This is a genomic window from Vibrio sp. 1-Bac 57 (genome assembly GCF_037546855.1).
Lineage (GTDB): Bacteria > Pseudomonadota > Gammaproteobacteria > Enterobacterales > Psychromonadaceae > Psychromonas.
On sequence record NZ_JALAAC010000002.1, the window covers coordinates 57,672 to 115,342 of the forward strand.

Here is a 57,671-nt window from a genome sequence, read left to right on the forward strand (position 1 = left end):
TTATCTTTGGGCGTGGTGGTGAAGAGTTAGAAGAACTAGTAGAAGCAGGTGTAGCTTTTCAAGTTGTTCCTGGTATTACCTCTGCCTCTGGTTGTAGTGCCTATGCCGGGATCCCTTTAACTCACCGTGATTACGCGCAATCGGTGACGTTTGTAACAGGGCATAGAAAGAAAGATGGACAAGCATTAGACTGGAAAGCACTAGCTATTCCGCACCAAACATTAGTTGTGTATATGGGGCTATTACAAGCGCAAGAAATTCAAACTAATTTGTTAGTGAATGGTCGCGATGCTAATACACCGGTTGCATTAATTAACAAAGGAACCAGTAGTGAGCAGCAAGTGATCACAGGGACGTTATCTGAGCTCTCTAAGCTCGGTGGCGGACTTGAAGGGCCGACATTAATGATTATAGGTGAAGTGGTTGAGCTGTCTTCTAAGTTAGCTTGGTTTAATCCAGAAAAAAGTAAAAAGTTATCCCGAGACCCTTTTTTAGTTGATTTGTCATAAACAGCTATTTAATCTGCTAAAAATTGCTGAGCTAATCGTTTACTGATACCCATAAAAAAGCCTGATTCAATATCAGGCTTTTTATTATTTACAGTTTACTCTTTCAACAATAATGCTTTTTTATACTCTTTTCAGTAACAGTAACAGTAACAGTAACAGTAACTTACTTTACTCATCTGTTCTGTTGACTTATTTTACCAATGCTGGTGTAAGTGTAATGCTCGTTGATATAAGCGTTCATAATGTTTCGCTGAATCTGACCAGTAAAAATGCGATTGCATTGCCTGTGTTTTTAAACGCAACATCTCTTCAGGGTGCTCAATATAAAGCAGTATCACACGGCGTAACAGATTTAATAATTGATCTGGGTTGGCATCATAAAACATAAAACCATTTGCATGTTCTGAATCTTGGTCATAATCAACAACGGTATCTTTTAAACCTCCAACTGCACGTACTATAGGTAAAGTACCGTAGGCTAAACTGTATAATTGGTTTAAACCACAAGGTTCGAATATAGATGGCATTAAAAAGAAATCTGCTCCAGCTTCAACCAGGTGTGACAATTTATTACTGTAAGTATTAACAAACTTAAACTTATCTGAATAATGTTCAGATAAGGCGGTTAAATGGCCTGTAATAGCTGGGTCACCAGAACCAATAATGATCAGCTGCACATTATGTTTTAAAAAACGCTCTAAAATTGGCAGAATTAAACCAAAACCTTTTTGATCCGTTAAGCGACAAACCATACCAAAAATAGGCAAATCAGCTACTTCAAGACCGACTTCTTGTTGTAATGCTTGCTTACATTTTTCTTTCCCAGATAAATCTTCATGGTTAAAGTTAAATGGAATTAGGTTATCTGTTTCAGGACTCCAATCATTATAATCACAGCCGTTTAAAATTCCTTCAAAGTCATGGATACGTTCAATAAAGTGATGTGACATACCATGGGAGCCTAAAGGTGTTAATAGTTCACTCGCATAATTAGGGCTAACGGTATTTACTTTGTCTGCATAAATAACGCCGACTTTTAGGTAGTTAATATAACTGAAGTTTTCTAAAACGCGTTCATCCATACATGAGCTAACTTCTGGGATCAGGTTTAATTGTGACTTTTCAAATATACCTTGGTATGCAGAGTTATGGCTGGTCAGCACAGTCTTGGTGTGTGCAAAATGAGAATGGTCATGGAAACGTGTTTTTAATAGGTAAGGTACTAAACCTGTATGCCAATCATTACAGTGAATGATATCAGGAGAGAAGCCTTCAGCTAATGAAGTTAATAGCGATGCTAAGCTGAAAAATGCAAAACGTTCTCCATTATCTTGGTATGCATTATTTTCTTCACCGTAAAAGCCTGCACGGTCAAAATAATGTGCATTATCAATGGCTAAAACTTTAATCCCATCCAGTGATAACTCTTTTACTGTGAACTGTACGTCTGGTCGAGAAGAGTCTGTGTGCAAGGTTAATTGATGCACTTGTTGAGCATGTTCGCGGTGTTCAATGGTGCGATAAAATGGTGTAATAATAACCACTTCATGGCCTAAATTGCGAAGTTCAAGCGGTAATGCTTTTGCTACGTCTGCAAGGCCACCTGTTTTAGAAAAACCTTCAACTTCAGACGAAATAAATAAAATTTTTAATTTTTGAGAATCCACTGGGACCTCCTTTGGTATAGGCCATGGATAGCAATAAAAAAGCCACCAGAAATAGTGGCTTTTTAAATCATTGTACTGGTTTAAAAACCGATTCTAGATCCTTTCGGAATAACTACAATACCTTCGTCAGAAACGGTAAAGCGTTTTTTATCATCCTCTAGATTAACACCAATTTCTATTCCATCGGCAATTCTTACGTCTTTATCAATAATTGTTTTGGTAATAACGCAATTTTTACCGATTTTAGTATCACCTAATAATACTGATTGATAAATATCCGTACCTTGACCAACAAAACAGTTAAAACCAAGAACTGATTTTCTGACCGTTGCACCAACAATTAGTGCACCATCGGAAATCAATGAGCGGCGAATACTACAGGTGATATCGCCATCATTTTGGAAATTAGCTGCTGGAAGTGGTGGATAATGTGTATGCATTGGCCACGCTCTATTGTAAAAAGAGATAGGCGGTACGGATTTAATCAAATCCATATTCGCTTCCCAGTATGACTCAATCGTACCCACATCACGCCAGTAAGCTTCCCCTTCTTCATTGGGGATTTTATTAGTTGTAAAGTCATACACAAAAACTTTACCGCTTGGCATTAAATAAGGAATGATATCTTTTCCAAAGTCATGACTTGATTCATCATCTGCTGCATCGCGGATCAATTCATTTTGCAACTCTGCAGATTTAAAAACGTAGTTACCCATTGATGCCAGTACATGGTCTGGGTCGCCAGGGATCGTTTTGGCATCTTCTACAGTTGGTTTTTCTGCAAAACCTATCATACGACCTTCTTCATCGACTTCGATAATACCAAAGTGATAAGCCTGTTCTTTAGGTAGGCGGATCGCGGATACGGTTAATATTGCATCTTTTTGTTTATGAAATTCAAGTTTTTGGCGGATATCCATCTTGTAGATATGGTCACTACCGAATATACAAATGGTATCTGCATCATCTGATTGGATAAATTGTAAGTTTTGATAAATTGCATCAGCTGTACCGCTGTACCAATGCTTACCCTTACGCATTTGCGCAGGAATTGCATCGATAAAAGTGTCAGTAAAGCTGTTTACTTCCCAAGCTTCACGAAGATGATCGTTCAAAGATTGAGATTTAAATTGAGTCAGTACGTAAATACGTAATAAGTCAGAATTTACAAAATTATTAAGTACACAGTCAATTAGACGGTAACTTCCTCCAAAAGGCACAGATGGTTTGGTGCGCGATTGGGTTAAGGGGTACAGGCGTGAACCTTCACCACCTGCTAAAATCATCGAGAGAACTTTTGCCATGAGAAAACCTCATCTAAGTAATATAAAAAATAGTCATTTGTAATCCTATGCCAGTTTAATCAAAACCCACACGGCTACCTTTTGCAATCACAACAATGCCTTTTTCAGAGACAGTAAAGTGCTTGCGATCCTCTTCTAAATTTTCACCAATCACCATGCCAGGAGCTATTTCTACATTCTTATCTAGTATTACATTAGTGAGGCGTGCACCACTACCAACTTTAGCGTTACCTAGGAAAACACAGCCTTTGATTTCTGCATTGGTACATAAATGTGTTCTGAAACCTAAAATAGAATTTTCGATAGTTGCACCATTAATATACGAACCAGCTCCAAGGTGGGATTTAGAAACGTGACTTACTGAGTCACCTTGATCTCGGAATGTTGCTGGTGGTAACGGTGGATGGTAAGTGTGTAAAGGCCAATGCTTGTTATACAAAGAAATAGGTTGATTGTCGCTTAATAAGTCCATGTGCGCTTCCCAATAGGAATCGATGGTACCTACATCACGCCAATATGCATGCTCTGGTTCACCTGGTATTTTATTTTTACTAAAATCATACACAAAAACTTTACCCTGAGGGAATAGTTTAGGAATAATGTCTTTACCAAAATCATGACTAGAGTCTTCTATTGCAGCATCTTTTTCAAGTTCTTCCACTAGTGTGTCGGCTTTGAAAATGTAGTTACCCATTGAAGCTAATACATGGTCAGGGTCTCCAGGAATTGTTTTTGCATCTTCAACAGAAGGTTTTTCTGCAAATCCAATCATATGGCCTGCTTCATCAATCTCGATGATACCAAAATGGAAAGCTTGTTCTTTTTGCACTCGAATTGCTGCAACTGTTAAGTCTCCTCCCATTTCTTTATGGTAATCAACCATTTGTTGCACATCCATTTTATAGATATGGTCACTACCAAAGATACAAACATGTTCTGCTTCATTTTTGGTGATAAAACGAGAGTTTTGATAGATGGCATCTGCGGTACCTGAATACCAGTTTTTGCTTACACGTTGCTGAGCGGGTATTGCTTCAATAAAACGATCTGAAATACTGGAAAGTCGCCAAGCTCGGCGTAGATGAATATTCAGAGATTGAGATTTGAATTGGGTTAGAACGTAAATTTTCATTAAATCTGCATTTACGAAATTATTTAATGCAAAATCTACTAATCGATAATTGCCGCCAAAAGGCACGGCGGGTTTGGTTCTGTTCTGAGTTAATGGGAAAAGCCGAGAGCCTTCACCCCCAGCAAGAATCATAGCCAAAATACCAGCCATAAAAGCCTCCACATATTTTGTATAATAAAAAGCTATGCCAATACGGCGATAGCGCCTGTCCAATTATTTAATAATTTCAACTTTCCGACATTAGCAATAAAAACAAAGTTATGAAATGCCTGCTTGATGATTATTTGAGACAGCTCAATACTTTAAATTTATTGTTTTGGGCATTTTCAATGAATTTTTTATAAGTAAGGGTTAAAAGTGGCTCATAGCGTAGGAATTTATTAGCAACAATAGTCAATTTTCCTTTCTTTTTCAAAAATTTAATTGACTGATTTATAAATGTTTCTGCTGCGTCATAGTTCGTTTTTTGACCAGAATGAAAGGGAGGGTTCGAAAGCAATACATCATATTCTTTGCTTACGTTGGAAAAAACATCCGATGCAAACACTTTCGCGTGTAAATTATTTTTTTCTAGGGTCAATTTAGCACTAGCAAGTGCGTAAACGTTAACATCAATTAAATCTAAGCTTAGTTTGGGATGCTTTTTAAGCAGGTAGCAAGAGAGTACGCCTGCACCACAACCAAAGTCTAAGCCGTCTCCACTTAATTGATCGGGCAAATTATTGAGTAACAGTTCACTACCTTTATCTAATTCACCAAAACTAAATACGCCAGGTAATGAGCGAATGGTAAGAGAGACATCATTAATATTAAGCTGGTAATCTTTTATCCATTGTTGTTGGTCAAAAGTAGCGACGGGTTTAGTTAGCTGCGCATAAATAATGCTGCAATGACGAGCAGAGTCAATGGCGTTGCTATTTTCAGCATAGGGAGTCAACAGAGACGCGACACTTTTTATCCCACACTTTTTCTCTCCAACTAATACAATATCCGCATTTTGCTTTAGGTGAGGAGTCAGGTTTGCCAGTAAATATTCAATTTCTGTTTTTGCTTTAGGGATATAAATCAATAATAGATCGAACTTCTCTTGATCATCTCTGCCTTTATAGTCTGCGGTAAAGTGAACTTCAGAAGATCCTAGTTGGCCTTCTAATTGATGATAATAACGATAATCGTTAAAACAAAAACAACTTGATGATGCTATTGTTTGTAAATGAATGGGGTAATTATCATCAATGTTACCTGTCACTAAAATAGACTTTCCGGAAAATAAAGATTCATTACGCTGTAAAACTTGACTTGGATTTGAATAAATTTGATTAGAGGCCATATAAAAGTCCTATTACAGCTTGTGATTAAAAGTTTGAATGATCATATATCCACGCTACTTCGACCTTACAGCTGGTAATGTATTTGAGCTGTAAGGGTATATATACCTAAAATGCATAAACATGGGCGTTTAAGTCATTAGGTTATAGAGTCTGAGGGCAGTATTATAAGGGTATTTTAACGATTACTCACCTAATCATGGAAAATAGTTTGTCACAGGGATGTTATGAAGTTTACTAATAAATTTACGTTTATTACGAGTGCTATCGTGTTGACTTGTATTGCGTTGGTACTGGCAGGCGGTATGGTTAGTTTACGTGCTTTGTCCTTGAAGTATCATCAGCAACGTATTGATAGCATTATTCAAGTTATTGAGAAGCAAGTAGCGAAGCAAACTACTATCACTCAATTTGATCACTGGTTACCTGATGTGCTGGATGCCTCGGGAGTGGTTCGTTTACGTGTTGAGCGGGATCAGCAAATTGTTTATCAAAATTATTATGAAGGGCGACGCTATTTTCCTTCTCGATTATTATTACGCTATGACTATGATCTAAAGTATTACCCCGGTGTTCGAGTAATAATACACACTCGACAGCCTTTTTCTGATCTCAAATTTACCTTTTGGCCATTATTAGGGATCACCTCAGCAGTTATTTTATGCCTTAGCTTATTATGGTTTGCCATTCGTTGGATGCGACGTTCTTTTTATGGTGCCGAGCTATTAGAACGCCGCGCTCGTTATCTATTACAAAATAATCCCACCGCTCGTTTTGCACAAAAAGGTGAGTGGCCAAAAGCTGCGAGTAAAGCTTTGGATGTACTATCTGAGCGATTAGAGAACAGCCGTAAAGAGCGAAGTATCTTTGATACACATATTCGCGGAAAAGTATTCTTAGATGAAGATACCGGTTTAGGTAATCGCTTAGCCTTTGAAAATAGGTTAGATGCAGTAGCGATGGATGAAAATTTTTTAGCTAGCACCTTAATGTTAATTAGTTTGACTGAGTTAAGTGCAGTTAAACACCAGTTTGGTGCCGCTGAAGGTGAAAAAATCATTCAGCAGGTTGTTGATTTATTGCACCACTTTTGTGGCCGTTACGACGATAGTTTTTATGGCAGGGTTCAGAAGTCAGAGTTTGTGATCCTATTGCCACAGATGTCCTACCAGGAAACCAAAATAGCTGCTAAACAGTTAGCTAAACTGTTGTCTCAACTACTCCTGCCTGATGCCACTTGGACTGATAATTTCTATCACGTCGGTGTAGTTAATTTTCCTTTTGGTGCTAAAACTATGCATATTATCGATGATGTTAATCAATCATTATTAGTCGCAGAACATCAGAAAATCAGTGGTTGGCACTTGTCAGAGGAAGATAAAAATCAAGCGGTCATAGTCAAAGGAACAGTGCGTTGGCGTGCATTATTAACAGATATTTTAGATAGACAAGCGCTGTTAATGTATCGACAACATCTTATGCATCGCGATGCCATGAGTATTTTATATTGCGAGTTGTGGCCGCGTATTATTGGATACCAAAAAGAAATTATTGCCGCCGGTACTTTTATGCCAATGGCTGAAAAGTGTGGTTTAAGTGATCAAATAGACAAACAAATGCTAGAAAAAGTATTGGCGTTGTTAGTGATGCGTGGTGAGTTGTCTAAGCCTATTGCTGTTAATTTAGGTGCTCATCTGCTGATGAATAAAAAAAATCATCAATGGTTTATGTTCGAGTTAATGCAACAGACTCGACAAATTCGCCATAATTTAGTGATTGAAGTGTCAGAGCATTTGATCGATAAAGATTATTTTGCACTTCGTTCAGCCTTAATTGCTTTACAAAAAGTGGGTTGTAAGATTGCGGTGGACAATGTTGGTAAGTCAGTGGTCAATACCTCCTATATACTGGATTTTAATATTGATTACTTAAAATTACACGCCAGTTTAATCCGTGATATTCATAATCGTAAAACTAATCAAATAGCAGTACAAAGCTTAATGGCTAGTTGCTTGAATAGTCATGCGAAAGTGATTGCTGTTGGTGTGGAAAGTAAAGAAGAGTGGGAATGTCTGTTGCGACTGGGTATTTATGCCGCGCAAGGGTCGTTATTTTCGACTCCTCAGGCAATGAGTATTTAGCACTGCTGTTATGCATATAGCGTTGCTACTAAGCTGATAGCTCTTTTACTAATCCGCTTGCATTGTTACCAAGCAGGCAGCTTTTTTATAACGTTGATGACTCTTTTTCTGATCCGAGAATCAATAAGCACAGCAACGTTTAAAATTTTTGTTGTGCTTTTAACCCTGCTAGTCCTTGTAACCCTGCTAGTCCTTGTAACCCTGCTAGTCCTTGTAACCCTCCGGTATGAACGGCCACTATATGCGTTCCAACAGGAAAAAAACCTTGTTCAATTAATTGCCATAGTGCATAAAACATTTTCCCCGTATAGATAGGTTCTATCGGGATTGTTGTTTGTTGTGTAAATTGATGGCAAAAATTCGCTAAGGATGACGATATCTTGCCGTAGCCTCCTTCATGAAAGTCAGTATGTAAATGCCAATTTAACGCGTTTGCTTGAGGTACAAAGTGGGTGACAGTGTTACTTAAATAGTGTGCATTTTTAAGTACTGCAATGCCATGAACTTGTGTTTCGGGAGAGTATTTTAATGTGCCGCTGATTAAACCTGCCAAAGTGCCGGCGCTGCCTGTCGCGGTAAAAACATGATCTATAGGTTGCTCAGATTGCTGCGCTAATTCTATGCATATCTCTTCTACACCGGGAAGGGCTAAATCGTTACTACCACCTTCAGGGATAATATAAGCATCGCTATATTGTGATTGTATTGTTTGTAAATATTCAGCCTGCTCTTTTAAACGGTAGGTTTTTCTATCCACAAATTGTAGCTGCATGCCCCATTGCTGAGCTTGTGACAGTGTAGGGTTAGCTGCATAGTGCGCTTCGCCTCTAATGATGCCGGTGGTCTTTACATTGAAGTGTTTACCCGCTGCTGCCAGAGCATGAATATGGTTAGAAAATGCCCCTCCGAAGCTAAGTATATGTTGCTGATGGTTTTTTTCTGCGTGCAATAGGTTATATTTTAGTTTTCTCCATTTGTTGCCGGATATCTCTGAATGCAATAAATCATCTCGTTTTATTGAGAGCCTTACTCCGTGAGCCGTGAGGAAAGGGAGATTGATTGATTGCAAAGGGCTAGGAGGCAGTTGCTGATATATACTGCTTTCTGTGAATCTCATTTACTTTATTACCTATAACGGAAAATGACAGTTTTTTGTATCTTATACGAGTTAAATTTATCATGATATGCATGGTTGAGCGCTTAATTAACTGATCTGATTGTGAAGATGCTTAATTTTTTCTTTTCTGTATTTTCTTTACACCTTCCCTACACTTTGAGGAATACCATGTTTGAATTAAAAACAATTGCGCTTTTTGTGTTGACTGCGATTGCTGAAATTGTAGGTTGTTATTTGCCTTATCTTTGGTTAAAACAGGATAAAAGTATTCTATTATTGTTGCCTGCAGCTTGTAGCCTTGCACTTTTTGCTTGGTTGCTTACTTTGCACCCAGCAGCTTCAGGGCGTGTCTATGCCGCTTATGGTGGCGTTTATATTTTTGTCGCAATAGTCTGGTTATGGGCGGTCGATGGAGTGAAACCAACAGTCTGGGATATGGTGGGGGCTTCAGTCGCATTAACGGGAATGGCTATTATTATGTTTGCACCTAGAGGGACTTAATATTTAGTTGTACATTTATGTGATGATTAGCTACTTGCTGCTCTATTATTGGGTGCTTTAGTTGTTTATTAATAGTGCGGAGTAAGATCTTATTAAAAATACGAGGACAAGATCGCATTAAAATGATATCGAGTGCGTTTAAATTACAGAGCAATATTAACCAGCGACGATCAATATTAACCAGTAACGATAAGGCATTTTATTATTAATTATAAACAGTTTAATCAATTTTGTGCTTCGTTACCTGCTACCACTTATGTTCAACAGTGGGGCGGCTCACATGTCTGGAAAGTAGGTGGAAAAGTCTTTGCGATTGGCGGCTGGGGAAAAGATAAAATACCGGCTTTCACTTTTAAAACATCAATATTGAATTTTGGATTTCTAAGTGAAGTTGATGGCTATAAACCAGCTCCTTATTTCGCTAGTCGAGGTATGAAGTGGATCCAGCTATATGATGGTGATGCAGCAAAAGATCAAGATTTACATTATTACCTAGGTGAGTCGTATCGATTAGTGTCATTGGGTTTAACTAAAATAAAACAGAAGCAATTAGGCTTAAACCAAGAAACACAATAAGTCATAGTTGCTTACACTTTCATTTATACCCGTGATCAATGAAGATGCTTGATTTTTTGTCTAATGAGGATCATGCTACCTCAATGCAAAAAATCAACCTCACTTCCGACCAGAAACATAAATTAATGCAGTTGCATCACTCTACCCGTGACAAGCGAGTTTGTGACCGCATTAAAGCAATTATTCACTATTCAAATGGTTGGTCTACTCGTCAGATTGCAGAAGCGCTGCTTATCCACGACACAAGCGTTACTCGACATATTAATGAGTATCTTGCGACTGGCAAACTAAAGCCTGAAAATGGTGGTTCTGCAGGTTATTTATCCGTTGCTCAAACAGAAACCTTAATACTACATTTATCACAAAATACTTACCGATATTCTTATCAAATCATTGATTACATTTTTGAAAGCTGGGGTATCTCATTCAGTATTTCTGGATTGAATAAATGGTTACATCAACATAAATTTAGTTATAAATACCCTAAAGGTGTCCCTCATAAATTTGATGAAGCAAAACAAGCTGAATTTATTGAGTATTACAATCACCTTAAAGCAAACGTAGGTAAGGAGCCTATTTTATTCATGGATGCGATGCATCCAACTCAAGCTACTAAAGTAGCATGCGGCTGGATAAAAACAGGCCATGATAAAAGTATTGAAACCACAGGAAGCCGAACGCGACTAAACATTATTGGCGCAATAAATCTGAACCAAATTGGTTCCGCTATTGTTAAACGTTATGACAAAGTGAACGGTGAATATATTAATTTTTTCTTAGAGGAATTGAGAGCACAGCATTCGCCTGAACTCAGCATTCATCTAGTACTAGATGGTGCCGCTTATCATCGTTCAAATATAGTTAAAAACAAAGCAAAAGAGCTTAATATTCAGCTGCACTATTTACCTCCCTATAGTCCTAATTTAAATCCAATAGAACGGCTTTGGAAAGTCATGAACGAACATGTGAGAAATAATAAATATTTCTCTACAGCCAAAGAGTTTCGAGAACAAATCGATGATTTTTTCGAAAATAAGCTCCCTGAAATAGGAGGCTCCTTATCGAGTCGAATTAATGACAACTTTCAGAAGCTAGCATCTGCATCTTGAAGTGGGATGGGTATATACTATTGCTAAGTGTCTGATTCATTTAACCAGTTAAAATAATGCACTGCCTCAATATTGTCTCCTTACGTCTTTATTTTAATTTCAACCTCATTCCTTACTCTAATACATTATCTTTGTTCTTTTTCTAACGTAATAGCTTCTTTTTTATTGCGCGATCCCTCTTTAATGAGCAAAAAATAGATCCTCGTGTGATATGAGCAACAAATTGTTAATTAAAGAGATTCATATTTTTTAGTGCAATGGCACCCTGTTAACAAATAGGTAACATTTAGTTTAATGAAGCTTAATAAATTTACATATTTTTATTGGATTGCTGAATAAGCAATAATTTCAATTCTAACCTTACATGGAGTTAATAATGCTGAAGACTTTTTATAAAAGTACCTTAATCGCGGCTGTTGTCATGGTGACAAGTGCTAATGCTTTTGCAGCAGATAAAGTATATCGATTGAAACTTGCTGAATCCTGGGGACCTAATTTCCCTGTTTTTGGCGATTCAGTTAAAAATATGGTGAAAATGGCTGAAGAAATGTCCAATGGCCGTTTAAAAATTCGCGTTGACTCTGCTAATAAGCATAAATCAGCATTTGGTGTTTTTGATATGGTTAAAAGTGGTCAATATGACATGGGCCACTCAGCAAGTTATTACTATAAAGGTAAAGTGCCAAACACACTATATTTCACTACTATGCCCTTTGGTATGACTGCGATGGAGCAACATGCTTGGTTCCAATACGGTGGTGGCCAAGAGTTAATGGATCAAGTTTATGGCGATCATAATCTAATGGCTTTCCCTGGCGGTAATACAGGGGTGCAAATGGGAGGTTGGTTCCGTAAAGAAATTAATAGCCTCGACGATCTACAAAACTTAAAAATGCGTATTCCTGGTTTTGCGGGTGAAGTACTGGCTAAATTAGGCGCGACTCCAGTTAATATACCACCTGGTGAGTTATATACATCATTAGAGCGTAATACTATTGATGCGTTAGAGTGGGTAGGTCCATCACTTGATTTACGTATGGGTTTCCATAAAATTGCACCGTTTTATTACATGGGGTGGCATGAGCCAGCAACTGAGTTGATGTTTATTATCAATAAAAAGAAAATGGCTTCATTACCTGCAGACTTACAAGCAATCTTAGAAGTTGCAATGCGTAAAGCAGCTTATGATATGTATGTTCAATCATACGCTTTAAGCGCTGAAAACTGGGAAAAAATGACTTCTGAATTCCCTAACATTCAAGTTAAAACTTTCCCACCTGCGGTATTAAGTGCGATTAAAAATGCCAATGATGAGATCCTTGCTGAAAAAGCAAGTGGCGATGAAATGGCTGCTAAAATCATTAAATCACAGCAGGATTATCTAAAATTAGTGCGTGTGTGGACTGATATCTCTGAGTACGGTTACATTAAGAGTACCAAAGAATAACCGTTACACTCCTCATTAAGGCTACTTTATGTAGCCTTTTTTTCACCTATCTGTTTACTTAGAAGGAATTATCTTAAATGGAAGGTTTGCAAAAAGTCTTTGATCGCTTCTCAGATTATATTGGTAAAATTTCTGCAACATTAATGCTATTACTGTTGGCCAACGTTTTTTATGATGTTGTGGCTCGTTATTTTTTTAAATATAGCTCCATTGGTTTACAAGAATTAGAGTGGCATATCTTTGCTTCTATGTTCCTATTAGGTATTGCTTACACACTAAAAGAAGAAGGGCACGTTCGTGTTGATATTCTTTATGAAAAACTCAGCCTTAAAAACAGAGCTTGGATTAACAGCATAGGTTGTGTGCTGTTCTTACTGCCTTTTTGTGCTCTGGTTATTTGGTACAGCTACGATTTTGCTCTGGAGTCTTATCATTTGAATGAAACCAGTGGCGACCCAGGTGGTTTATCACATCGCTGGTTAATTAAAGCAATGATCCCTCTTTCTACTCTCGCGCTTGTATTTAGCGCATTAGGTATGTTGGTAAAAAATCTGCGCTGTATTGTTGAGAAAGATATTTAAAAGGGACTTTTTATGATTGGCATTATTATGTTTGGTGTGGCTTTATTGCTACTACTAACTGGTTTCCCCGTTGCATTTGTATTTGCAGGTGTGGCATTAATCTTTGGTGTTTTTGCTGAGGGTTTTGAGTTATTTGCTTTTATGCCTTATCGCATCATGAGCATTATGGAAAACTCGATTATGATGGCTGTTCCCATGTTTATTTTTATGGGTAACGTATTACAAAAAACGAAATTAGCTGAACAATTACTAGAGGCAATGGGGCAACTATTTGGCCGCATACGTGGTGGTGTTGCTGTTTCAACTATTTTAGTAGGTTGTTTGTTAGCTGCTTCAACAGGTGTTGTAGGTGCTTCTGTAGTGGCGATGGGAGTTATCTCCTTACCTGTTATGCTCAAGTATAACTATGACAAAAAACTTGCGACAGGTGTTATTTGTGCCTCTGGTACGTTAGGGCAAATTATTCCACCATCTATCATCTTAATCATTCTTGGTGATGTGATGGGAGTACCGGTTGGTGATCTGTTTAGATCTGCGGTGTTACCCGGCGCAGTATTGGTTGGGGCGTTTATTCTTTATGTACTGATTTACGCTTTCTTCAAACCAGAGTCTGCCCCTGCGCTTCCTGAGTCAGAGTTTGCAGGGCATGGAATGAAACCTTGTTGGACTGCTTTTAAAGCCATTGCTCCTCCTTTAGCGTTAATTTTTTCGGTATTAGGTTCAATATTTTATGGTATTGCAACACCAACTGAGTCTTCTGCTATTGGTGGCGGTGGTGCTATTCTGCTCGCTATTTTGTATCGTCAATGTTCTTGGAAGGTGTTGTGGGAGTCTTCAATTGAGACGGTAAAAGTCACGGCGATGGTATTTGCTATTTTCATTGGTGCAACAGCCTTTTCAATGGTCTTTTCTTACACAGGTGGGGAAGAAATTATTGAAGAGATCATGTTTAGTCTACCAGGTGATAAATGGGGTTTCCTGATCATTTCAATGTTGGTTATTTTGGTATTGGGCTTCTTCATCGATTTTGTTGAAATATCTTTTATTGTAGTACCAATGTTGTATCCAATTGCTGAAATGATGGGTATAGATTTAACATGGTTTGCTATTTTAATTGCAATGAACCTACAAACTTCATTCCTAACGCCCCCCTTTGGTTTTAGCTTATTTTACTTAAAAGGTGTGGCACCACCCGAAGTCAAAACCATGGACATCTATAAAGGAGTTATTCCCTTTATTCTCTTACAATTGTTAGTACTAGCTTCGATTGTGGTGTTCCCAGGGTTTTATGGGTTTGATTCATGATCAAAAGGGTCTGACTTTTAGTGGATTAGCGATAAAATGATTGTTAATAAAAACCTCTCTAGCAGAGGTTTTTTTATAGGTTGATTATATTGATTTCATGAAGAAAATTATTTTTTTAATCGTATAAATATTACTAAGGAGAGTGTCGATTTTGCCAGTTAAACAAAAAAGCCTGCTTTAAAAGCAGGCTTCTTAACAACAGATCATCGTTGCTCATTAATAGTAGTTAAGCGTCATTGATAACAATACTGCAACGCCAAAACAGACCATAGCAACATTGCCACATTACCACATTACTAAATCATAACAGTGCAATGCTTAGTCTCTGTTACTTAACTTCTTTACCCGATGCTTGTAGATCCGCATGGTATGAAGAACGAACTAAAGGTCCACAAGCTGCGTGTTCAAACCCTACTGATTTTGCCATTTCACCTAGTGCATCAAACTCTGCTGGTGGCACGTAACGCTCCACAGCAAGATGTTGTAAGCTAGGTTGTAAGTATTGGCCTAAGGTCAGCATAGTCACCCCATGAGCGGCTAAATCTTTAATTACCGTTTCAATTTGCTCATTGGTTTCGCCTAATCCCATCATTACACCTGATTTAGTCGGTACAGTTGGGTGCTGCTCTTTGAATTTTTGTAATAACTGAAGAGACCATTTGTAGTCTGCGCCTGGACGAACTTGCTTGTACAAATGCGGTGCCGTTTCTAGGTTGTGGTTAAATACATCAGGCACATCTTCTTCAAAACAAGCCAGTGCTTTATCCATACGACCTTTAAAGTCTGGTACTAAAATTTCAATTTTTATCGCTGGGTTAAGCAAGCGAATTTCACGAATACAATCAGCAAAATGTTGTGCACCACCATCTCTTAAGTCATCACGGTCAACGGAGGTGATTACCACATATTTTAGCTTCATATCTTTGATTGTTTCAGCTAATTTCTTTGGTTCATCTTTATCAACAGCCAGTGGTTTTCCATGGCCGACATCACAGAAAGGACAGCGACGAGTACAAATATCACCTAGAATCATGAAGGTCGCTGTACCGTGGTTAAAGCACTCATTTAAGTTCGGGCATGAGGCTTCTTCACAAACAGAGTGTAATTTGTTTTTACGCAGTGCTGCTTTAATTTCATTGACGCGAGTATTATCTGCAGCCAGCTTGATTTTCATCCAAGCAGGTTTTTTTAAGATAGTGCCTTTGTCCGATGGAATAACTTTGATAGGTATATGAGACATTTTATCTGCATCACGCAGTTTGTTGCCCGCGGTTAATTGGCTTGGCTTAGTGTTCATTAATAAAGCTCTCTATCTGTGTGTATTTTAAATTCTGATTTAATTTCTCAATCAATAACGGCGATAATTCAGCGACGGATGAGGTTAATCCTAAATCGCGACACTGGGTCATTTCTAATCCAGCATAACCACAGGGGTTAATTTGTAAAAAGGGAGTGAGATCCATGTCGACATTCAAGGCAAGGCCATGAAACGAACAGCCTTTACGAATCTTTAATCCTAATGATGCAATTTTTTTACCATCAACATAAACACCTGGTGCATCGGGTTTAGCTACTGCAGTGATATTATGATCAGCAAGTAGATCTATAATGGCTTGTTCAATAATCGTAACTAAGCTACGCACATTAAAATCTTTGCGGCGTATATTAATTAATAAATAAGCGATTAATTGTCCCGGAGCATGGTGTGTTATCTGCCCACCTCGGTCACTTTTAACAACAGGAATATCTGTCTGTGTTAATAAATGTTCTGCTTTTCCAGCTAACCCTTGTGTGAAAACAGGCGTATGTTCAACCAACCAGATTTCATCAATCGTTTCTTGATCTCGCTGCTCGGTGAAATCACTCATTGCTTGCCAGGTTTGCTGATAGGGTTGAACCCCTAGGTAGCGAATAATTAATTTATCTTGTATTAATGTCATGAGCTTGGCTTATAAATAGACTGGCTTATAAAATAAAGCGAACAAGTTCAAGCTTGTTCAATTCACTATAAATTTCTTCTATATGTTCTTTGCTAGTAACAATCACTGGTACTGCTAAAGAATGATAGTTGCCTTTAGAGCTGGGTTTTATGGTCGGAGAATAGTCACCTGGTGCTATTTGTTGGATAACACTGATCACTTCTGGAACCAATTGAGGATGAGCCATACCCATCACCTTAAATGACAAACTACATGGAAACTCTAATAATTCATCAAATTTAGTATTCAATGCCATGACTAACTCCTGATTGAGAGATTGATTGAAAGTTAAAAGTGAGGACAAGCCTCACTGATAAAGATCCTATTAATGTTATATAGGTAATATAGCTTATATGGGGATCTTTTTAACCAAACCAACCAATAAATAATAATTTAATATAATCGATGATACGGCTGAAAATACCACCTTCTTCAACAGTCTCTAAAGCAATTAGATCATAAGTTGCGATGGCCTCATCTTCCAAGGTGTAATTCACTTGGCCCACTTTGTCACCTTTTTGAATAGGAGCGCGTAGTTCACTATCAATTACAAAGTCTGCTTTTAAATTCTGTGATTGGTTACGTGGAAGTGTTAGTGGTGTATCAACTGCAACACCTAAACGAATGTTTGCTTGTTGACCCATCCAAATACGTTCACTAGCTAATTGATCGTTTGCTTTGTAAGGAGTAATTGTTTCAAAGAAGCGAAAGCCCCAGTTAAGTAGTTTTTTACTTTCTACTTTACGACCTTCATCTGAACGAGCACCCATTACAACACTGATTAAACGCATGCCATCTTTAGTTGCTGAAGAAACTAAGCTGTAACCTGCTGCACTAGTGTGACCTGTTTTTATGCCGTCTACGTTTAAGCTTTTATCCCACAATAGACCGTTACGGTTATATTGAACAATACCGTTAAACTTAAATGATTTTTCACTATAAATTCGGTATTCCGTTGGTACATCTGTAATCAATGCTTTAGCAAGGATCGCCATGTCGCGAGCGGTAGTATGGTGGCCGTCCGCATGTAAACCGTGGCTATTAACAAAGTGAGTATTGTTCATGCCTAGTTGTAATGCCCATGAATTCATTAAATCTGCAAATGCGCCTTCACTGCCAGCAATGTGCTCAGCCATTGCTACACAAGCATCATTACCTGATTGAATAATGATACCGCGATTCAAATCTTCTACAGTGACTTCTTTACCTACTTCGATAAACATTTTTGAAGAATCTGGAAAGTTTTTTGACCATGCATTTTCAGAAATAGTTACTTTGTCATCAAGATTTAAATTACCTGATTTAAGTTCCTGTCCAATGATGTAACTGGTCATCATTTTAGTTAAAGATGCTGGCTCTAGTAATTCTTCACTGTTGTTTTCAGAAAGTACCTTTCCTGAATTGAAATCTATTAATAAGTACCCTTTAGCAGCAATAGACGGTGCTTTAGGAATGATCATAGGAGCGGAGAATACATTAATGCTAAATAAGAAAGTGATAAGCAGCAGGCTTACTTTTTTCATGTTACATACCTTCAAGGTTGTTAAGTCGAAAAATTGTTACGCACTATAGCAGATGAAGCGTTATTTGCTAAGGGGCTAAGATGATTTGTTGAGTAATTATTCTGGCTCCGTGCCTGTTCACCATTAAACCTTATTAATGAGTTTAATAAGGTTTATCTATCCTTATTGTACATTTTTTCACTGCAATCCTCTTAAATTAGTAAGAGTGCAGTTAAGCAAAACATAAGGGTAAGAAGCTTAGTCAAAAAAATATTAATTAAGTTCGATACAAATATTTATAAATAAAATCCCAGTGTTTCATATTAGTGCAGAGAAAGAATATTAAATGCACCGAGTTGGTGCGAAATGAGCAGCTTAAAATTATTGATGTAATTAACGTGTTGTTATTTAAGGTAAATATATTTTGGCACGTTAGTTGTAAATAGAATCATATATGCAAACGTTAAATACACATTAAAGGAATATATGATGAAAATGTTAACCGCAATTATTAAACCATTTAAATTAGATGAAGTGCGTGAAGCCGTAATGGGTATCGGCATTGCTGGTGTTACTGTTTCTGAAGTTAAAGGTTTTGGTCGTCAAAAAGGACATACTGAATTGTATCGTGGCGCTGAATACCAAGTAGATTTTTTACCAAAAGTAAAATTAGAAATTGCAGTGAAAGATGATGATATTGAGCGTTTAGTTGAAGCTATCGTTGGCGCTGCAAATACAGGGAAAGTAGGTGACGGTAAAATATTCATTCAACCGTTAGAGCAAGTTGTTCGTATTCGTACTGGCGAATTAGACGAAGAAGCACTTTAAACCAAATTCATTAAGTTAAGGATTACCATTATGGAAACGACAGTTACAGAACTACGATTTGCGTTAGACACCTTTTATTTTTTAATTTCGGGTGTTCTTGTTATGTGGATGGCAGCAGGTTTTGCCATGTTAGAGGCGGGTTTAGTTCGTTCTAAAAATACCACTGAAATTTTAACTAAAAATATCGTGTTATATGCGATTGCTTGTACGATGTTTTTACTTGTTGGTTACAACATCATGTATGTAGACAATACTGCAGGCGGTTGGTTACCTTCATTTGGTTCATTAATTGGTACTCAGGCAGAAGGTGCTGATCACTCTTTAGAATCTGACTTCTTCTTCCAAGTAGTATTCGTTGCAACTGCAATGTCTATCGTATCGGGTGCTGTTGCTGAACGTATGAAATTATGGGCATTCCTTATTTTTACCGTGTTTTTAACTGGTTTTATCTACCCAATTGAAGGTTTTTGGACTTGGGGTGGCGGTTTCCTAAGCGAAGCTGGTTTCAGTGACTTCGCTGGTTCAGGTATCGTTCACATGGCCGGTGCAGCCGCAGCATTAGCAGCAGTAATATTGCTAGGTGCCCGTCGTGGTAAATACGGTAAGAATGGTAGTATTCACCCAATCCCAGGTTCTAACATGCCACTTGCTACATTAGGTACGTTTATTCTATGGATGGGTTGGTTTGGTTTTAACGGTGGTTCACAACTATTAATCTCTGATGCAGAAAACGCATCTGCAGTAGGCCTTATCTTTTTAAATACAAATGCCGCAGCTGCTACAGGTGCTATTGCAGCACTATTAGTGAGCAAGTTTAAATGGGGTAAAGCAGATTTAACAATGATTCTAAATGGTGCATTAGCTGGTTTAGTTGCGATTACTGCTGACCCACTATCTCCATCACCACTATTTGCAGTCGTGATTGGTGCTATTGCAGGTATTATCGTTGTTTACAGTATTATTACTTTTGATAAATTGAAAATTGATGATCCAGTAGGTGCATTATCGGTACATGGTGTATGTGGTTTATTCGGTCTATTAGTTGTACCAATGTCGAATGACGGTGCATCATTTATGTCTCAATTATACGGCGCAGCGGTTATCTTTGGATTTGTGTTTGTTTCTTCATGGATCGTTTGGTCTATCATCAAAGTTACAATGGGTATTCGCGTTACTGCTGAGCAAGAAGATGCAGGTATGGATTTACACGATTGTGGTGTTGAAGCTTACCCTGAGTTTAAAGATTAATTACAGCTGATTATTAACCTCTGAGTATTGTTAATATTTAAGATAATGCGTTAATTAAAATTGAAATCCCTACTTTATTATTTAAAGTGGGGATTTTTTTTATATTAACTTTTGATTATTCAATCTAAACTATGGCATCTAATAACGTATTTTACCGTTGATTAAGGAATGATTATGTTTAAAAAAATCCATTTATTAAGTTTACCTGCACTGCTTCTGTTAACTGCTTGTTCGAATAACAACCCAACACAAGAAACGGCAATCGGTGAAATACCTAGCTGGATATTAAATCCTCAAACAGAAGATGGCATTGCCGTTTCTGAATGTGTCCTATGGTCTGGTAACATGTCGATTGATAAGCAACAGGCGATGGCGAATGCTCGTGCTTCATTAGCACAACGTATTGACACTCGTGTTAGTGCAATGGACAAAGCCTATAGTGACAAAGTAGACGTAGCCACTGGAATTGAGTCAGGAGTTACTTTCTCAAGCGTTTCTAAACAAGTGACCGAACAAAACTTATCCGGTACCAGCGCATTAAAAACAGATATTGTGAAGATTGCTGAGAAAGATAATTTATGTGTATTAGTGGCAATTGGGCAAGCGTCAACCAAAACTATTTTTGAAGATTTGGTGAGTGCTTCTAAGCTACCGCTAAACGCAGAGCAAAAAGATACTCTTTACCAGGAATTTAAAGCTCAAGATGCGGAGCAGCAACTGGACCAAGAAATACAGAAGTTAAAAGATAATAAAACTGATTAACTGTTGATACCGAGACTGCCTTAAGCCTTTATTTTTCGTTATATTTTATAAAGGCATTAATACCTGTTAATGCCTTTTTTATAACGCCTAGATTCTCAACATTACACCACCTTAACAAGCGCCTTCATCAAACTGCTTAATTATAATTGCAACATGAAGTCTTTTTGTATGCCAAATTTAAGCTATCGAATTAAACAGTTCAATTAAGTAACCGGCATAGATACTCAATAGGTAAATTCCCCATCATATAATCAACTGGCATAGTTATTGCTTTTTACTATTATCTGTGTCAAAAAAAGGCTATTTACAATGAATATTAATGCAGCATCAATGTTTAAAGAGTTACAAACTCAAGGCTTAGAAGCAAAAGGGTTAAGTAACGAATTAAGTACAAAAGCAACTAATCCAGCGCCTGCTGATTTTTCTGCAATGCTTAAACAAGCAATTGAAAATGTAAATGGCTTGCAACAAAATACATCAGATTTACGTAATAGCTTTGAAATGGGTGATAAAGATGTCAGCTTAGCTGATGTTATGATCGCATCGAATAAATCTGGTTTAGCATTTGATGCGACCGTGCAAGTGCGTAACAAAATGGTTGAAGCTTATAAAGAAGTTATGAGCATGCCTGTTTAATCGCCTCACTGCATAAATATAATAGTTAAAAAGGAAGCACTGTGTCTAATTCAGCAAGTAATGCTAATTTGTTGCTAGAAGGTAATGGTAATAATGACATACCAGCAGTACCACAAAAAGGGGCGATTTCTTCGTTTTTCTCTAATGTGGATGTATTGCGTCAAATTAGTATGATCATCGGTTTGTTGATTGTCCTCGCAATTGTAGTGATCATTTGGTCATGGGGCAAAGAAGCCGATTATCGTCCTTTAGGCACCTATCAAACTGACGAGTTAATCAGCACGTTAGACTTTTTAGATCAGCAGAAACTTCCTTATAAATTAGAAGGTAATAATGTTTCCGTCATGTCTGATCAATATCAGAAAATAAAACTGCTAATGACACGTGCAGGTTTAGTTAATGATAATACAGAAAATGGCGACGATATTTTATTGCAAGACATGGGGTTTGGTGTAAGCCAACGTGTTGAAAAAGAAAGATTAAAGCTAAGTCGTGAACGCCAACTTGCTCTCGCGATTAAAGAAATGAAAAATATTACTAACGCACAAGTATTATTAGCAATTCCCAAAGAAAGTGTATTTGCTCGTAAAGAGCGTCAAGCTAGTGCAACTGTGGTTATTACCACTTCTCGATCTTATGCATTATCAGGCCAAGAAGTTGATTCTATTGTCGATTTAGTGGCTTCAGCCGTTCAAGGCCTATCACCAAACAATGTTACCGTTACTGACCAACGAGGTCGCTTATTGCATTCAGGTAGTACTTCTGGGGCTTCTGCACAAACCAGTAAAGAATTTGGTATGCAGCGTGAACGAGAAGAAGAATATAAATCTAAAATTGATGCGATTTTAATTCCGGTACTAGGGATTGCTAACTATGCATCAGAAGTTGATTTAGTGATGGACTTTACCGTTGTTGAAGAAACTAAAAAAACGTTTAACCCTTCTAATCAAGCTGTTCGTAGCGAAATGTTGATTGAAGATAAATCATCATCTTCTTCTTTGTTAGGGTCTGTCCCTGGCGCGCTATCAAACCAACCACCGGCGAATGGTGCGATACCTGAAGAATTAACCGAAGCTAATGAAGAGGCTAATACGAATGATGGCTCATCAAGAACTGAATCAACTCGAAATTATGAAGTTGATACAACCATCACTCATACTAAACACAAAGTAGGTAAAGTCGATCGCCTAGCGGTATCGGTCGCCTTGGATTACACTAAATCAGTAAATGATGCTGGTGAAGCTGTTTATACGCCAAGAACTCCCGAAGAAGTAGAAAATATTCGTCAGTTATTGTTAGGTGGCTTAGGGATCAATGATGCACGTGGCGATATTTTGGCGCTGGCTTCTGTTAGCTTTAATCGCCCTGATGTTGAGCCTATAATTGAAGAAGACTTTTGGGAAACTGAAACCTTCCAAGGTTACGTTCGCTTTGGCGGTAGTTTACTTGTCATTATTTTGACCCTGTTGTTGATTGTGCGTCCAATCATGAAAAAATTATTGTACCCAGAGCCTACTGAGACTGAAGAAGATTACGAATTAGGTGGTGCGATTGGTTCAATCGATAACGACAATCTACAATTATTATCTGATGATCATAATGACACTCCTGATTTTGGATTAAATAACAGCGGGCAAATAAAATTACCTGATTTACATAAACATGAAGATTTATTAAAAGCAGTGAGAGCCTTGGTGGCGAATGAGCCTGGGTTGTCAGCGCAAGTAATTAGAGAGTGGTTATTAGAAGATGAGTGATAACGATAAAAAAGAAAAATCAACGCAAGTGGCTGAGTATGACGTATCGACGTTAACGGGTGCTGAAAAATCAGCAATCTTAATGCTTAGTTTAACACCAGCTGATGCTGCGCAAATATTTCGAAACCTTGAACCTAAACAAGTGCAGAAACTGGGGATGCAAATGGCTTCCTTAGAAGATTCTTCACAGGCTAAAGTAAGTGGTGTTCATCGTGCTTTTATTGAAGATATTCAACAATACAGTAATATCGGTTTAGACAGTGAAGACTTTGTGCGTAACTCATTAATCGAAGCCCTTGGTGCCGATAAAGCCGGTAATCTAGTCGACCAAATTATTCTAGGCAGTGGTTCTAAAGGTCTAGACTCACTTAAATGGATGGATGCTCGACAAGTAGCGAGCATTATTCAAAATGAGCATCCGCAGATCCAAACCATTGTTTTGTCTTATTTAGATCCGGAGCAATCCGCTCAAATATTAACTCAATTCCCTGAGAAAATTCGTTTAGATTTAATGATGCGTATTGCTGATTTAGAAGAAGTGCAACCTGCTGCATTACAAGAGTTGAATGAGATCATGGAGAAACAGTTTGCCGGACAAGCGGGCGCTCAAGCTGCGAAAATGGGTGGGACTAAAGCTGCCGCTGATATCATGAACTACTTAGAAACTGCTATTGAAGGCCCATTAATGGATTCTTTACGTGAATCAGACGAAGACATGAGTCAACAAATTCAGGATCTTATGTTTGTATTTGATAATCTTATTGATGTTGATGACCGCGGTATTCAAACGCTACTGCGCGAAGTACCACCAGAACAATTACAATTGGCACTTAAAGGTGCAGAAGAACAACTTAAAGACAAAATATTGGCTAATATGTCTAAACGTGCCGCTGAAATGCTAGCAGATGATCTGGAAGCAATGGGACCAATCCGTATTAGTGAAGTTGAAGGTGCACAGAAAGAGATCCTATCAATCGCACGCCGTTTATCTGATGCTGGCGAGTTAATGCTAGGCGGTGGTGGCGGTGAAGAGTTCTTATAATTGAGCATTCACTAATACCCCCTAGTCGCCAATGTTTATTACTTACCTAATCGGTTACCCTTTTAGGTAAGTAAATACAATCATCTAACTTTAATTAAATAGCCCTATTATATTGTTAACTTATATATTTAAGTTATATAGACTGGTTATACAGACGAATTATGTAGCTTAGTTATATAGCCCGTTAATTTAGAGCTGTGATATGGTTTACAAATATAAGCTAGTTGCATTTTTTAGTCGTATCATCGGGTAACTCGTTAATTATTAAGTAAGGTAAATGCATGAGCATTGAAAGTGATAAAGATTTTCAAGAGTGGATCTTGCCAGATTTTGAAGCCGAGGAAACCCTGCAAGAAGATGAAATTGACCTATTTGGTCGACCTGCAAATTGGTACCGTAGCCAGCAAGAAGAAGAACCCACTCCAGTCAAAGACGAACCTAAACCACTTACTTTAGAAGATATAGAATCCATTCGAGCTTCGGCCTATGAGGATGGCTTCAATGAGGGTAAAGAAGCTGGAATGGCAAAAGGTCTAGAGGAAGGGAAATTACAAGGTTTAGCGGAAGGACACGAACAAGGTTTAGCGCAAGGTATTGAACAAGGCTTAAGCGAAGGAAAAGCAAAAGTTGATGCACAAGCACTACATTGGGAACAGTTAGTTTCTCGCTTACACCAACCACTTGAAAAATTAGATGATAATGTCGAATTTCAATTAATTAAATTGGCAACTAATTTAGCTGAACAAATGGCGCGCTGTGAAGTTAGTGTTAATCCTCAAGTTATTCTACAAGCCTTAAAGCAAGGTGTTGAAGCACTACCGGTTAATGAACAAACTATTGTGATTTCGCTGAATCCTGAAGATCTTGTATTCGTAGAAACTGCATTCTCTGAATCCGAGTGTCAAAAGCGTGGCTGGGATTTACGTTCAGAACCTACCTTGTTAAGAGGTGATTGCCAAATACACACGCAAACTTCCAGTATTGATTATGCTTTTTCGACACGTATCGAACAAGTACTAAAACACTTCTTAAAAGAGAATTATGAAAATACCCCTGAAGTAAGTAACGACGGTGATATTAGTCATGATCAGCCTTTAGATTATGAAATGAAAACAGAACAAGATTTATTAGCAGAAGCCGAATCCTCGACTGAACCGACGGATATTAATGATACTAACGCCATTAACGATCAACAGAACGATCTTGCAGCTGCCACTGGTACAGATAAAAGCTCAAGTGAAACTGAGACAAATATTGAAAATGCCAATACTAATAATAAGACGCTTAATTAACCATGAAAACATTATCGCAACGCATCACTCAATATCAAGTAGGCGAGTCAGTTACTCATCCCGTGGTGGCTGGAAAGCTGGTGCGTGTTGTTGGTCTTACCTTAGAAGCGGTTGGGTGTAGTGCTGCCGTGGGGAGTATGTGTAAAGTAGAAACGAATGACGGTTATATTGATGCCGAAGTTGTAGGTTTCTCAAACGATCGATTATTTTTAATGCCCAGCGAACGTTTAACTGGTGTATTACCTGGCGCTAAAGTCATTCCTCAAACAAAAGAAGTTGGTATTCCGGTAGGAATGGAATTACTCGGGCGTGTTTTAGATGGCATGGGAAACCCGATTGATGGTAAAGGAGAAGTAAAAACCAATACCATGAGTGGTTATAACAACACACGTATTAACCCCCTTTCTCGTAAAGCGATTAAACAACCTCTTGATACCGGCATCAAAGCAATTAATGCATTATTAACCGTCGGCCAAGGACAACGAATGGGTTTGTTCGCGGGGTCCGGTGTGGGTAAAAGTGTTTTATTGGGCATGATGACCCGAGGTACTAATGCCGATGTGGTGGTAGTAGGATTGATTGGTGAACGTGGTCGAGAAGTAAAAGAGTTTATTGAAGAAATTTTAGGGGAAGAGGGGCGTGCTCGTGCGGTTGTGATTGCAGCCCCAGCCGATGCATCACCATTGATGCGTTTAAAAGGCTGCGAGACTTCGCTTACCATTGCTGAATATTTTCGCGACCAAGGTTTGAATGTTTTATTATTAATGGACTCATTAACTCGTTTTGCACAGGCACAGCGTGAAATTGCACTGGCGATTGGTGAGCCGCCTGCTACTAAAGGTTACCCGCCTTCTGTTTTTGCAAAGCTACCGGCCTTAGTAGAGCGTGCTGGGAACGGTAATGAAAACCAAGGCTCTATTAGTGCGTTCTTTACCGTATTAACAGAGGGCGACGATCTTCAGGATCCTATTGCCGATGCTTCTCGCGCTATCTTGGATGGCCATATCGTATTATCGCGTTCATTAGCAGACTCTGGGCATTTTCCTGCTATTGATGTGGGTAAATCAATTAGTCGAGTTATGCCAATGGTAACCTCCGATGAGCATCAAACCTTAGCGAGGGTGCTAAAACAGGCTTATTCCTTATACGAAGAAAATAGAGAGTTAATTACGATTGGTGCTTATGCGCGTGGCAGTGATCCTCGAATCGATAAAGCGATCTTGATCAGGCCAAGGTTGGATCACTTCTTGCAACAGGGTATGAAAGACAGTATTAGTTATAACGATTGTTTGACACAGCTTGCAGTATTGACGCAGGAGTTTGTTAAAAGTTAATAGGGAAAAATCATGGCCGTTGATGCATTACAGCTTGTTTATGAACAAAGAGAAAAGCAAGTTGAGCAAGCTTTACAAGCTTACCAACAGGCTCAAAAAGCATTATTTGAACAACGTAACCAACTGCAAAATCTACATCAATATAGACGTCAATATACTGCTCAATTAAGTGAAAAAGGCTCGCAAGGCCTGACTATTTCAACCTTAGCTAAATACCAACAGTTCATTGTACAAATAGATCAAGGGTTAACTAATCAACAGTCTTCATTAGTTAAGTTTGAATATGCCGTACGCGAAAAAAAACGTCAGTGGACAGATAAACAGATTGCGCATAAAGCAATGGGTTTATTGTTAGAAAAAAAAGCACGTGAAAAAATAAAACTAGCCGATAAAAAAGAACAACAATTATTGGATGAATTTGCCACTTTTCAGTTTTTTCGAAAGAAACAAGCGGAACAAGATACAAATTAAGTTTTTACTTAATAATCTACTTTTTTGGTCTATTAATTGCTTTATTAAAGTAATGGTCAAATTTCGATAAAAGCGGCAACGAGTGACGTTAACCTTGTGATAGGTGCCGCTAAAATCCACCGTAAGTGAAATAGAGAATACTTTTATGATGCAATCCTTATTAAATGGCGCTGTAAGCGCAAAAAACAATGATCTGAAGGCGCATAAAGAGAGCGATAAAATAGATTCGGCTGCGAATAATTTTTCAAAATCTAAGCTTACGGAAGAACAAAATAGTTTTTCTAAAGTATTAAAAGAAAATATCAAACAAGATAATGTAGCAACAGATACTAAAGCAAATAACAAAATAAATACTAAAGAACAAAATAATACGATTCAGAAGGCGGCTAATAAATCAGAAATGAATAGCCTCAATGGTGCTTCTGAGTCTACAGACGTAAAGGCTAAAAATAGCGCTATTAGCGATTCAGCAAACCACAATAAAGCACCTAGTGGAGACATTAAGACTAACGTGACGACTAATAAGTCTGTCGCTATTGATAGTAATATTACTTCTAATACCGCTGAAACAAAGCAGATGCTTGGTTTGTTGCAAAAAAACAATGCAGGGGATGCGATAAAAGTAACAACTAGCGAAATACAACAGGAGCTAGGGCAAAAAATATTGTCACCTTCAATGGATGCTGCAAGTTTACAACAACCTAGTTTAGCGAATTCTGCAAATATCAATTATTCTGCGTTGACTGGACAGCAAAATAATAGCGAAAAAATGACGGCTTCTGGTGATTCCGATGCCCAAACGGATGCTGATCAGGAAATTAACAATACACAAAATCAACAACTGTTATTGGCTATTCAGTCTGCGCAGCAAGTCAATACAAAGGTTAATGTCAGTAATAATGAAGTCACTGGAGAAAGTGCCGCTGAATTCGACATTAATAATCAACTAATGTATCTCGATGGAAGTGAAGCAACGTTAAATACTACCGATATCAATCCAAAAATAGAATCTACCGATGCGAGTGATATGCTTACTAGTGAGGATATCGCAGAAGTAGCCGCTTTGGCTGCTAATGTAATGACAGCCCAAAATACTCCACAACAAAACATGATTAATAATGCAGGTGTAAACACAGCAGATTTCGTGGCAGGCGAACAAGTTGTTACTGGAGCACAAGGTAATAATGAACTAAACATTAGCAATTCTAACAATGGTAGCAATGTCGTAAATAATAATGTTGTAACGAGTAATGGGACAAAGAGTACGACTGCTGAAGTAAATATTGCTAGTCAATTAGCGAGTACCGAAGGCTCTAGCCTTTCGGACAATACGCTAAGTGCAAACCCTCTACCTGCAAATTCCCTATCAGCAAATAGTACGGATAGTAATACAGAAAAGGTTGATCCTATTATCTCAGCTTTGACTAAGGATAATACACAGCAAAACAAATCAATAACTACACCTGCAACCTCAATGCTTGAAACTATAGGGGCTGAAAGTGTTGTTGAACCATTAACTGCGGCTAATAACAGCCAAGCCTTAAAGGTTGCTGATAGTCTAGGGCAAAGTGTTGATGAACAAGATCCTGTTACTATAGAGACCATTAATTCTACAAATGCACAGCTCACAGAAGACATTCCAGTAGATGTTGTTAATGTAAATGCGACAACAAATACTGCTGTCAATTCAACGATTAATAAAGAATCTATAGACAACAATATCGAACAACAAAAAATTACTACTAAAGCTGCAAATACTAGTAACTCAGCCTTAAATACTGGAGGCGATGGCAGCAATAATGAAAAAAATGATCAAAGCAGTTCATTAAAACCGATGGCGGCAAGCAACCAATCTCAGCCGATTGCCACAAATGTTTCAGGCACAACTCCAGAGAGCGAAACTGATCCTGCGAGTATCGAGGCGGCATTGCAGACACTTAAAACGTCAGAACAAGATGATAGTGCAGGATCTCCTATTAGGCATGAAAGCACCGCTGCAGCACAAGCTGTTACAGATGTTAACGGCGCTAGACCCAATCAAACTAGTTTAGCGCAATTGGATAAATTAATGGCGGGTAATCAACAGCAGCAAGCAACGAACAATCTATTACAACAACCTTTAGACATTCAATCAAAACATGCCGCGGCAATGATGGGCGAACGAGTGATGATGATGATCTCTCAAGGTAAGCAAGAGGTTCAAATTCGTTTAGACCCTGCTGAGTTAGGTTCAATGTTTATTAAAGTTAATATTCAACAAGATCAATTACAATTGAATATTCAAACTCAAGCTGGCTTAAGTAAAGATATTATTGAACAAAATATGCCACGGTTAAGAGAACAACTTGCACAGCAAGGAATTCAATTGGGTGAAGCAAACGTCCAGCAACAATCTCAACAACAAGGTCAGCAACAACAAAATAACGGTATGAATGCTATGTCAGGTAGGCAGACTCATAACAACGGAATGGTCGAAGAAGAGCAAACAGCGGTATGGATGCCATCAAAAGTAGCGTCTACAGATCAAGGAATTGATTTTTATGCTTAAACAAAGCAATAGTTACTGGCTTACTGAGAAAGAACCATTAAAATCAACTTATTATTTTTGTACAAAACACGTATTCTTGAAAAATTGAGAATAAATACATCGAGAGGAATGACAGGCAATGGCTGAAGGAAATGATGCATCAATAGACGGTGAAAATGCAGCACCTAAAAGTAAGAAAAAATTAATTATCATCATTGTTGCTGTTGTGGTTTTGCTTGCCGCTGGTGGCGGTGGTGCTTTTTTTATGCTCTCTGGGGATGATGCGGCAAGCGATGAAACAGCGGCTGAAGCAACGACTGAAACCACAGAAAAAGGGGCTAACTACGTGCCAATGCCACGGCCTTTTGTGTTCAATGTATTAGAAGGTAAGCGCGATCGCACAGTGCAAATTAAAGTGCAATTAATGGTTAACACTAAAAGCAGTGAAGCCATTATTCGTAAACACATTCCATTATTAGAAAGTACATTAGTGAGTGTTTTTGGTTCAGCAACGATTGAACAATTACGTAGCCCTGCAGGCAAAAGTGAATTACGCCAAAAAGCGCTTGAAGAATTAAATGCCGCAACCACTATGGTTGAGCAAAGTGCACTTATCCATACGGTACTATTTACCGGTTTTGTTTTACAGTAATAGATAAGGGCTAAGCATGGATTTATTATCTCAAGACGAAATTGATGCACTATTGCATGGTGTGGATGACGTTGATGAGGAAGTGATTGAAAATGATGCGATGGATGAAAGCAACTCTCATGCCCATTTCGACTTTTCTTCACAAGACCGTATTGTTCGTGGTCGAATGCCAACCTTGGAATTGGTTAATGAGCGTTTCGCTCGTCATCTAAGGATCAGTTTATTTAATATGTTACGCCATACCGCTGAGGTTTCAATCAATGGTGTGCAAATGCTTAAATTTGGAGAGTATGTTCACACCCTATTTGTTCCTACTAGCCTTAATATGGTTCGCTTTAGACCTTTAAAGGGAACTGGGTTGATCACCATGGAGGCGCGACTAGTTTTTATTTTAGTTGAGAACTTTTTTGGTGGTGATGGGCGTTATCACGCAAAAATTGAAGGGCGTGAGTTTACGCCAACAGAGCGCCGTATTATTCAAATGTTATTAAAAATAATTTTTGAAGATTATCATGAGGCGTGGTTACCGGTGATGGATGCTGAATTTGAATATTTAGATTCAGAAGTAAATCCTGCAATGGCAAATATAGTTAGTCCGACTGAAGTGATTGTGGTTAACTCTTTTCATATCGAATTAGATGGCGGCGGCGGTGATTTTCATATTGCGATGCCTTACTCGATGTTAGAGCCAATCCGTGAATTATTAGATGCGGGTGTGCAAAGTGACAAAGAAGATACTGACCAACGTTGGTCTCAGGCGCTTCAAGATGAAATTATGGATGTTGAAGTTGATTTAGGTGCGCGCTTAGTAGAGAAGCAAGTTTCATTGCGAGATATGATGCATTGGAAAGCAGGCGATATTATTCCCGTGGATTTACCCGAAAGTTTATTAGTGTCGGTGGAAGGTTTACCGACTTATAGGGCAACATTAGGGCAAAGCAATGATAATTATGCATTAAAAATAACTCAAAAAATTGCGCGCCCTGAAGTGCAAAAAACACAAATTCAATTGCAAGACTTAAAAGAGAAAAAACCTAAGTCCAGTTAGCTTAAATACAGTTAAGCTAAATAAACATAAATATAGTTAAGTAAAAATAAGTAAAGCTAAGCTAAGTAATTAATCGATAGGATATAAAGCATGAGCACAGAACAAGATATGGCAGATGAATGGGCTGCGGCATTAGAAGAGTCTGGAGATGCAGATTCAGGCGCTACAAATATTGATTTGGACGAGTTGAAAGATACTGCTGCGCCAATGAGTAAAGAAGAATTGGCTCGTTTAGATAGCATCTTAGATATTCCTGTGACTATTTCAATGGAAGTAGGCCGAAGTAAAATTAATATCCGTAACCTATTACAGCTTAACCAAGGTTCAGTAGTTGAATTAGAGCGTGTTGCTGGTGAACCACTAGATGTATTAGTTAATGGTACTTTGATAGCACACGGTGAAGTTGTTGTTGTTAATGACAAGTTTGGTATCCGCTTAACCGATGTCATTAGTCAAACTGAACGTATCAAAAAACTAAAATGAAGCAGTTAATTCAAACAGTTTTGTTAACAGTAATTAGCTTGCCTGTTGTTGCTTTAGAAGAGACTAGTAAACGCCCAGAATTAGCGATAGGCACTATGCTTGGCTCTTTAATACTGGTGCTTGCTTGTATTTTTTTGTTTGCTTATTTAATGAAAAAAAGCAATTTTATTCGCCAAGGTGGCAGTAAAAACCCAATTAAAGTCATTGCAACTCAACCGCTAACTAATAAAAGCCGTGTGCAAATTATTGAAGTCTACGGTAAGCAGTATTTATTAGGAGTGAGTGAGCAATCAATCAACTTATTAGATCAAATAGATACACCGAGTGTCGAGCAACAGGTTGAAACTCAAAGCGTGCCATCATTTGCGACAGCTTTTGCCAGTGTATTATCTAAAGCAGGAAAAAAGAATAATGAATAAACTGCTGATATTATTATGCTCAGGTCTATTTTTGTTTGCTCCACAGGTAATGGCAGAGCCTGGTGCATTGTCGGCAGTCACTGTGACAACGAGTGCTGCAGGTGACCAAGAGTACAGTGTAACCTTGCAAGTACTTGCGTTTATGACTGCGCTTAGCTTCTTGCCTGCAATGTTGATTTTAATGACCTCTTTCACTCGTATTGTGATTGTAATGTCGATTCTTCGTCAAGCGCTTGGCTTACAACAAACGCCTTCGAATCAAGTGGTGAATGGTATCGCTTTATTTATGACGTTTTTTATTATGGCGCCAGTTTTCGACCGTGTGAATGAAAGTGCAATACAACCTTACTTAAATGAAGAGATGACAATAGTGCAAGCCCTTGAACAAGGGAAAAAGCCTATGATGCAATTTATGTTGTCACAAACGCGGCTGAAGGATTTAGAAACATTTTTAGAAATTGCTAATGTAGAAGTTGATAGCCCTGAGGAAGTTCCGATCACTGTGCTGATCCCGGCTTTTGTCACCAGTGAATTAAAAACCGCTTTCCAAATCGGCTTTATGCTGTTTATTCCTTTTTTAATTATTGACTTGGTGGTTGCTAGTATCTTAATGGCCATGGGGATGATGATGTTATCACCGATGATTATTTCATTACCCTTTAAGCTAATGTTATTTGTATTAGTGGATGGCTGGAATCTAGTGATGGGTAGTTTAGCTAATAGTTTCGGGTTGTAAGGATACTTATGGAACCGGAAGTTTTTGTAAACATATTTAGACAAGCCTTATGGCTGGTTTTGATCCTCGTATCTGCGGTTATCGTGCCAAGTTTATTGGTGGGTTTGGTGGTTGCTGTGTTTCAAGCGGCAACATCAATTAATGAACAAACCTTGAGTTTTTTACCGCGTTTAATTATGACCTTAGTTGCCTTAGCCTATGGTGCACATTGGGGGTTTGGTAAGTTGATGGAGTTTTTTATCGCCATGATTAATCAAATTCCGGAAGTGGTGGGATAATGGTTTTTTCGGCGGATATCATTCTTGATTTTATCGCCAGTTATTTATGGGCATTTTGCCGTATCGCTGCCATGCTAATGGTGATGGTAGCTGTTGGCTCTAACACAACGCCGACACGGATCCGCCTTTTTTATGCGCTTAGCATTACTTTATTAGCCTTACCTTCTCTCCCTCCTGCGCCCGACTACATTGAACTCTTCTCCATGACCAGCTTTATTGTCGTGTTACAACAACTCTTAATTGGCATCGCAATGGGCACAATCTCTGTTTTTGTGGTGCAAACTTTTGTGGTTGCAGGGCAAATTATTGCAATGCAAACCAGCTTAGGTTTTGCTTCTATGGCTGACCCTATGAGTGGACAGACTTCGCCGGTTGTTGGTCAATTTTATGTGTTGTTGGTGACTTTACTATTCTTAGGAATAGATGGGCACCTGTTAATGATAGAGATGATTATTAGAAGCTTTGAAACCTTACCTATTTCTGAAAATGGCTTGTTAGCGGTAGACTATTATAAAATAGCTGAATGGTTCTCGACTATGTTCCATGCTGCGTTGGCTTTTTCTATTGCATCGATGGTTGCAATGTTATTAGTTAACTTATCCTTTGGTATTATGACCAAAGCAGCACCACAATTAAATATTTTCAGCTTGGGTTTCTCAATCAGCATGGTATTTGGTTTATTTGTATTGTGGATAACCTTATTAAATGTGCCATTACATTTTGAAAACCAATGGACAAAAGGGGTTATCACTATGTGTGAAATACTTGATAATCCCTGTACTAAACCGTAATGAGCTACACTATTATTTGTAGCTCTGTTTGCAGTGCGATCTACACTACTACCTATAGTGCTATCTGCATTATTAGAGGTTACCTCTACTCACGGTTTGCTAAAGGAGTAATTGATGGCTGAAAATGAAAACGGTACGGATAAGTCCGAGGAAGCCACCCCCGACAAAATACGAAAGTCCAAAGAAAAGGGACAAGTAGCCCGATCCAAAGAATTAGCGACTGCGTCGGTGTTAATTGCAGCAGCATTGTCGGTGTTTATTTTTGGAGATCGATTAGCCTACGAGTTGTCGATAATGATGAAGCGTTCATTCACTTTTGAGCGCGCAGATATATTTGATCCCGAACAGATGTGGCATGCACTTGTTGATGGCTTTAGCGGTTTAGGTGTGCCGATGTTTGTTATTTTATTAATGCTATTTATTATTTCAATTTTAGGCAGTGCCTTGTTAGGCGGCATGATTTTTAGTACTAAAGCAATGATGCCTAAGTTTAGCCGTATGAGCCCGAAAGCAGGCCTAAAGCGTATGTTAGGTTTACAAGCCTGGGTTGAATTATTGAAGTCCATTCTAAAAGTAGCCGTGGTGATTGGTGTCGCTTGGGCTATTTTAGGTGCTACCTTTGAAAATATTTTACATCTTTCGGTCAGCCAACTTCCCGGTAGTGCTTTTGAAGCGCTGGACATGCTGAGGTGGATGTTTCTTATATTGTGTTTGTCGTTATTAATTATTGTTGCAGTGGATGTGCCCTATCAAATTCACAAACACAGCGATGAGTTAAAAATGACCAAACAGGAAGTAAAAGACGAGTACCGTAATTCGGAAGGTAAACCAGAGGTTAAGCAGCGTATTCGTCAATTACAGTATGAGATGTCACAACGTACCATGATGGGAGATGTGCCCGATGCGGATGTTATAGTCACCAATCCGACTCATTATTCAGTGGCCTTGAAGTATGATAAAGATGGCGATAGACCTCCCTATGTTGTTGCTAAAGGAGTCGATTTTATGGCGCTTAAAATCCGCGAAGTAGCACGAGAAAATGAAGTGCCTGTTATGCAATCTCCACAATTATGCCGCGCCGTTTACCACACCACTGATATCGGTAAAGATGTGCCTGAAGAGTTGTTTATTGCGATTGCTAAAATATTGGCTTATATCTATCAGCTCGAGCAATTCAGAAAAGGCAGATCTGGCCGCCCTAAAGCTTTACCGACGGATATTCCTGTGCCCGATGACTTTATTTATCCCAATTAAAAATTCGATGTAGGGTTAACAATAAAAGAATATTTTTACCTGTTATTTATCTAAACTGGTATTGTTGCTGTGTTATCACTAAAATATAAGCCTAAAATAGTTAATATGTTTGATTAATAAGCATAAATTGCAGCTTATGCTCAAAAATATTCAGGCAAGTTTCTATTTTTTAGCTATTATTTATGTCTATGCTCACGAGTTAAATTCGTAAAGCTAATATCTGCTACTTGAGTTTGTTAAAGTAGACTGAATATAAGACATATTAACACTCGCTAACACATTCATTTTTTTAGGTGACGCTATCAACACTGTTTTTTCATCTCTATGGGCCAAACGCGCAATTTTCTTCGGCGGTTTAGGTACTCCAATTCTAGTGTTAGCTGCACTAGGCATGGTTATTTTACCAATGCCTACTTTACTGCTGGATATCCTATTCACTTTTAATATTGCCCTCGCGTTAGTGGTTTTATTGGTATCCATTTATACCAAGCGGCCACTGGATTTTGCTGCTTTCCCAACTGTACTGCTAATTGCAACCTTACTGCGCTTGGCGTTAAACGTTGCTTCTACGCGAGTAGTATTGTTAGAAGGCCATGAGGGTGGTAATGCAGCTGGTAACGTAATCGAAGCCTTTGGTTCGGTGGTGATTGGCGGTAACTTAGCCGTTGGTTTAATTGTTTTCATCATTTTAATGATCATTAACTTTGTGGTAATTACCAAAGGTGCGGGACGTATCTCAGAAGTAAGTGCTCGTTTTACCTTGGATGCAATGCCGGGTAAACAAATGGCCATTGATGCAGATTTGAATGCCGGATTAATCAATCAAGAACAAGCTCGAACCCGCCGTGAAGAAGTTACTATGGAAGCTGACTTTTATGGTTCTATGGATGGTGCCAGTAAGTTTGTAAAAGGTGATGCCATCGCTGGTATCATGATCTTATTTATCAATATCGTTGGTGGCTTTATTATTGGTATGGTGCAATATGATCTACCTTTGGCTCAAGCTGCTGAAATTTATACGTTATTAACGATTGGTGATGGGCTTGTTGCACAAATACCGTCATTATTACTATCGATTGCCGCTGCGATCACCGTTACCCGTGAAAATACTGAAGCAGATATGGGTAATCGAATGTTGGGGCAGATGTTTGATGACCCTAAAGCATTAATGATTACTGCTGGTATATTATTAGTGATGGGCATTGTGCCCGGCATGCCACACCTTGCTTTTTTAACCCTAGGCGGAATTGCAGCAGGTGGTGCGTATTGGCAATTAAAGCGTTTGAAAGTTAAAGAAGAAACGGCTCTAGCGATACAAGAAAATGGTGGGCCAATTAGTGATAAACCTGCTGAAGTTAAAGAATTAGGTTGGGATGACGTACGCAGTGTCGATACCATTGGTTTAGAAGTCGGCTATCGCCTTATTCCGCTGGTTGATAAATCACAGGGTGGGCAGTTATTAGATCGTATTAAAGGGGTGCGTAAAAAACTATCGCAACAAATGGGTTTTTTAATTCCACCTGTGCATATTCGAGATAATTTAGATTTATCGCCTAACAATTATAATATTTCTTTGATGGGCGTCAGTTGTGGCCAAGCAGATATATATCATGATAAAGATATGGCCATTAATCCAGGGCAAGTGTTCGGGCCGATTGATGGAATAACAGGGGTTGATCCTGCGTTTGGACTAGAAGCGGTATGGATTGATGAAGTGCAGCGTGAACAAGCACAAGCATTAGGTTACACCGTTGTTGATACTGCAACCGTTGTGGCAACACACCTTAGTCAAATATTAAGTAACCATGCCGCACAGTTATTAGGGCATGAAGAAGCACAAAATTTATTAGATATGCTGGCTAAGAAGCAGCCGAAGTTAGTGGAAGGATTAGTACCTGAGGTATTGTCTTTAAGTACTGTTGTTAAAGTATTACAGAGTTTATTAAACGAGAACGTTGCGATTAGAGATATTCGTTCTATTGTACAAACGTTAGTAGATTACGGGCCGCGCAGCCAAGATGCCGAAGTTTTGACGGCGGCGTGTCGAATTTCATTAAAACGCATGATTGTACAAGAAATTATCGGTAATGAACCTGAAATCCCAGTGATTACGCTGTCTTCAGAGTTGGAGCAAATATTGCATAAGTCTATACAGGCTGGTGGATCGGATGGTGCAGGTATTGAGCCTGGGTTGGCAGAGCGTATTCAAAACTCATTAATTGAAGCGTCACAGCAACAAGAGTTGATAGGTCAACCTGCGGTATTATTAACATCAGGGGTATTACGCGGCACCTTAGCTCGATTTGTTAAAAATACAATACCGAGTCTACACATACTGTCTTATCAAGAAATTCCCGATGATAAACAGATTAAAATAATAAGCTCAATTGGGCAATAATGGTTGTAATCAATGAAAATTAAACGATTTTTTGCAAAAGATATGCGTACGGCTATGGTTGAGGTCAAAGAAGTTTTAGGCCCAGATGCTGTGATCATGTCTAATAAAAAAGTAGTGGGTGGCATTGAAATTGTGGCCGCCGTTGATTATCAATCACAAACCTCGGCTGATGCAAAAGCAGATAAAGGCGATGCACTGTCGCAATTAAAAGAAGATAGTGTGCAACTGTCTTCTAAAAGTGCAGAAAAAGTACCAAAAATAAAATTACCCAATAGTATTCGTAGTAATCGTAAAGAAAGCGGAGATGACTTTGCTAAATCATTAAACTCGTTTTTTGGTAAGGTTAATGCGCAACAAAACAAAAAACCACAGCCTAAAAAACGTGATGACTTGCCTGCTTTTTCTTTTCAAGAACAAGAAGAAAGAAGGTCTACCTCTTATTCATCGTCATCACAACCTGCTACGCTAGCGGAGCAGCAAAATTGGAATAATCGACAAGAAACGAGTGCGCCTTTAACAAGAAATTCAGCGCCCACTAATCGTGCGAGTGACAATAAAGAAATTGCTAAAATTAGTGAAGAAGTTGCTTCATTGCGTAAACTGCTTGAACATCAAGTATCAGGATTAATGTGGCAAGAAATTGAACGTAAAGAGCCTGTTCGCGCGATGATTATTAAGTGGTTAAACAGCGCTGGATTTTCCGATGAAATCGCAGATCATTTAGCCAGTTATGTTCCTGAAGATGCCTCTTCAAGTGAAGTACAGAACTACATTCAAGCATTATTGCAAGACAAAATATCAATTGGTCAAAATGAAATATTAGTCCAAGGCGGTGCTATTGCGCTATTAGGACCAACGGGAGTAGGTAAAACCACAACCATTGCAAAATTGGCTGCACAATTTGCTATTAAGTACGGTCCTGAACAAGTTGCATTAATAACAACAGATACCTATCGAATTGGCGCACATGAACAACTGGCAACCTACGGTAAAATAATGGGCTGTGCAGTACGCGTAGCAAAAGATGCCGATGAGTTGTCACAAATTTTATACCAGTTTAGAGAAAAACGATTAGTGTTGATCGATACTGCAGGTATGGGACAGCGAGATGTGCGTCTTTCTGAGCAGTTAGAAACTTTGATGAGTAGTAGCCGTGTTAATATTAAAAGTTATTTAGTGGTGCCTTCCACTGCGCAACGTAGAGTGGTAGAAGAAGCATTACAACACTTTAAGCGTATCCCGTTATCGGGCTGTATTCTAACTAAAATAGATGAAAGTATTGGTCTAGGAGAAGTGTTAAGTGTAACCATGAAGCATGCATTGCCGATTAGTTATATCACCACTGGACAGCGTGTTCCTGAAGATATTGAAATTGCTAAAGTAGAAAATTTAATTAGCGGAACTTTATCCATGATGGAAACACAACAACAACAAGACAAACATCAATGGTACAGCAGCACTGAAGATTAATTCAAAAATTGTGTTGTGTACTATATTGGTTTAACTAATTTAAAAATGATGAGTAACAATGATGATGGCAGATCAAGCAAGCGGTTTAAGACGAATGAGAAATCAGCAGGTTAAAGTGATTGCTGTCACTGGCGGTAAAGGCGGTGTGGGTAAAACTAACGTGACTCTGAATATGGCCGTGTCACTTGCTAAAATGGGTAAGCGAGTGATGGTACTCGATGCCGATTTAGGGCTTGCTAATGTCGATGTATTATTAGGGATCCGTGTTCTTAAAAATTTATCACATGTGTTATCCGGTGAATGTACTTTAGATGAAGTGATAGTAAAAGGGCCGGAAGGAGTGATGATCATTCCTGCTACCTCTGGTACGCAATCCATGGTTGAATTAACCGATGTTGAACATGCTGGATTAATTCAGGCTTTTAGCTCATTGCAAACACCTATCGATGTTTTATTAATTGATACCGCAGCAGGTATTTCCAACATGGTGGTGAGCTTTGCTCAAGCTGCTCAAGATGTATTGATGGTGGTGTGTGATGAGCCGACTTCGATTACCGATGCCTATGCGTTAATTAAGATATTAAGTAAGCAAAACGGTGTATATCGCTTTAAAATCGTCGCTAATATGGTGAGAAGCTTACGTGAAGGGCAGGATCTATTTACAAAATTAACACGTGTAACGGATCGATTCTTAGATGCATCATTAGAGTTAGTGGCTTGTATTCCATTTGATGGCAATGTGCGTCAAGCGGTAAGAAAACAAAAAACTGTGGTTGATGCCTTTCCAAAAACACCCGCTTCTCTTGCTTTTAAAGCGTTAGCGAATCGAGCTTGTGATTGGCCTATTCCACATCAACCTGGCGGCCATTTAGAGTTTTTCATTGAAAAACTCTTGCTTAATGATAAAGACGATACTCTGAAAGAGCTATTATAAGTGATTAAAGCGCAGGGATACCAAACCGACACATCAGAGCTGATTGGGCGTCATTCAGAACTGGTGCAAAAAATTGCTTATCATTTGATGGCTAGGTTGCCTGCGAGTGTACTGGTCGAAGATTTAGTACAATCCGGCATGATCGGACTATTAGAAGCTGCGCGTAATTTTGATGCCACTAAAGGCGCAAGTTTTGAAACGTTTGCGGGTATTCGTATTCGTGGTGCGATGCTAGATGAAATGCGTAAAGGTGATTGGGTTCCTCGTTCAGTACATAAAAACAGTAGAACTATAGCCAGTGCTATCGATGCTGTTGAAAAACAAACTGGGGAAGACGCCAAAGAGATCGATGTTGCTAATTATCTGCAAATACCATTACCTGAATATCAGCAAATGTTACAGGATGTTAATTGTGCAAGATTGGTTGCCTATGAAGATTTAGCCAATCCAGATGATATGTTTGCACAGCCAAGTTCTTCTTTTGATAGTACTTTTGATGCTGTTGCAGATAATCAATTTACCCATCAATTAGCTAAAATGATTGAACAACTTCCACAACGAGAAGCATTAGTGTTATCGCTTTATTATGATGAAGAATTGAATTTAAAAGAAATAGGGTTAATTCTTGAAGTCAGTGAATCACGTGTTAGCCAAATTCTTAGCCAAGCCGTACATCGACTGAAATCTAAAGTTAATTCTGATAGAATATAGCCAATAAGGAGTAATTCCAAGGAGTTGCTCACACTGCAAGTATCAAGCTAAAAAATAATGTAGAAATATAATGTTTTTTTCTAATTTTTATCTACTTTTATTGTAGCTAATAATAATAGGTAGATTTAAATACCAATAGATAGTTTTAAATAACAATAAGTAGATTTTTGACTTAGGGGAATGTTTTGAAAAAAGATATGAAAATCTTGATTGTTGACGATTTTTCAACAATGAGAAGAATAATTAAAAATTTGTTAAGAGATTTGGGTTTTACAAATACCTATGAAGCCGATGACGGCCATACAGCTCTACCTATGTTAAAAAGTGGTAATTTTGATTTTGTGGTCACTGACTGGAACATGCCAATAATGCAAGGTATTGATCTTTTAAAAGAGATCCGTAAAGACCCCCAGTTAAAACACCTTCCTGTTTTAATGGTAACCGCTGAAGCAAAACGAGAGCAAATTATTGAAGCTGCTCAAGCTGGTGTAAATGGTTATATTGTTAAACCATTTACGGCTGGTACGTTGAAAGAGAAATTAGATAAAGTATTTGAGCGTTTAGGTTAACTTTAGGGGGTTACAGTATGGCGAATACAATTATGCCACACATCTCTCTCTCTCAAGCTAAGGCGCTTGTAGCATACTTAGAAGCAGAGCAAATCACTGAAGCTAATAAGATTGTTGAGAGTATTGATTTTTCAGTTACATCCGATCAGATTATATTTGAACAAATTGGCGAGCTCACCCGTGATTTGCATGAAGCATTACTCTGTTTTAATAATGACACGCGTTTAGTTGATTTAGCAGGGCAAGATTTACCCGATGCTCAAAACCGCCTAAATTATGTTATTGAAATGACTGATAAAGCGGCGAACACTACCATGGATGCCGTAGACTACTGCTTACCTATTGCCGATAAACTAATTAACGATTTAGAGGCTATTACACCAAGTTGGCAAGGGTTAATGACACGCAACTTAGAATTAGGTGACTTTAAGACGCTATGTCATTCACTGGATGAAATCTTTGCTCATTCTAAAATCAGTGCCGTTGATTTACGCAATAAATTAACTGAGATTTTAATGGCTCAAGAGTTTCAGGATTTAACTGGGCAAATGATTAATAGAGTGATTGATTTAGTACAGGAAGTTGAGTCTAAATTGATTGTCATATTGACCGTTTGTAGTAAAGAAAGCGAATTAGCTAATTGTGCAAAAACACAATACAACAATATAGAGGCTGAAGGTCCTATTATGAATGCTGAAACGCGTTCAGACGTTGTTAATGGACAAGATGAAGTTGATGATTTACTTTCAAGTTTAGGATTTTAAAGGAACCGGGAAATGACATTTGAAGTAGATGAAGAGATCTTGCAAGACTTTTTAGTTGAAGCTGGGGAAATTTTAGAGTTGTTATCTGAACAGCTCGTTGAATTAGAAAATAACCCCAATGATACCGAACTGTTAAATGCTATTTTCCGTGGTTTCCACACTGTAAAGGGTGGTGCAGGCTTTCTTTCGCTGACAGAGTTAGTTGAGACTTGTCACGGCGCAGAGAATGTTTTTGATGGTTTACGTCAAGGGAATCGTCAAGTTGATTCTGAATTGATGGATACAATCCTAGGCGCATTAGATATAATTAATGATCAATTTTCTGCCGTGCAAAATGGCGAAAAAATGGAAAAAGCTTCGGCATCACTTTTAGATGCATTGCATCGATTAAGTAAACCTGCCGCTGCGACTGAAGTCGAGCAAGCAGTTGTTGAAGCTGTCGTTACTTCACCAGAAGCGATCATAGAACCCATTCTTGCAACGTCAGATAATATTAGTGATATTGATGAATTTGAGTTTGATGCGCTACTCGATGAATTACATGCACAATCAGGCTCTAATGTAGAAGCTCAACCCGCCAAAAAAGAAAATGCAGATATTACGGAAGATGAATTTGAAAGTTTATTAGATGAATTACATGCAAAACCGAATACAGATAATGACGCTTCTAAACAAGATGCTGCCGACGATTCAGATATTAGTGATGACGAATTCGAATCATTGTTAGATGAGTTGCATGGTGTAGGTAAACATTCGTTATCTGCAACAGCACCTTCGGCTATTGTTGAGGATAGCGATGAAATTAGTGATGATGAATTCGAAAATTTACTAGATGAATTACATGGTAAAGGTGCACATAGTGGTATCCCTGCTATTGATAGCGATACTTCAGATGAGATCACTGATGATGAGTTTGAGTCATTACTTGATGAGCTACACGGCTCAGCAAAACCTACTTCAGTAAAAAATACTTCAGTAAAAAGTATAGAATCAGAGTCAAAACCGCCAGAAGCAATACAGTCTGTAGTCAAACCCGACGTAAAAGCTATACAGCCAGCGCCTGCTGCTAAATCAGAACCAGTAAAAAGTGAAGCTGTAAAACCGGCTGTAGTTAAAGATAAAGCTGCCGCTGCAAAAGCGCCTGCTAATAAAGTAGCGCAAGCAGAGCCTACAGTGCGAGTTGATACGAGCACGCTAGATGAAATAATGAACATGGTCGGTGAGCTGGTATTAGTACGTAACCGCTTGGTTAGTTTAGAGTCAACATCTGACAATGAAGAGATGTCACGTGCAATTGCTAATTTAGCTATAGTTACCGGCGATTTACAAGGCTCGGTGATGAAGACACGTATGCAACCTATCAAGAAAGTCTTTGGTAAGTTTCCTCGCGTGGTACGAGATCTTGCTCGTCAGTTAGGCAAAAATATTCATTTAGAATTAGTGGGTGAAGAAACAGATCTTGATAAAAATTTAGTAGAGGCTTTGGCCGATCCCCTAGTGCATTTAGTGCGTAACTCCGTAGACCACGGTATTGAAATGCCAGATATTCGAATGCAGTCAGGCAAAGAAACACAGGGACGAATTTTATTATCAGCGGCCCAAGAAGGCGATCATATACTATTAGTTATCGAAGACGATGGCGCAGGAATGGATGCTGAAAGATTAAAACAGATAGCGATCAATAAAGGCATCTTAGATCAAGATGGTGCGGATCGCATGACCGATAAAGAAGCGTACTCTTTGATTTTTGCTCCGGGCTTTTCAACAAAAGCTGAAATCTCAGATATTTCAGGCCGTGGTGTAGGTATGGACGTAGTTAAAACCAGTATCAGTCGCTTGAACGGAACAATTTCTATTGATTCTGCGATTGGGAAGGGCACACGTTTAGAAATTAAAGTACCGCTCACGTTAGCTATTTTACCTACTTTGATGATAGTGATTGCAAAGCAAACATTTGCTTTACCATTAACGAATGTTAATGAAATATTTCATCTCGATTTAGCTAAAACCAATGTTGTGAATGGTCAACTCACTATAGTTATTCGAGACCGTGCTATTCCTTTATTTTATTTACGTGATTGGTTAGCCCCTAAAGCACCGCGTGCGGAAAAAGGTAAAGGTTTAGGCCATGTAGTTATTGTGCAGCTTGGTACTCAATTGGTGGCTTTTGTAGTGGATGGGTTGTTAGGTCAGGAAGAGGTGGTTATCAAAGCCTTGGATAAATTATTGTCAGGAACGCCAGGTATGGCAGGTGCAACTATTACAAGTGATGGTGGAATAGCCTTAATCTTAGACTTGCCAAGTTTACTAAAACACTACGCGTAAAGGAAAATTAATGACGATTAAAGTGTTAGTAGTTGATGATTCTAGTTTTTTCCGTCGACGAGTTAGTGAAATTATTAATGCATCTCCTGCATTAGAAGTGATTGCGACAGCGAATAATGGCCAAGAAGCCATTGATATGGTGATTAAACATAAACCTGATGTTGTTACCATGGATATTGAAATGCCAGTAATGAACGGCATCACGGCAGTGCAAAAAATTATGGCATCGACACCGGTGCCTATTTTGATGTTTTCATCGTTAACACACCAAGGCGCAAGTGCAACGCTAGATGCATTAGAAGCGGGTGCTTGTGATTTTCTACCGAAAAAATTTGAAGATATTGCCAGAGATAAAGAAGAAGCCATCACACTATTACAACAACGTATTCAAACGATAGCCAGAAGAAGAGTTTATCGGGTTGCAGAGAAAACTGCTGAATCCGTACATACCTCGACTTCTCATAGTTTCAATAATCCTAGTGCTAGAAAATCTATTGCTCCAGGCGCTGCGTTAACAGCATTACAAAGAGCCAATGAGCGTCAGCAGATTTCTGCCAAAAGCGCTTTAAATTCAAATCCGTCAAGCGCGCCAGTTGCGGCAACAAAACCTATGCGCACTAAAGCATCGGGTAAGTCATACAAGGTGTTAGCGATTGGTACCTCAACGGGTGGTCCTGTTGCATTACAAAAAATATTAACCGCATTACCTAGTGATTTTAAATTACCGATTGTGTTAATACAGCATATGCCGGGTACATTTACAAAAGCATTTGCAGATCGTTTAAATAGTAACTGTCGGATTGCTGTGAAAGAAGCTGAAAATGGTGACATATTAAGAGCTGGCTGTGCTTATTTAGCTCCTGGCGGTAAACAAATGATGGTTGGGCCAAACGGACAAATAAAAATATTAGATGGTAGTGCGGCGCTTAATTATAAACCCAGTGTTGATATTACTTTTGCTTCTTTATCAAAATCATACGCAGATAAAGTACTGGCTATTGTGTTGACGGGGATGGGCGCTGATGGGCGAGATGGTGCACGTTTATTAAAAGATAAAGGCGCAGAAATTTGGGCTCAAGACGAAGCAAGTTGTGTTGTCTATGGTATGCCACAAGCAGTTACCAAAGCGGGCATAGCCACCGAGTCAATTGCATTGGAGCAAGTGGCAAAACGAATTTTAGTGGAATTAAAACATGAATAGAATGGGTATTGTTGGCTTCATTGTCATCGTATCTAGTGTGCTATTTGCACAGCTTTATCATAATGCGCCGTTGAGTGGGTTATTTGATCTCGCTGCTTTTTTAATTGTGTTTGGTGGTACTGTTGGTACTATTTTAATTCAATCATCTTCAAAGCAATTAAAAGATGCTAGTACACAGTTATTCACCTTATTTACACCTCCTAATTATTCCCTAGATGAGCAAATACAAAAACTCAAACGTTGGTCCGTGCTCTCTCGGCAGGAAGGGTTTTTAAGCCTCGAAAAAGAAAGCCTGGAACAGAACGATAGTTTTACTCAGATTGGCATTGCTATGTTGGTGGATGGCTGTGATAGGGCTGCATTACAAGACGTTTTACAACAAGAAATTGAATTGGAAATGGATCAGCACGAGCGAAGTGCACAGGTTTTTGATGCAATGGGGGGTTACAGTCCAACCATAGGTATTATTGGTGCCGTACTAGGCTTGATTCAAGCAATGGCATTTCTAGATCAGCCTGAGTTATTGGGACAAGGCATCGCCGTTGCTTTTGTTGCAACTATCTACGGGGTTGCCTTTGCTAATTTTATATTCCTACCTATTGCTAATAAAATCCGTTTAAACTATCAACATCGAGCACTATTTCAAGAGATGTCGATGGTGGGATTAATTGCGATTGCCGATGGTGAAAACAGCCTGTTATTAGAGCGTCGATTACATGGGTATATTGCTAGAGCAGCTTACTAATGTCTAGACGCAGACCTCGATTACACCAAAAGCAAAACAACCATATTCATCGTTGGACCGTCTCTTACGCAGACTATATGACCTTAATGTTTGCTTTATTTGTGGTGCTGTATGCGGTCTCACTGAATAAAGAAGAAAAATACCAAGAAATTATTAGTGTAATTCAAAGTGCCAGTAAGTTTGTTCAACCCACCAATAGTGGCTCTAATGCGACAGGCATATTAACTAAAAATAGTAACGATATTAAAGATAATACCGGCCCTGCATTAATCAGTGACGGTGATAATTATGCTCAGGGTTATGTTAGCGATTTACCCATTGAGCAACTTTCTACACAACAAATACCTGCCGAGCAGTTATCAACGCCACAAGGTTATTATACTGGTAATGCTTTAAGTGAACTGCAGTTATCATTACAAGCGGAATTAGAGACAGAGTTAGAAGCGGGCGATTTAAGCATTGATTTAAACGGCGATTGGCTGACCATTGAAATGAAAGGTCCGTTATTATTTGCAGCTGAAAGTCATACCATTTTAAATGCCGCTGAGCAGAAAATTGAACGCATTGCTGCTGTTTTAGCGCCAGCTACCAATATGATTCGATTACGTGGTTATACTGATTTAACTAACGTTTCCAACGAACTATACCAGTCAAACTGGGAGTTATCGGCATTACGGGCAATCAGTGTGTTACATGCTTTTAATGAGCGTGGTATCGTTGGAGAAAGAATGGTCATTGAAGGTTATGGAAAATTCCAGCCGTTTACTGATAGTAACGGAAAAGTAGACCCATTAAACAGTCGTCGAGTGGTTATTGCGATCTCAAAATTTGCATTATATACAGATAATTCCTTTGGCAAAGACAATATGAAATCAATGGATAAAGAACAACAAAAAATATTACGCACACCTAAACCAGATAGTGAAGAAATGCGTGAGGTTTACCTTCCTAATGGACGACTAATTATTACCACAAGGCAAGAATAACGGTGAAAGTTTGGACGATTGCAAATCAAAAAGGTGGGGTCGGAAAAACCACAACCGTCGCATCCCTTGCTGGGATCTTAGTGGATCGTGGTTTTCGTGTTTTATTGATTGATACTGACCCGCATGCTTCATTAACCAGTTATTTACAATATGATTCAGACCAATTGCCGGTGAGTTTATATGACCTTTTTCAAGATCCTGCTACTACCAAGGCGGAATTAGAAAAACTAATACTGCCCACTGAAATTGATAATTTATCATTAATTCCTGCATCAATGTCATTAGCCACCTTGGATCGGGTATTGGGAAACCAACAAGGTATGGGGTTATTTCTTTATAAGCAGCTTAAATTAGTCGAAGATGATTACGATTTTGTGCTTATTGATTGCCCGCCGGTATTAGGTGTGATGATGGTTAATGCATTAGCCGCGTGTGAACGGATTTTGATCCCTGTACAAACTGAGTTCTTAGCATCGAAGGGCCTACAACGTATGGTACAAACCTTAGGCATCATGCAGCAGTCGAGAGGCAAAGATTTTAATTATTGCATAATCCCTACTATGTTTGACAGGCGAACCAGTGCTTCAATCAAAACTTTAGATGAATTAAAAAAGACCTATCAAGGCAAGGTCTGGAATGGTGTTATTCCCATTGATACTAAATTTAGGGATGCAAGTTTAGCGCATTTACCTATTTCACATTTTATAAAAAGCTGTCGCGGCTCTTTTGCCTATGAAACTTTATTAAATTACTTGCTACAAACTGAGCATAACTAAATGAAAAACAACAATGACGAGGCTATGAAAAACTATTTTGATTCTATGCTTCATAATGAAAAAACAACGCCGGCGTCAGAAAAATCAGATAAACCAGAAAAAAAGGCCTCGACTGAATTTGCAGAGTTATCAACATTGCCTGAAGAATTAGTGTTTTCAAATTCAAGCACTAAAGCGCAATTGCATTTACAAGTATCAGAAGAAGCCGAAATACAAAAACAATCAGCAACCACCGAAGAATGGAAGAATATTGACGTAGAGAATGAGTTTCAAGTGTTATTTTTTGAGCTTAATCATGTTACGTTTGCAGTACCTTTGACTGATTTAGGTGGTATCTATCACCTTGATAAAGAACTTAATTTTTTGATGGGCAAACCAGCTTGGTTTTCTGGCGTCACAAAACATAATAATAAACTCTATAATATCGTCGATACATCATTATGGTTGCAGCTTGGTTGCAGCGCCAAGGATCTTAAGTATAGTCATTATATTTTATTGGGTAGTACAGCGTGGGGATTATCCTGTGAGAAATTGTTAGGCACAGAAAATCTCAGCAAAGATCAGGTTAGGTGGCGCGACAAAAAAGGATCTCGCCCTTGGTTAGCGGGGATGGTGAAGAATAAAATGTGCGCTTTGATCCACGTACAAGAATTAATTAAGCTATTGAATCAAGGAATGGACATTCGAGGCTAGGTTAGCATGGAAATTTGAATATTTGCTACTAAGCTAAATTAAAATTTACAACATTTAAGCAGAGGCAAAATGAATATAGAATCTAAACTGTCTGATAAAACATCAGAAGATGAAATTTTTCAGCGTGTAACGTTTCTTTTAGACAACGAAACATACGGTATCAATGTAATGCAAGTGCAAGAGATTTTGCGTTACAGCGAAATCGCAGCAGTACCGGGTGCACCTGATTATGTGGTAGGGATTATCAACCTGCGCGGCAATGTAGTTACTGTAATTGATACTCGCTCTCGCTTTGGGTTAATGCCTGCTGAGATCACTGATAATAGCCGTATTGTTATCATTGAAGCAGAAAAGCAAGTGATTGGTATTTTAGTAGATAGTGTTGCTGAAGTGGTATATTTGAAAAAATCAGAGATGGAACCCGCTCCTCATGTTGGTACTGAAGAAAGCTCTCAATTTATTCAAGGTGTCTGTAACCGCGACAATGGCTTGTTAATTTTAGTTGATTTAAACAAATTACTCAGTGATGATGAGTGGGATGAATTAAACCTACTTTAATGACCTGTATCGAGTAACACATGTTTTTACAATATATTCCTTGGCTAGCACTTTTGTTAGCCATTATTTTTTTTATTACTATGCTTTTTTTATTTAAAAAAATGAGTAAAAAAGCACACTCTTTAGAAGTATTAGTGAAGTCTTTACTTGCACAGCAAGAGGCTAATAAAAAACAATTTATAGAGATTCACTCTGGTGCCGTAGGAATGGGTAAAAAGCTGCAACAGTTAGATGTCGTGGTGAGAAAAACCCAGGAAAACCAAGTTAACTTAGTGGCTTCTGCGCCAGAAAATAGACTTTATACACGTGCCATGAAAATGGTTGAGCTTGGTGCAAGTGTTGAAGAGTTAATGACTGATTGTGAATTGCCTCGTGCTGAAGCTGAGTTGCTAGTTAACCTACACCGTAAATAGCTTGATTCAAAAATAGCTTGGTCCAAATAAATTGAGCTAAATAATTTCAGCGGCATATTTTTAACTGCATAATCACTAGCAATAATAAAAAAGCAGACATAATAAAAGCACAGGCGCACTGTCTAAATGAATTTTAAAATGCAGTGCTGCCTGTTATTGCTTAGTTTAGATTAATACTATGAGAGTGAGCAAAAGTTGAAAGGTAACGTTATTAAGCCTTGTTGTTCAATTAACACTGACACATTCCTATACTGCCATCTATCAATTCATTACCTTGCATAGAGAACTAAAAAAGAGGCGAATACTTTCCATTTTCAACATAATTGACTGTTAATCTTATCTCCCCCATTTTTTCCTGTATTACCTGATCTCAGATAGTTACCCGTCTGCTTTTTCTATGTTAGGATCCGCTAACATTTTAATATGACATTAAATGGCATATTATGACGATTGTACTTTTTAAAGTATAACTTTTTGGTCATACTCTTTAGCTCATCATTCCTTAGTGATATGAATGCTTTCTATATAATAAAAGCGATTTAGAAAAGCCGATACAAGAAAAATAAGTGCTCTAGTCTACTAAAGTAGAACACTTAATTATTACGATTGATATAAGGGTAAGCCTGAATGCTTCAGTGTAAAAACTTAACTTGTGTGCGTGAAGAGCGAATTTTGTTCAATAATCTAAATTTTACCCTAGCTCCCGGCGAAATTTTACAGGTCGAGGGACCTAATGGTGTGGGGAAAACCAGCTTATTCCGTTTACTGGTTGGGTTATCAACCCCCTATGCAGGTGAAGTGCACTGGCAACAGCAAAGTATTGCGTTAGATCGCGATGCTTATTATCAAAATATGCTTTATCTTGGCCATAAGTCCGGTGTTAAACCTGAATTAACCGCACTTGAAAACCTGCATTATTTTCATCAATTATTTAATCCAAAGGTTGAGTTTGATGCATGGGAAATTTTGACTTTAGTAGGTTTGGCTGGATACGAAAATGTACCAACGGCACAATTATCAGCGGGTCAGCAACGTCGTGTGGCATTAGCAAGAATGTGGTTTAGTGATTGCCCGTTATGGATTTTAGATGAACCGTTTACAGCCATCGATAAAAATGGCGTGCAAGTGATTGAAAAATTATTAATCAAACATTCTGAAAAGGGTGGCATGGTAATATTAACCACTCATCAAGATTTATTATTGCCACCACAATTATACAAAAAATTAACCTTACAAAAGCCAGCGGCAGGAGAGCAATATGTTTAATGCTTTTTTGCAAATTGTACGTAAAGAATTATTAGGCGCTTTCCGCCAACAAAGTGATATTTTAAATCCGATTTGGTTTTTTGTTATTGTCGTGACTTTATTCCCATTAGGGATTGGTACCGATCCGGCTTTATTAGCTCGTATTGCACCGGGGATTATCTGGGTTGCCGCCTTGCTAGCTGCGTTGTTATCTTTTGAGCGTTTATTTAAAGATGATTTCATCGACGGTTCACTAGAGCAAATGATGCTAGCACCACAACCTTTAACCTGGTTAGTCAGTGCTAAAGTGTTTGCGCACTGGCTACTAACAGGATTGCCGATATTATTAGTTTCTCCTTTATTGGCAGTGTTTTTGTCACTACAAGAAAGTACTTTCTGGGCATTATTTTTGACGCTGTTGATTGGCACGCCAATTTTGAGTTTACTGGGCTCAATTGGTGTTGCGTTAACAATTGGCTTACGTAAAGGAGGTGTATTGCTAAGTTTGATTATGCTGCCTTTGAGTATTCCTATTTTGATTTTTTCAACGATGGCGATTGATGCTGCAACGTTTGGACAATCGTATATCGGTTTATTGGCGTTATTAGGTGCCATGTTAGTTGGCGCAATTACCTTAGCACCTTTTGCTATTGCAGCTTCATTAAGGGTCAGTGTTAGTTAATCTATTTGCTAAATGTCAGCGTATAGACTGTTGTGTTTGTTAATGATCAATACTGATAACTCAATATCAGGTATTATTTAAACTTTTTTATTAATGTAAAGATCAAGATAGAGATTCGATTATGTGGAAATGGTTACACCCCTATGCAAAAGCGGAAAAAAGTTATGCATTATCCGGTAAGTTAATGCCGTGGTTTTTGGCCGTTGCATTGCCTACTTTTGTAGTGGGCATAATATGGGGCTTAGCATTTGCACCAGCGGATTATCAGCAGGGTGATAGCTTTAGAATTATCTACATACATGTACCCGCAGCGATGATGGCGATGGGTGCATACTCGACTATGGCGATTGCGGCTTTTATTGGCTTAGTATGGCAAATTCGTTTAGCGGAAATGACCGTTGCAGCGACTGCGCCGATTGGTGCTGTTTATACTTTTATTGCTTTATTTACTGGCGCAGCATGGGGTAAACCTATGTGGGGGGCTTGGTGGGTGTGGGATGCACGATTAACCTCAGAGTTGATTTTGTTATTTGTATACCTAGGCATTATTGCTTTATACAACGCTTTCTCAGACAAAGTATTAGCAGGTCGTGCAGCCTCTATTTTGACCTTGGTAGGTGTGATCAATCTGCCTATTATTCATTTCTCAGTGGTATGGTGGAATACTTTGCATCAAGGAGCAACCATCACAAAGTTTGATCAGCCTTCCATGGCAACCGACATGTTGGTTCCACTATTGATTATGATTGTCAGTTTTGCAGCCTTCTTAGGGTTCATGGTGTTATATCGTTTCCGTAATGAAATATTGCAAAGAGAAAGCCATCGCCCATGGGTGATAGCATTAGTACAACAATCCAGCTCTTCAGTTAATAAACGAGGTTAATATGGCATTTGCATCCTGGTCCGATTTTATCGCCATGGGCGGTTATAGTTTTTATGTTTGGTTAGCTTATGGCGTGTCACTACTCAGTGTTTTGTTATTAGTTATCAGTACAGTGACCAAGCGTAAAAAAATATTCAAGCATGTTGAACAACGCCTACTGCGTGAACAACGTATTAAAGCAGCTGAAAATAGAGAAGGCACCCTATGAATCCAAGACGTAAAAAGCGCTTATTAATCACCTCTTCATTAATTGTCGGGTTGTCTGTCGCAATTGGTTTGACGTTATTTGCACTACAGCAAAATATTGATCTGTTTTATACTCCCGATGAAATCATTAATGGTAAAAACGAAACGGGTATCAAACCAGAAGTCGGTCAGCGCTTACGCGTTGGTGGTATGGTCTTAAATGGTTCCGTACAACGCGATCCAGAAAGCTTGAAAGTGAGTTTTGATCTGATTGATAATAAAGCAGGTCAAGTCACTGTTTATTTTGATGGAATTTTACCGGACCTTTTCCGTGAAGGTCAGGGGATCGTGGCACAGGGAGTGTTAAAATCACGTAATGCTATTGATGCTTTTGAAGTCTTAGCTAAGCACGATGAGGAATACATGCCACCTGAAGTTGCTGATGCGCTGAAGGGTATGGATCATTTAAAAACACAACAATCAAACTAAAGGGTTAGATTAATGCTTCCTGAAATTGGCCAATTTTCCTTAATCTTGGCATGTATACTGTCATTGCTACAAACTGTGTATCCACTTTACGGTGTTCATACGGGGCACCAAGGTGCTATTCGTAGTGCTAAAATATTTACTATTTTACAATTTGTAGCCGTCGCCACTTCCTTTGTTATTTTAAGTTACTCTTTTTTAATCAATGATTTTACCATTGGTTATATTGCGACTAACTCTAATTCAGCCTTACCTTGGTACTACCGTTTATCTGCGGTTTGGGGCGCACATGAAGGTTCTTTATTATTGTGGGTCTTTTTACTATCGACTTGGAGTATAGCGGTTGCTTTAATGAGTAAACGTTTGCCGATTGAGTCGGTGGCTCGAGTGCTAGCGGTATTAGGTTTACTGGCCTTTGGATTTTACTTATTTGTTATTTTAACCTCGAATCCATTTGATCGAACCTTGCCTTATTTCCCCATCGATGGCCGTGATTTAAACCCTCTGTTACAGGATTTTGGCTTAGTCATACATCCGCCTATGCTTTATATGGGTTATGTGGGTTTTTCTGTTGCCTTTGCTTTTGCTATTGCCGCTTTGTTAGAAGGGCGCTTAGATAGCGCTTGGGCAAAATGGTCTCGTCCTTGGACAATGGCCGCGTGGATGTTTTTAACCGTTGGTATCGCATTAGGTAGCTGGTGGGCTTATTACGAACTAGGTTGGGGCGGTTGGTGGTTTTGGGATCCAGTAGAAAATGCATCATTTATGCCATGGTTAGCAGGTACTGCCTTGATCCATTCTCTCGCGGTTAGTGAAAAACGTGGTGTGTTCAAATCATGGACAGTGCTACTAGCCTTAAGTGCGTTCTCTTTAAGTTTATTAGGCACATTTTTAGTACGTTCTGGTGTGCTGGTCTCGGTACATGCCTTTGCCAGTGATCCTACACGTGGTCTATTTATTTTAGGCTTCTTAGTGTTAGTGATTGGCGGCTCGTTATTATTATATGCAATTCAAGCATCAAAAGTGAAAAGCCGTGGCCGTTACCAGTTAGTCTCACGTGAAAGTGTATTGCTGATTAATAATATACTGTTAATCGCTGCTTTAATCGTGGTGTTATTAGGGACCTTGTTACCTTTAGTACATAAAGAAATTGGGCTGGGTAGTATCTCTATCGGCGAACCTTTCTTTAATCGAATGTTCACCATTATTATTGTGCCTTTTGCTTTATTTGTGGGTGTCGGTTCATTATTCCGTTGGAAACGTCAGCAACTTAATGACCTGAAAAAACCGCTAACGATGATCCTTATTCTAAGTGTGTTATCGACGATAGTATTCCTATTTACCTTTGCACCTTCGTTAACTTGGTTAGCGGTAATGGGGACATTTCTAGGGTTCTGGATCATCGTTGGTGTGATCTATGAAATTTATTTACGTTCAACACATCGTCATAGCTTTAGCAAAGGGGTCATGAAGTTAGGCAACAGTCATTGGGCGATGAGTTTTGGTCATTTTGGTTTAGCAGTTATGATCATCGGTATTACCATGACACAGAATTATTCAATCGAAAAAGATATCAAATTAGCCGTGGGTCAACATATTGCCTTTGAGCATTATGATTTTCATTTTGACCAAGTTAAACCACATAATGGGCAAAACTATACTGCCACTATGGGTGTGTTTACAGTGAAAAAAGATCAACAAACGATTGCTGTGATGGAAGCGGAAAAACGTATTTATACGGTACAGCGTATGCCAATGACGGAAGCAGCAATCAATGCTGGCTTCACGCGTGATTTGTATATTGCCATGGGTGAAATGTTACCCGATGGTGCATGGGCAGTGCGTATCTATTACAAACCTTTTATTCGTTGGATCTGGTTAGGACCATTATTGATGGCATTTGGTGGTTTGTTAATGCTCTGTGACCGTCGTTACCGTAGCAAAAAAGACAACACTGAAAAGAGTGAAAATAATCCAGCACCAGCAGGAGGAGCCGATGCTTAATAAACGTCGCGTATTAACCTTATTAGTGCCCTTTATTATATTTATCATTGGCGCTGTTTTCTTAGCAACACCGTTATTAAAAGGCAGTGATCCCAGCAAATTGGACTCTGCTTTAGTCGGGCAAGCTGTGCCTGCATTTACGTTGCAAGACATCTACGATGCAGATAAACAATATGATGCGAGTATCTTTAAAGGTCAGAAAATGTTGCTTAATGTTTGGGCTACATGGTGCCCCACTTGTTATGCGGAGCATACCTACCTTAATAAATTAGCCAAACAAGGTTTGTATATTGTAGGGATGAATTATAAAGATGATCGTAAAAAAGCGATTCGTTGGTTAAAAGACTTAAATGACCCTTACAAAATCAGCCTGTTTGATAAAAGTGGCATGTTAGGCATGGATTTAGGCGTTTATGGCGCACCTGAAACCTTTTTTATCGATAGCAATGGCATCATTCAATATCGTCATGTGGGCGACTTAAACGACAAAGTATGGAACGATAAACTGCTGGATATTTATGAGGATATGCAATGATTCAATTAAACAAAGTAAATACATTGATCCCTTTGCTGCTAGCTGCTTGCATGATTTTATTCTCTCATGCCAGTCAAGCGGCTATTGATACCTTTGAGTTTGAAAATGCGCAGCAAGAAAAAACCTTTCATGAATTAACTAAATTATTGCGTTGTCCTAAATGTCAAAATCAAAATATTGCCGACTCTAATGCTGAATTAGCAAAGGATTTACGCAATAAAACCTATGAGTTAGTCAAACAAGGGCAAAGCAAAGATCAAGTTGTGGACTATATGGTAGCGCGATTTGGCAATTTTGTACGTTATGATCCGCCTGTTACACCTGCGACTATATTTCTTTGGTTAGGGCCGCTGTTATTTGTTGTATTTGGTTTATTAGTATTAATTAGACAAATTAAAAAACAGCCGGCAAAAGAAGACAATTTAGACGATCAAGAACAGCAAAAGTTACAGCAGCTATTAAAACAGCATGCTAAGGATACAAAATCATGATTTTACAGTTTGTTATTGCCGCATTGTTATTACTGCTGGTATTTAGTGTGGTGATGGTAACCCATTTTGTACGTGATAAAGCACAGCAGGGGCGAAATGAAGATCGCCGTAATCAGCTTAACCATGAGCTTTATGATATTCGTTTGAAAGAAGTTGAAGACGATCTTAGTCAAGGTGTAGTGGTTGATAAAGAAGCGATGGTTGCTGAGCTGCAATATAACCTACTCGATGATATTGATGAAGGTAAGCAAAGCAAGCAAAATAATGCACAACGTATTTGGGTACCTGGGGTTGTGTTTCTTGTTTTAGCCACGGTTGCTTTGTATTGGTCCGTCGGTGCGTTTCAAGAAGTGAGCAACTGGCAGCAGACGTTACAACGCTACCCTGAAATACATAAAAAATTATTTGAAGAAAATGATGCGCGACCTAACGATCAAGAATTACAGGATTTAATGTTAGGGCTACGCACACATTTAGCTAATCAACCTAATGATGCTGAAGGTTGGGTTTTATATAGTCGCTTAGGCCGTGTTTTTAAGGATAAAGAGTTAGCGTTAGATGCCATTAAAAAGGCAGTAGACGCGGCGCCAGAAAATCCTGAGATAGAATTAGAATACATTGAACTAAAAATGAAAATTGGTGATGAGTATTCGAAAGCAACCGCTCCTTTAATGCTTAAAAACTTCTTACAAAGATACCCTGATAATTACGATGCATGGTCAATGTACGGCTTTATGGCTCTACAACAGGAAAACTTTGCAGGAGCAGTTGAGCGTTGGCAAAAAATGTTGAGTTTAGTTGACCCTAAAAGCGAAAAAGCGATCATGCTGAGTAACAGTATTGATTACGCTAAAAAGCAA

58 protein-coding genes (2 of these 58 cut by a window edge) are annotated in these 57,671 nt (G+C 38.6%); 49 read left to right on the forward strand and 9 right to left on the reverse strand.

Features of this window, described 5'->3' with window-relative positions; translation table 11 throughout:
- Positions 1-509, forward strand: partial view of a siroheme synthase CysG gene (gene cysG / locus MT391_RS01565; protein WP_499496729.1) — the end only. It extends 910 nt beyond the left edge of the window; 509 of the gene's 1,419 nt are visible here — the last part of the coding sequence; its start codon lies beyond the left edge, outside the window; its stop codon occupies positions 507-509.
- Positions 510-703: 194 nt separating this feature from the next.
- Here the strand turns inward: cysG and glgA are convergent, their stop codons facing one another.
- From glgA to rsmC, 4 genes are all read right to left on the reverse strand, one after another.
- Positions 704-2,176 carry a glycogen synthase GlgA gene (gene glgA / locus MT391_RS01570; RefSeq protein ID WP_499439875.1) on the reverse strand — a complete coding sequence of 491 codons (1,473 nt, stop codon included), beginning with the start codon at positions 2,174-2,176 and terminating at the stop codon, positions 704-706.
- Positions 2,177-2,256: 80 nt separating this feature from the next.
- Positions 2,257-3,480, reverse strand: coding sequence for a glucose-1-phosphate adenylyltransferase (gene glgC / locus MT391_RS01575; RefSeq protein WP_028867384.1), 1,224 nt, complete (start codon positions 3,478-3,480; stop codon positions 2,257-2,259).
- A 55-nt stretch (positions 3,481-3,535) separates the two neighbouring features.
- Entirely contained in the window at positions 3,536-4,774 is a 1,239-nt protein-coding gene (gene glgC, locus MT391_RS01580; protein ID WP_281170592.1) for a glucose-1-phosphate adenylyltransferase, read from the reverse strand.
- A gap of 118 nt (positions 4,775-4,892) precedes the next feature.
- A complete protein-coding gene (gene rsmC / locus MT391_RS01585) occupies positions 4,893-5,942 on the reverse strand; it encodes a 16S rRNA (guanine(1207)-N(2))-methyltransferase RsmC (RefSeq protein ID WP_499496730.1) in 1,050 nt (349 codons plus the stop codon).
- Between the two features lie 225 nt (positions 5,943-6,167).
- On the opposite strand from rsmC, the gene MT391_RS01590 reads away from it, so the two are divergent.
- A complete protein-coding gene (locus MT391_RS01590) occupies positions 6,168-8,081 on the forward strand; it encodes an EAL domain-containing protein (protein ID WP_499496731.1) in 1,914 nt (637 codons plus the stop codon).
- Positions 8,082-8,220: 139 nt separating this feature from the next.
- Here MT391_RS01590 and MT391_RS01595 read toward each other — a convergent pair whose 3' ends face one another.
- On the reverse strand, positions 8,221-9,198 hold the full coding sequence (locus tag MT391_RS01595; RefSeq protein ID WP_499496732.1) for a 1-aminocyclopropane-1-carboxylate deaminase/D-cysteine desulfhydrase: 978 nt from the start codon (positions 9,196-9,198) through the stop codon (positions 8,221-8,223).
- A gap of 168 nt (positions 9,199-9,366) precedes the next feature.
- Between MT391_RS01595 and MT391_RS01600 the strand changes: the two genes are divergently transcribed.
- The 6 genes from MT391_RS01600 (at position 9,367) to MT391_RS01625 (ending at position 14,717) form a co-directional block, all read left to right on the forward strand.
- A complete protein-coding gene (locus tag MT391_RS01600; RefSeq protein ID WP_499496733.1) occupies positions 9,367-9,699 on the forward strand; it encodes a YnfA family protein in 333 nt (110 codons plus the stop codon).
- 204 nt (positions 9,700-9,903) lie between these two features.
- On the forward strand, positions 9,904-10,275 hold the full coding sequence (locus MT391_RS01605) for an MmcQ/YjbR family DNA-binding protein (protein ID WP_499496809.1): 372 nt from the start codon (positions 9,904-9,906) through the stop codon (positions 10,273-10,275).
- An 83-nt stretch (positions 10,276-10,358) separates the two neighbouring features.
- Entirely contained in the window at positions 10,359-11,384 is a 1,026-nt protein-coding gene (locus MT391_RS01610) for an IS630 family transposase (protein WP_499496734.1), read from the forward strand.
- A 376-nt stretch (positions 11,385-11,760) separates the two neighbouring features.
- A complete protein-coding gene (locus tag MT391_RS01615; RefSeq protein WP_037070790.1) occupies positions 11,761-12,831 on the forward strand; it encodes a TRAP transporter substrate-binding protein in 1,071 nt (356 codons plus the stop codon).
- Between the two features lie 77 nt (positions 12,832-12,908).
- On the forward strand, positions 12,909-13,412 hold the full coding sequence (locus MT391_RS01620) for a TRAP transporter small permease subunit (protein ID WP_299660037.1): 504 nt from the start codon (positions 12,909-12,911) through the stop codon (positions 13,410-13,412).
- Positions 13,413-13,424: 12 nt separating this feature from the next.
- Complete coding sequence (locus tag MT391_RS01625; RefSeq protein WP_028867393.1) at positions 13,425-14,717, forward strand: TRAP transporter large permease; 1,293 nt, start codon at positions 13,425-13,427, stop codon at positions 14,715-14,717.
- A gap of 328 nt (positions 14,718-15,045) precedes the next feature.
- Here the strand turns inward: MT391_RS01625 and lipA are convergent, their stop codons facing one another.
- From lipA to MT391_RS01645, 4 genes are all read right to left on the reverse strand, one after another.
- Positions 15,046-16,014 (reverse strand): lipoyl synthase, encoded by a 969-nt coding sequence (gene lipA / locus MT391_RS01630; RefSeq protein WP_499496735.1) that lies wholly within the window; start codon positions 16,012-16,014, stop codon positions 15,046-15,048.
- Positions 16,004-16,648, reverse strand: coding sequence for a lipoyl(octanoyl) transferase LipB (gene lipB / locus MT391_RS01635; RefSeq protein WP_028867395.1), 645 nt, complete (start codon positions 16,646-16,648; stop codon positions 16,004-16,006). The genes lipA and lipB overlap by 11 nt, the downstream gene beginning before the upstream one ends.
- A 34-nt stretch (positions 16,649-16,682) precedes the next feature.
- Positions 16,683-16,952, reverse strand: a complete 270-nt coding sequence (gene ybeD, locus MT391_RS01640; RefSeq protein ID WP_499439883.1) for a DUF493 family protein YbeD — start codon at positions 16,950-16,952, stop codon at positions 16,683-16,685.
- A gap of 109 nt (positions 16,953-17,061) precedes the next feature.
- Positions 17,062-18,219, reverse strand: a complete 1,158-nt coding sequence (locus tag MT391_RS01645) for a D-alanyl-D-alanine carboxypeptidase family protein (RefSeq protein WP_299660043.1) — start codon at positions 18,217-18,219, stop codon at positions 17,062-17,064.
- 468 nt (positions 18,220-18,687) lie between these two features.
- On the opposite strand from MT391_RS01645, the gene MT391_RS01650 reads away from it, so the two are divergent.
- The 41 genes from MT391_RS01650 to ccmI form a co-directional block, all read left to right on the forward strand.
- Entirely contained in the window at positions 18,688-19,026 is a 339-nt protein-coding gene (locus MT391_RS01650) for a P-II family nitrogen regulator (protein ID WP_028867398.1), read from the forward strand.
- A gap of 30 nt (positions 19,027-19,056) precedes the next feature.
- Entirely contained in the window at positions 19,057-20,274 is a 1,218-nt protein-coding gene (locus tag MT391_RS01655) for an ammonium transporter (RefSeq protein WP_166371923.1), read from the forward strand.
- Between the two features lie 174 nt (positions 20,275-20,448).
- Complete coding sequence (locus tag MT391_RS01660; protein WP_499496736.1) at positions 20,449-21,036, forward strand: LPP20 family lipoprotein; 588 nt, start codon at positions 20,449-20,451, stop codon at positions 21,034-21,036.
- A 309-nt stretch (positions 21,037-21,345) separates the two neighbouring features.
- Entirely contained in the window at positions 21,346-21,672 is a 327-nt protein-coding gene (gene fliE, locus MT391_RS01665; protein ID WP_499496737.1) for a flagellar hook-basal body complex protein FliE, read from the forward strand.
- Positions 21,673-21,713: 41 nt separating this feature from the next.
- Positions 21,714-23,429: a flagellar basal-body MS-ring/collar protein FliF gene (gene fliF / locus MT391_RS01670; protein WP_166371921.1), complete on the forward strand. Its 1,716-nt coding sequence runs from the start codon at positions 21,714-21,716 to the stop codon at positions 23,427-23,429.
- Positions 23,422-24,471 carry a flagellar motor switch protein FliG gene (gene fliG / locus MT391_RS01675; protein ID WP_499496738.1) on the forward strand — a complete coding sequence of 350 codons (1,050 nt, stop codon included), beginning with the start codon at positions 23,422-23,424 and terminating at the stop codon, positions 24,469-24,471. Before fliF ends, fliG begins: the two co-directional genes overlap by 8 nt.
- Before the next feature lie 281 nt (positions 24,472-24,752).
- Positions 24,753-25,763, forward strand: coding sequence for a flagellar assembly protein FliH (gene fliH / locus MT391_RS01680; RefSeq protein ID WP_499496739.1), 1,011 nt, complete (start codon positions 24,753-24,755; stop codon positions 25,761-25,763).
- Between the two features lie 2 nt (positions 25,764-25,765).
- Positions 25,766-27,097 (forward strand): flagellar protein export ATPase FliI, encoded by a 1,332-nt coding sequence (gene fliI / locus MT391_RS01685; protein ID WP_166371918.1) that lies wholly within the window; start codon positions 25,766-25,768, stop codon positions 27,095-27,097.
- A 12-nt stretch (positions 27,098-27,109) separates the two neighbouring features.
- Entirely contained in the window at positions 27,110-27,568 is a 459-nt protein-coding gene (gene fliJ / locus MT391_RS01690; RefSeq protein WP_499496740.1) for a flagellar export protein FliJ, read from the forward strand.
- Positions 27,569-27,713: 145 nt separating this feature from the next.
- On the forward strand, positions 27,714-30,116 hold the full coding sequence (locus tag MT391_RS01695; protein WP_499496741.1) for a flagellar hook-length control protein FliK: 2,403 nt from the start codon (positions 27,714-27,716) through the stop codon (positions 30,114-30,116).
- Positions 30,117-30,234: 118 nt separating this feature from the next.
- Entirely contained in the window at positions 30,235-30,747 is a 513-nt protein-coding gene (fliL, locus tag MT391_RS01700) for a flagellar basal body-associated protein FliL (RefSeq protein WP_166371915.1), read from the forward strand.
- Between the two features lie 16 nt (positions 30,748-30,763).
- A complete protein-coding gene (gene fliM / locus MT391_RS01705; RefSeq protein ID WP_499496742.1) occupies positions 30,764-31,795 on the forward strand; it encodes a flagellar motor switch protein FliM in 1,032 nt (343 codons plus the stop codon).
- 90 nt (positions 31,796-31,885) lie between these two features.
- On the forward strand, positions 31,886-32,278 hold the full coding sequence (gene fliN, locus MT391_RS01710) for a flagellar motor switch protein FliN (RefSeq protein WP_166371913.1): 393 nt from the start codon (positions 31,886-31,888) through the stop codon (positions 32,276-32,278).
- Positions 32,275-32,697: a flagellar biosynthetic protein FliO gene (fliO, locus tag MT391_RS01715; RefSeq protein ID WP_499496743.1), complete on the forward strand. Its 423-nt coding sequence runs from the start codon at positions 32,275-32,277 to the stop codon at positions 32,695-32,697. Before fliN ends, fliO begins: the two co-directional genes overlap by 4 nt.
- 49 nt (positions 32,698-32,746) lie before the next feature.
- The gene (gene fliP, locus MT391_RS01720; RefSeq protein WP_499496810.1) at positions 32,747-33,433 is read left to right on the forward strand and encodes a flagellar type III secretion system pore protein FliP; all 687 of its coding nucleotides are present in this window, start codon (positions 32,747-32,749) and stop codon (positions 33,431-33,433) included.
- Positions 33,434-33,441: 8 nt separating this feature from the next.
- On the forward strand, positions 33,442-33,711 hold the full coding sequence (gene fliQ, locus MT391_RS01725; protein ID WP_028867412.1) for a flagellar biosynthesis protein FliQ: 270 nt from the start codon (positions 33,442-33,444) through the stop codon (positions 33,709-33,711).
- Positions 33,711-34,502: a flagellar biosynthetic protein FliR gene (fliR, locus tag MT391_RS01730; protein WP_499496744.1), complete on the forward strand. Its 792-nt coding sequence runs from the start codon at positions 33,711-33,713 to the stop codon at positions 34,500-34,502. The genes fliQ and fliR overlap by 1 nt, the downstream gene beginning before the upstream one ends.
- Positions 34,503-34,616: 114 nt before the next feature.
- The gene (gene flhB / locus MT391_RS01735) at positions 34,617-35,756 is read left to right on the forward strand and encodes a flagellar biosynthesis protein FlhB (RefSeq protein WP_028867414.1); all 1,140 of its coding nucleotides are present in this window, start codon (positions 34,617-34,619) and stop codon (positions 35,754-35,756) included.
- Positions 35,757-36,057: 301 nt separating this feature from the next.
- Entirely contained in the window at positions 36,058-38,154 is a 2,097-nt protein-coding gene (flhA, locus tag MT391_RS01740; protein ID WP_499496811.1) for a flagellar biosynthesis protein FlhA, read from the forward strand.
- Positions 38,155-38,166: 12 nt separating this feature from the next.
- The gene (gene flhF, locus MT391_RS01745; protein ID WP_499496745.1) at positions 38,167-39,624 is read left to right on the forward strand and encodes a flagellar biosynthesis GTPase FlhF; all 1,458 of its coding nucleotides are present in this window, start codon (positions 38,167-38,169) and stop codon (positions 39,622-39,624) included.
- Between the two features lie 61 nt (positions 39,625-39,685).
- Positions 39,686-40,558: a MinD/ParA family protein gene (locus MT391_RS01750; protein WP_499496812.1), complete on the forward strand. Its 873-nt coding sequence runs from the start codon at positions 39,686-39,688 to the stop codon at positions 40,556-40,558.
- Positions 40,559-41,269, forward strand: a complete 711-nt coding sequence (locus MT391_RS01755; protein ID WP_499496746.1) for an RNA polymerase sigma factor FliA — start codon at positions 40,559-40,561, stop codon at positions 41,267-41,269.
- 197 nt (positions 41,270-41,466) lie between these two features.
- Positions 41,467-41,838, forward strand: coding sequence for a chemotaxis response regulator CheY (cheY, locus tag MT391_RS01760; protein WP_499496813.1), 372 nt, complete (start codon positions 41,467-41,469; stop codon positions 41,836-41,838).
- A gap of 17 nt (positions 41,839-41,855) precedes the next feature.
- Positions 41,856-42,602, forward strand: coding sequence for a protein phosphatase CheZ (locus MT391_RS01765; RefSeq protein ID WP_299660110.1), 747 nt, complete (start codon positions 41,856-41,858; stop codon positions 42,600-42,602).
- Between the two features lie 12 nt (positions 42,603-42,614).
- On the forward strand, positions 42,615-44,927 hold the full coding sequence (locus MT391_RS01770) for a chemotaxis protein CheA (protein ID WP_499496747.1): 2,313 nt from the start codon (positions 42,615-42,617) through the stop codon (positions 44,925-44,927).
- Positions 44,928-44,937: 10 nt separating this feature from the next.
- Entirely contained in the window at positions 44,938-46,128 is a 1,191-nt protein-coding gene (locus tag MT391_RS01775; RefSeq protein WP_499496748.1) for a protein-glutamate methylesterase/protein-glutamine glutaminase, read from the forward strand.
- Positions 46,121-46,873, forward strand: a complete 753-nt coding sequence (locus MT391_RS01780) for a flagellar motor protein (protein ID WP_205963045.1) — start codon at positions 46,121-46,123, stop codon at positions 46,871-46,873. Before MT391_RS01775 ends, MT391_RS01780 begins: the two co-directional genes overlap by 8 nt.
- Positions 46,873-47,859 (forward strand): flagellar motor protein MotB, encoded by a 987-nt coding sequence (locus MT391_RS01785; RefSeq protein ID WP_499496749.1) that lies wholly within the window; start codon positions 46,873-46,875, stop codon positions 47,857-47,859. The genes MT391_RS01780 and MT391_RS01785 overlap by 1 nt, the downstream gene beginning before the upstream one ends.
- Positions 47,860-47,861: 2 nt before the next feature.
- Positions 47,862-48,635 carry an AAA family ATPase gene (locus tag MT391_RS01790; protein ID WP_166371903.1) on the forward strand — a complete coding sequence of 258 codons (774 nt, stop codon included), beginning with the start codon at positions 47,862-47,864 and terminating at the stop codon, positions 48,633-48,635.
- Positions 48,636-48,659: 24 nt separating this feature from the next.
- Positions 48,660-49,328 (forward strand): chemotaxis protein CheW, encoded by a 669-nt coding sequence (locus MT391_RS01795; RefSeq protein WP_499496750.1) that lies wholly within the window; start codon positions 48,660-48,662, stop codon positions 49,326-49,328.
- 69 nt (positions 49,329-49,397) lie between these two features.
- Positions 49,398-49,886 (forward strand): chemotaxis protein CheW, encoded by a 489-nt coding sequence (locus MT391_RS01800; RefSeq protein ID WP_166371901.1) that lies wholly within the window; start codon positions 49,398-49,400, stop codon positions 49,884-49,886.
- 20 nt (positions 49,887-49,906) lie between these two features.
- The gene (locus MT391_RS01805) at positions 49,907-50,299 is read left to right on the forward strand and encodes a DUF2802 domain-containing protein (protein WP_166371900.1); all 393 of its coding nucleotides are present in this window, start codon (positions 49,907-49,909) and stop codon (positions 50,297-50,299) included.
- A 627-nt stretch (positions 50,300-50,926) separates the two neighbouring features.
- Positions 50,927-51,565, forward strand: a complete 639-nt coding sequence (ccmA, locus tag MT391_RS01810) for a cytochrome c biogenesis heme-transporting ATPase CcmA (RefSeq protein ID WP_499496751.1) — start codon at positions 50,927-50,929, stop codon at positions 51,563-51,565.
- A complete protein-coding gene (gene ccmB, locus MT391_RS01815; protein ID WP_166371898.1) occupies positions 51,558-52,226 on the forward strand; it encodes a heme exporter protein CcmB in 669 nt (222 codons plus the stop codon). Before ccmA ends, ccmB begins: the two co-directional genes overlap by 8 nt.
- Before the next feature lie 121 nt (positions 52,227-52,347).
- Complete coding sequence (locus MT391_RS01820) at positions 52,348-53,109, forward strand: heme ABC transporter permease (protein ID WP_166371897.1); 762 nt, start codon at positions 52,348-52,350, stop codon at positions 53,107-53,109.
- A 1-nt stretch (position 53,110) separates the two neighbouring features.
- Positions 53,111-53,317, forward strand: coding sequence for a heme exporter protein CcmD (gene ccmD, locus MT391_RS01825; protein WP_166371896.1), 207 nt, complete (start codon positions 53,111-53,113; stop codon positions 53,315-53,317).
- Entirely contained in the window at positions 53,314-53,784 is a 471-nt protein-coding gene (gene ccmE / locus MT391_RS01830; protein WP_028867431.1) for a cytochrome c maturation protein CcmE, read from the forward strand. The genes ccmD and ccmE overlap by 4 nt, the downstream gene beginning before the upstream one ends.
- A gap of 12 nt (positions 53,785-53,796) precedes the next feature.
- On the forward strand, positions 53,797-55,785 hold the full coding sequence (locus tag MT391_RS01835) for a heme lyase CcmF/NrfE family subunit (RefSeq protein ID WP_499496752.1): 1,989 nt from the start codon (positions 53,797-53,799) through the stop codon (positions 55,783-55,785).
- A complete protein-coding gene (locus tag MT391_RS01840) occupies positions 55,778-56,320 on the forward strand; it encodes a DsbE family thiol:disulfide interchange protein (RefSeq protein WP_499496753.1) in 543 nt (180 codons plus the stop codon). The genes MT391_RS01835 and MT391_RS01840 overlap by 8 nt, the downstream gene beginning before the upstream one ends.
- Positions 56,317-56,811: a cytochrome c-type biogenesis protein gene (locus MT391_RS01845; protein WP_299660168.1), complete on the forward strand. Its 495-nt coding sequence runs from the start codon at positions 56,317-56,319 to the stop codon at positions 56,809-56,811. Before MT391_RS01840 ends, MT391_RS01845 begins: the two co-directional genes overlap by 4 nt.
- Positions 56,808-57,671 carry the 5' portion of a c-type cytochrome biogenesis protein CcmI gene (gene ccmI, locus MT391_RS01850; protein ID WP_499496754.1) on the forward strand. It continues 477 nt past the right edge of the window, so the window shows 864 of its 1,341 coding nt (coding positions 1-864); the start codon lies at positions 56,808-56,810; its stop codon lies beyond the right edge, outside the window. Before MT391_RS01845 ends, ccmI begins: the two co-directional genes overlap by 4 nt.

Coding starts and splice junctions, on each gene's coding strand:
- glgC (WP_028867384.1), bottom strand. CDS start 3,480: ATGGCAAAAGTTCTCTCGATGATTTTAGCAGGTGGTGAAGGTTCACGC.
- rsmC (WP_499496730.1), bottom strand. CDS start 5,942: ATGGCCTCTAATCAAATTTATTCAAATCCAAGTCAAGTTTTACAGCGT.
- MT391_RS01590 (WP_499496731.1), top strand. CDS start 6,168: ATGAAGTTTACTAATAAATTTACGTTTATTACGAGTGCTATCGTGTTG.
- MT391_RS01595 (WP_499496732.1), bottom strand. CDS start 9,198: ATGAGATTCACAGAAAGCAGTATATATCAGCAACTGCCTCCTAGCCCT.
- MT391_RS01600 (WP_499496733.1), top strand. CDS start 9,367: ATGTTTGAATTAAAAACAATTGCGCTTTTTGTGTTGACTGCGATTGCT.
- MT391_RS01610 (WP_499496734.1), top strand. CDS start 10,359: ATGCAAAAAATCAACCTCACTTCCGACCAGAAACATAAATTAATGCAG.
- MT391_RS01615 (WP_037070790.1), top strand. CDS start 11,761: ATGCTGAAGACTTTTTATAAAAGTACCTTAATCGCGGCTGTTGTCATG.
- MT391_RS01620 (WP_299660037.1), top strand. CDS start 12,909: ATGGAAGGTTTGCAAAAAGTCTTTGATCGCTTCTCAGATTATATTGGT.
- MT391_RS01625 (WP_028867393.1), top strand. CDS start 13,425: ATGATTGGCATTATTATGTTTGGTGTGGCTTTATTGCTACTACTAACT.
- lipA (WP_499496735.1), bottom strand. CDS start 16,014: ATGAACACTAAGCCAAGCCAATTAACCGCGGGCAACAAACTGCGTGAT.
- ybeD (WP_499439883.1), bottom strand. CDS start 16,952: ATGGCATTGAATACTAAATTTGATGAATTATTAGAGTTTCCATGTAGT.
- MT391_RS01645 (WP_299660043.1), bottom strand. CDS start 18,219: ATGAAAAAAGTAAGCCTGCTGCTTATCACTTTCTTATTTAGCATTAAT.
- MT391_RS01650 (WP_028867398.1), top strand. CDS start 18,688: ATGAAAATGTTAACCGCAATTATTAAACCATTTAAATTAGATGAAGTG.
- MT391_RS01655 (WP_166371923.1), top strand. CDS start 19,057: ATGGAAACGACAGTTACAGAACTACGATTTGCGTTAGACACCTTTTAT.
- MT391_RS01660 (WP_499496736.1), top strand. CDS start 20,449: ATGTTTAAAAAAATCCATTTATTAAGTTTACCTGCACTGCTTCTGTTA.
- fliE (WP_499496737.1), top strand. CDS start 21,346: ATGAATATTAATGCAGCATCAATGTTTAAAGAGTTACAAACTCAAGGC.
- fliG (WP_499496738.1), top strand. CDS start 23,422: ATGAGTGATAACGATAAAAAAGAAAAATCAACGCAAGTGGCTGAGTAT.
- fliH (WP_499496739.1), top strand. CDS start 24,753: ATGAGCATTGAAAGTGATAAAGATTTTCAAGAGTGGATCTTGCCAGAT.
- fliI (WP_166371918.1), top strand. CDS start 25,766: ATGAAAACATTATCGCAACGCATCACTCAATATCAAGTAGGCGAGTCA.
- fliJ (WP_499496740.1), top strand. CDS start 27,110: ATGGCCGTTGATGCATTACAGCTTGTTTATGAACAAAGAGAAAAGCAA.
- MT391_RS01695 (WP_499496741.1), top strand. CDS start 27,714: ATGATGCAATCCTTATTAAATGGCGCTGTAAGCGCAAAAAACAATGAT.
- fliL (WP_166371915.1), top strand. CDS start 30,235: ATGGCTGAAGGAAATGATGCATCAATAGACGGTGAAAATGCAGCACCT.
- fliM (WP_499496742.1), top strand. CDS start 30,764: ATGGATTTATTATCTCAAGACGAAATTGATGCACTATTGCATGGTGTG.
- fliN (WP_166371913.1), top strand. CDS start 31,886: ATGAGCACAGAACAAGATATGGCAGATGAATGGGCTGCGGCATTAGAA.
- fliO (WP_499496743.1), top strand. CDS start 32,275: ATGAAGCAGTTAATTCAAACAGTTTTGTTAACAGTAATTAGCTTGCCT.
- fliP (WP_499496810.1), top strand. CDS start 32,747: ATGGCAGAGCCTGGTGCATTGTCGGCAGTCACTGTGACAACGAGTGCT.
- fliQ (WP_028867412.1), top strand. CDS start 33,442: ATGGAACCGGAAGTTTTTGTAAACATATTTAGACAAGCCTTATGGCTG.
- fliR (WP_499496744.1), top strand. CDS start 33,711: ATGGTTTTTTCGGCGGATATCATTCTTGATTTTATCGCCAGTTATTTA.
- flhB (WP_028867414.1), top strand. CDS start 34,617: ATGGCTGAAAATGAAAACGGTACGGATAAGTCCGAGGAAGCCACCCCC.
- flhF (WP_499496745.1), top strand. CDS start 38,167: ATGAAAATTAAACGATTTTTTGCAAAAGATATGCGTACGGCTATGGTT.
- MT391_RS01750 (WP_499496812.1), top strand. CDS start 39,686: ATGATGGCAGATCAAGCAAGCGGTTTAAGACGAATGAGAAATCAGCAG.
- cheY (WP_499496813.1), top strand. CDS start 41,467: ATGAAAATCTTGATTGTTGACGATTTTTCAACAATGAGAAGAATAATT.
- MT391_RS01765 (WP_299660110.1), top strand. CDS start 41,856: ATGGCGAATACAATTATGCCACACATCTCTCTCTCTCAAGCTAAGGCG.
- MT391_RS01770 (WP_499496747.1), top strand. CDS start 42,615: ATGACATTTGAAGTAGATGAAGAGATCTTGCAAGACTTTTTAGTTGAA.
- MT391_RS01775 (WP_499496748.1), top strand. CDS start 44,938: ATGACGATTAAAGTGTTAGTAGTTGATGATTCTAGTTTTTTCCGTCGA.
- MT391_RS01780 (WP_205963045.1), top strand. CDS start 46,121: ATGAATAGAATGGGTATTGTTGGCTTCATTGTCATCGTATCTAGTGTG.
- MT391_RS01785 (WP_499496749.1), top strand. CDS start 46,873: ATGTCTAGACGCAGACCTCGATTACACCAAAAGCAAAACAACCATATT.
- MT391_RS01795 (WP_499496750.1), top strand. CDS start 48,660: ATGAAAAACTATTTTGATTCTATGCTTCATAATGAAAAAACAACGCCG.
- MT391_RS01800 (WP_166371901.1), top strand. CDS start 49,398: ATGAATATAGAATCTAAACTGTCTGATAAAACATCAGAAGATGAAATT.
- MT391_RS01805 (WP_166371900.1), top strand. CDS start 49,907: ATGTTTTTACAATATATTCCTTGGCTAGCACTTTTGTTAGCCATTATT.
- ccmA (WP_499496751.1), top strand. CDS start 50,927: ATGCTTCAGTGTAAAAACTTAACTTGTGTGCGTGAAGAGCGAATTTTG.
- ccmB (WP_166371898.1), top strand. CDS start 51,558: ATGTTTAATGCTTTTTTGCAAATTGTACGTAAAGAATTATTAGGCGCT.
- MT391_RS01820 (WP_166371897.1), top strand. CDS start 52,348: ATGTGGAAATGGTTACACCCCTATGCAAAAGCGGAAAAAAGTTATGCA.
- ccmD (WP_166371896.1), top strand. CDS start 53,111: ATGGCATTTGCATCCTGGTCCGATTTTATCGCCATGGGCGGTTATAGT.
- ccmE (WP_028867431.1), top strand. CDS start 53,314: ATGAATCCAAGACGTAAAAAGCGCTTATTAATCACCTCTTCATTAATT.
- MT391_RS01835 (WP_499496752.1), top strand. CDS start 53,797: ATGCTTCCTGAAATTGGCCAATTTTCCTTAATCTTGGCATGTATACTG.
- MT391_RS01840 (WP_499496753.1), top strand. CDS start 55,778: ATGCTTAATAAACGTCGCGTATTAACCTTATTAGTGCCCTTTATTATA.
- MT391_RS01845 (WP_299660168.1), top strand. CDS start 56,317: ATGATTCAATTAAACAAAGTAAATACATTGATCCCTTTGCTGCTAGCT.